46 protein-coding genes and 5 pseudogenes (2 of these 51 running past the window's edge) are annotated in these 57,671 nt (G+C 68.4%); 21 read left to right on the top strand and 30 right to left on the bottom strand.

Annotated features, from left to right (window positions below):
• Positions 1–696, bottom strand: the 5' portion of a protein-coding gene (locus AB0H61_RS16010) for an HAD-IC family P-type ATPase (protein WP_357304404.1). The gene continues 1,728 nt to the left of window position 1, outside the view; only the first 696 of its 2,424 coding nucleotides appear in the window; it begins with the start codon at positions 694–696; its stop codon lies beyond the left edge, outside the window.
• Between the two features lie 76 nt (positions 697–772).
• On the opposite strand from AB0H61_RS16010, the gene rarD reads away from it, so the two are divergent.
• Complete coding sequence (rarD, locus tag AB0H61_RS16005) at positions 773–1,696, top strand: EamA family transporter RarD (RefSeq protein ID WP_357304401.1); 924 nt, start codon at positions 773–775, stop codon at positions 1,694–1,696.
• Positions 1,697–1,842: 146 nt separating this feature from the next.
• Positions 1,843–2,763, top strand: coding sequence for an ADP-ribosylglycohydrolase family protein (locus AB0H61_RS16000; RefSeq protein ID WP_357304398.1), 921 nt, complete (start codon positions 1,843–1,845; stop codon positions 2,761–2,763).
• Positions 2,764–2,827: 64 nt separating this feature from the next.
• Here AB0H61_RS16000 and AB0H61_RS15995 read toward each other — a convergent pair whose 3' ends face one another.
• The 4 genes from AB0H61_RS15995 to AB0H61_RS15980 form a co-directional block, all read right to left on the bottom strand.
• Positions 2,828–6,094 carry an arabinosyltransferase domain-containing protein gene (locus AB0H61_RS15995; RefSeq protein WP_357304395.1) on the bottom strand — a complete coding sequence of 1,089 codons (3,267 nt, stop codon included), beginning with the start codon at positions 6,092–6,094 and terminating at the stop codon, positions 2,828–2,830.
• Positions 6,095–6,266: 172 nt separating this feature from the next.
• On the bottom strand, positions 6,267–6,764 hold the full coding sequence (locus AB0H61_RS15990) for a hypothetical protein (protein ID WP_357304392.1): 498 nt from the start codon (positions 6,762–6,764) through the stop codon (positions 6,267–6,269).
• 106 nt (positions 6,765–6,870) lie between these two features.
• Positions 6,871–8,256 carry a DNA polymerase IV gene (locus AB0H61_RS15985; protein ID WP_357304390.1) on the bottom strand — a complete coding sequence of 462 codons (1,386 nt, stop codon included), beginning with the start codon at positions 8,254–8,256 and terminating at the stop codon, positions 6,871–6,873.
• Positions 8,253–8,594, bottom strand: a complete 342-nt coding sequence (locus tag AB0H61_RS15980) for a TfoX/Sxy family protein (RefSeq protein ID WP_357304387.1) — start codon at positions 8,592–8,594, stop codon at positions 8,253–8,255. The genes AB0H61_RS15985 and AB0H61_RS15980 overlap by 4 nt, the downstream gene beginning before the upstream one ends.
• 278 nt (positions 8,595–8,872) lie before the next feature.
• Between AB0H61_RS15980 and AB0H61_RS15975 the strand changes: the two genes are divergently transcribed.
• Positions 8,873–9,757, top strand: a complete 885-nt coding sequence (locus tag AB0H61_RS15975; protein ID WP_357304384.1) for a UTP--glucose-1-phosphate uridylyltransferase — start codon at positions 8,873–8,875, stop codon at positions 9,755–9,757.
• A 51-nt stretch (positions 9,758–9,808) separates the two neighbouring features.
• On the opposite strand, the gene AB0H61_RS15970 is transcribed toward AB0H61_RS15975, so the two are convergent.
• The 23 genes from AB0H61_RS15970 to AB0H61_RS15860 all read right to left on the bottom strand — a co-directional run bounded on the left by AB0H61_RS15970 (position 9,809) and on the right by AB0H61_RS15860 (position 37,220).
• Positions 9,809–10,336 carry an NlpC/P60 family protein gene (locus AB0H61_RS15970; protein WP_357304381.1) on the bottom strand — a complete coding sequence of 176 codons (528 nt, stop codon included), beginning with the start codon at positions 10,334–10,336 and terminating at the stop codon, positions 9,809–9,811.
• Between the two features lie 419 nt (positions 10,337–10,755).
• The gene (gene ileS / locus AB0H61_RS15965; protein WP_357304379.1) at positions 10,756–13,884 is read right to left on the bottom strand and encodes an isoleucine--tRNA ligase; all 3,129 of its coding nucleotides are present in this window, start codon (positions 13,882–13,884) and stop codon (positions 10,756–10,758) included.
• Between the two features lie 284 nt (positions 13,885–14,168).
• A complete protein-coding gene (locus tag AB0H61_RS15960) occupies positions 14,169–14,369 on the bottom strand; it encodes a hypothetical protein (RefSeq protein ID WP_357304376.1) in 201 nt (66 codons plus the stop codon).
• Between the two features lie 102 nt (positions 14,370–14,471).
• Positions 14,472–15,329: a DivIVA domain-containing protein gene (locus tag AB0H61_RS15955; protein WP_357304373.1), complete on the bottom strand. Its 858-nt coding sequence runs from the start codon at positions 15,327–15,329 to the stop codon at positions 14,472–14,474.
• 66 nt (positions 15,330–15,395) lie between these two features.
• Positions 15,396–15,698, bottom strand: a complete 303-nt coding sequence (locus tag AB0H61_RS15950; protein WP_067785731.1) for a YggT family protein — start codon at positions 15,696–15,698, stop codon at positions 15,396–15,398.
• Positions 15,699–15,787: 89 nt separating this feature from the next.
• Positions 15,788–16,585, bottom strand: coding sequence for a cell division protein SepF (locus AB0H61_RS15945; RefSeq protein ID WP_357304370.1), 798 nt, complete (start codon positions 16,583–16,585; stop codon positions 15,788–15,790).
• Between the two features lie 178 nt (positions 16,586–16,763).
• Positions 16,764–17,531, bottom strand: coding sequence for a YggS family pyridoxal phosphate-dependent enzyme (locus AB0H61_RS15940; protein ID WP_357304367.1), 768 nt, complete (start codon positions 17,529–17,531; stop codon positions 16,764–16,766).
• Positions 17,532–17,574: 43 nt separating this feature from the next.
• Entirely contained in the window at positions 17,575–18,303 is a 729-nt protein-coding gene (gene pgeF / locus AB0H61_RS15935; protein WP_357304364.1) for a peptidoglycan editing factor PgeF, read from the bottom strand.
• A gap of 78 nt (positions 18,304–18,381) precedes the next feature.
• Positions 18,382–19,614: a cell division protein FtsZ gene (ftsZ, locus tag AB0H61_RS15930; protein WP_357304361.1), complete on the bottom strand. Its 1,233-nt coding sequence runs from the start codon at positions 19,612–19,614 to the stop codon at positions 18,382–18,384.
• A gap of 354 nt (positions 19,615–19,968) precedes the next feature.
• On the bottom strand, positions 19,969–20,697 hold the full coding sequence (locus AB0H61_RS15925; RefSeq protein WP_357304358.1) for an FtsQ-type POTRA domain-containing protein: 729 nt from the start codon (positions 20,695–20,697) through the stop codon (positions 19,969–19,971).
• Positions 20,698–20,703: 6 nt separating this feature from the next.
• Positions 20,704–22,143, bottom strand: coding sequence for a UDP-N-acetylmuramate--L-alanine ligase (murC, locus tag AB0H61_RS15920; RefSeq protein ID WP_357304549.1), 1,440 nt, complete (start codon positions 22,141–22,143; stop codon positions 20,704–20,706).
• A 44-nt stretch (positions 22,144–22,187) separates the two neighbouring features.
• The gene (gene murG, locus AB0H61_RS15915) at positions 22,188–23,279 is read right to left on the bottom strand and encodes an undecaprenyldiphospho-muramoylpentapeptide beta-N-acetylglucosaminyltransferase (protein WP_357304546.1); all 1,092 of its coding nucleotides are present in this window, start codon (positions 23,277–23,279) and stop codon (positions 22,188–22,190) included.
• A gap of 113 nt (positions 23,280–23,392) precedes the next feature.
• On the bottom strand, positions 23,393–24,883 hold the full coding sequence (ftsW, locus tag AB0H61_RS15910; protein ID WP_357304355.1) for a putative lipid II flippase FtsW: 1,491 nt from the start codon (positions 24,881–24,883) through the stop codon (positions 23,393–23,395).
• Positions 24,880–26,328, bottom strand: a complete 1,449-nt coding sequence (gene murD / locus AB0H61_RS15905; protein WP_357304544.1) for a UDP-N-acetylmuramoyl-L-alanine--D-glutamate ligase — start codon at positions 26,326–26,328, stop codon at positions 24,880–24,882. Before murD ends, ftsW begins: the two co-directional genes overlap by 4 nt.
• Before the next feature lie 49 nt (positions 26,329–26,377).
• Complete coding sequence (mraY, locus tag AB0H61_RS15900; protein WP_357304352.1) at positions 26,378–27,454, bottom strand: phospho-N-acetylmuramoyl-pentapeptide-transferase; 1,077 nt, start codon at positions 27,452–27,454, stop codon at positions 26,378–26,380.
• Between the two features lie 194 nt (positions 27,455–27,648).
• Complete coding sequence (murF, locus tag AB0H61_RS15895; protein ID WP_357304350.1) at positions 27,649–29,160, bottom strand: UDP-N-acetylmuramoyl-tripeptide--D-alanyl-D-alanine ligase; 1,512 nt, start codon at positions 29,158–29,160, stop codon at positions 27,649–27,651.
• A gap of 181 nt (positions 29,161–29,341) precedes the next feature.
• Positions 29,342–30,970 (bottom strand): UDP-N-acetylmuramoyl-L-alanyl-D-glutamate--2,6-diaminopimelate ligase, encoded by a 1,629-nt coding sequence (locus AB0H61_RS15890; RefSeq protein WP_357304347.1) that lies wholly within the window; start codon positions 30,968–30,970, stop codon positions 29,342–29,344.
• Positions 30,971–31,242: 272 nt separating this feature from the next.
• Complete coding sequence (locus AB0H61_RS15885; RefSeq protein ID WP_357304541.1) at positions 31,243–33,009, bottom strand: penicillin-binding protein 2; 1,767 nt, start codon at positions 33,007–33,009, stop codon at positions 31,243–31,245.
• 128 nt (positions 33,010–33,137) lie between these two features.
• Positions 33,138–34,013: a hypothetical protein gene (locus AB0H61_RS15880; RefSeq protein WP_357304345.1), complete on the bottom strand. Its 876-nt coding sequence runs from the start codon at positions 34,011–34,013 to the stop codon at positions 33,138–33,140.
• A gap of 52 nt (positions 34,014–34,065) precedes the next feature.
• The gene (rsmH, locus tag AB0H61_RS15875) at positions 34,066–35,070 is read right to left on the bottom strand and encodes a 16S rRNA (cytosine(1402)-N(4))-methyltransferase RsmH (RefSeq protein ID WP_357304342.1); all 1,005 of its coding nucleotides are present in this window, start codon (positions 35,068–35,070) and stop codon (positions 34,066–34,068) included.
• 153 nt (positions 35,071–35,223) lie between these two features.
• The gene (gene mraZ / locus AB0H61_RS15870; RefSeq protein ID WP_357304339.1) at positions 35,224–35,655 is read right to left on the bottom strand and encodes a division/cell wall cluster transcriptional repressor MraZ; all 432 of its coding nucleotides are present in this window, start codon (positions 35,653–35,655) and stop codon (positions 35,224–35,226) included.
• A 573-nt stretch (positions 35,656–36,228) separates the two neighbouring features.
• Complete coding sequence (locus AB0H61_RS15865; RefSeq protein WP_357304336.1) at positions 36,229–36,654, bottom strand: DUF3040 domain-containing protein; 426 nt, start codon at positions 36,652–36,654, stop codon at positions 36,229–36,231.
• 125 nt (positions 36,655–36,779) lie between these two features.
• Entirely contained in the window at positions 36,780–37,220 is a 441-nt protein-coding gene (locus AB0H61_RS15860) for an SAV_6107 family HEPN domain-containing protein (protein ID WP_357304334.1), read from the bottom strand.
• A 149-nt stretch (positions 37,221–37,369) separates the two neighbouring features.
• Here AB0H61_RS15860 and AB0H61_RS15855 point away from each other — a divergent pair, with 149 nt between their 5' ends.
• From AB0H61_RS15855 to AB0H61_RS15835, 5 genes are all read left to right on the top strand, one after another.
• Positions 37,370–37,987, top strand: coding sequence for a GNAT family N-acetyltransferase (locus AB0H61_RS15855; RefSeq protein ID WP_357304331.1), 618 nt, complete (start codon positions 37,370–37,372; stop codon positions 37,985–37,987).
• 57 nt (positions 37,988–38,044) lie between these two features.
• Positions 38,045–39,616 carry an NAD(P)/FAD-dependent oxidoreductase gene (locus AB0H61_RS15850; RefSeq protein WP_357304328.1) on the top strand — a complete coding sequence of 524 codons (1,572 nt, stop codon included), beginning with the start codon at positions 38,045–38,047 and terminating at the stop codon, positions 39,614–39,616.
• 80 nt (positions 39,617–39,696) lie between these two features.
• Positions 39,697–40,485 carry a carotenoid biosynthesis protein gene (locus AB0H61_RS15845; RefSeq protein ID WP_357304538.1) on the top strand — a complete coding sequence of 263 codons (789 nt, stop codon included), beginning with the start codon at positions 39,697–39,699 and terminating at the stop codon, positions 40,483–40,485.
• Between the two features lie 207 nt (positions 40,486–40,692).
• The gene (locus AB0H61_RS15840; protein ID WP_357304535.1) at positions 40,693–41,394 is read left to right on the top strand and encodes a DUF3153 domain-containing protein; all 702 of its coding nucleotides are present in this window, start codon (positions 40,693–40,695) and stop codon (positions 41,392–41,394) included.
• A gap of 65 nt (positions 41,395–41,459) precedes the next feature.
• Positions 41,460–42,551, top strand: coding sequence for a glycosyltransferase (locus AB0H61_RS15835; RefSeq protein WP_357304532.1), 1,092 nt, complete (start codon positions 41,460–41,462; stop codon positions 42,549–42,551).
• A gap of 44 nt (positions 42,552–42,595) precedes the next feature.
• Here AB0H61_RS15835 and AB0H61_RS15830 read toward each other — a convergent pair whose 3' ends face one another.
• Positions 42,596–43,294 carry a hypothetical protein gene (locus AB0H61_RS15830; protein WP_357304326.1) on the bottom strand — a complete coding sequence of 233 codons (699 nt, stop codon included), beginning with the start codon at positions 43,292–43,294 and terminating at the stop codon, positions 42,596–42,598.
• 239 nt (positions 43,295–43,533) lie between these two features.
• Here AB0H61_RS15830 and AB0H61_RS15825 point away from each other — a divergent pair.
• The 8 genes and pseudogenes from AB0H61_RS15825 to AB0H61_RS15790 form a co-directional block, all read left to right on the top strand.
• Positions 43,534–44,039 (top strand): annotated as a pseudogene (locus tag AB0H61_RS15825) (ABC transporter permease subunit); the annotation flags it as partial.
• Positions 44,036–44,821: an amino acid ABC transporter ATP-binding protein gene (locus AB0H61_RS15820; protein WP_357304324.1), complete on the top strand. Its 786-nt coding sequence runs from the start codon at positions 44,036–44,038 to the stop codon at positions 44,819–44,821. The pseudogene AB0H61_RS15825 and the gene AB0H61_RS15820, both read left to right, overlap by 4 nt.
• Before the next feature lie 19 nt (positions 44,822–44,840).
• Positions 44,841–45,416 (top strand): annotated as a pseudogene (locus AB0H61_RS15815) (transporter substrate-binding domain-containing protein); the annotation flags it as partial.
• A pseudogene (locus AB0H61_RS15810) lies at positions 45,413–45,718 on the top strand (ABC transporter ATP-binding protein); the annotation flags it as partial. The pseudogenes AB0H61_RS15815 and AB0H61_RS15810, both read left to right, overlap by 4 nt.
• Before the next feature lie 316 nt (positions 45,719–46,034).
• Entirely contained in the window at positions 46,035–47,144 is a 1,110-nt protein-coding gene (locus AB0H61_RS15805) for an LLM class flavin-dependent oxidoreductase (protein WP_357304322.1), read from the top strand.
• Positions 47,141–48,523, top strand: a pseudogene (locus AB0H61_RS15800) (NtaA/DmoA family FMN-dependent monooxygenase). The gene AB0H61_RS15805 and the pseudogene AB0H61_RS15800 overlap by 4 nt, the downstream one beginning before the upstream one ends.
• Positions 48,520–49,333, top strand: a pseudogene (locus AB0H61_RS15795) (DUF1684 domain-containing protein). The pseudogenes AB0H61_RS15800 and AB0H61_RS15795 overlap by 4 nt, the downstream one beginning before the upstream one ends.
• Positions 49,330–50,481 carry an LLM class flavin-dependent oxidoreductase gene (locus AB0H61_RS15790; RefSeq protein ID WP_357304320.1) on the top strand — a complete coding sequence of 384 codons (1,152 nt, stop codon included), beginning with the start codon at positions 49,330–49,332 and terminating at the stop codon, positions 50,479–50,481. The pseudogene AB0H61_RS15795 and the gene AB0H61_RS15790 overlap by 4 nt, the downstream one beginning before the upstream one ends.
• Positions 50,482–50,535: 54 nt before the next feature.
• Here AB0H61_RS15790 and AB0H61_RS15785 read toward each other — a convergent pair whose 3' ends face one another.
• Complete coding sequence (locus AB0H61_RS15785; RefSeq protein ID WP_357304317.1) at positions 50,536–51,537, bottom strand: methylenetetrahydrofolate reductase; 1,002 nt, start codon at positions 51,535–51,537, stop codon at positions 50,536–50,538.
• 322 nt (positions 51,538–51,859) lie between these two features.
• Here AB0H61_RS15785 and AB0H61_RS15780 point away from each other — a divergent pair, with 322 nt between their 5' ends.
• The 5 genes from AB0H61_RS15780 to AB0H61_RS15760 all read left to right on the top strand — a co-directional run.
• Positions 51,860–52,933, top strand: a complete 1,074-nt coding sequence (locus AB0H61_RS15780) for a polyprenyl synthetase family protein (protein ID WP_357304530.1) — start codon at positions 51,860–51,862, stop codon at positions 52,931–52,933.
• Positions 52,930–53,136, top strand: coding sequence for a hypothetical protein (locus tag AB0H61_RS15775; RefSeq protein ID WP_357304314.1), 207 nt, complete (start codon positions 52,930–52,932; stop codon positions 53,134–53,136). The genes AB0H61_RS15780 and AB0H61_RS15775 overlap by 4 nt, the downstream gene beginning before the upstream one ends.
• Positions 53,137–53,293: 157 nt before the next feature.
• Entirely contained in the window at positions 53,294–54,877 is a 1,584-nt protein-coding gene (crtI, locus tag AB0H61_RS15770) for a phytoene desaturase family protein (protein WP_357304312.1), read from the top strand.
• A gap of 64 nt (positions 54,878–54,941) precedes the next feature.
• On the top strand, positions 54,942–56,642 hold the full coding sequence (locus tag AB0H61_RS15765) for an alpha-(1->6)-mannopyranosyltransferase A (protein WP_357304309.1): 1,701 nt from the start codon (positions 54,942–54,944) through the stop codon (positions 56,640–56,642).
• Positions 56,643–56,698: 56 nt separating this feature from the next.
• Positions 56,699–57,671, top strand: partial view of a phytoene/squalene synthase family protein gene (locus AB0H61_RS15760; protein WP_357304527.1) — the 5' portion only. The gene runs 38 nt beyond the window's last position; 973 of the gene's 1,011 nt are visible here — the first part of the coding sequence; its start codon is at positions 56,699–56,701; its stop codon lies off the right edge, out of view.

The following is a 57,671-nucleotide window of genomic DNA, read 5'->3' as shown; positions in this document are numbered from 1 at the left end:
GCTCAGCAGGCCCGCCGGGATCAGCAGGTAGGTGATCACCTTCAGGATGGTGTCGATACCGCTGCGCAGCTCCGACTTCACGAGTGTGAATTTGCTCGCCTCTTCGGCCAGCCGGGCGGCGTAGGCGTCGCGGCCGACCTTGGTGGCGCGGTAGGCGCCGCTGCCGGAGACCACGTAGCTGCCCGACATCACCTCGCTGCCGACCTGTTTATCGACCGGGTCTGCCTCGCCGGTGAGCAGCGATTCGTCCACCTCGAGTAAGGCGGACTCCTCGGTCACGCCGTCGACCACGATCTGGTCGCCGGGGCCGAGTTCGATCAGGTCGTCCAGCACCACCTCGCGCGGGGCCACCTGGAGGGATTTACCGTCTCGGCGCACCGTCGGCTTGGCCTGGCTGACGATGGCGAGCTGGTCTAGGGTGCGCTTGGCGCGGACCTCCTGGATGATGCCGACCGCGCTGTTGGCGACGATGAGCAGGCCGAACATGCCGTCGATGATCGATCCGCTGGCCAGCACCAGGATGAAGAGCACCCCGAGGATGGCATTGATGCGGGTGAAGACATTCGCCCGGATGATGTCACGGACCGAGCGGCTGGCCCGATCCGGCACATCGTTGGTGAGCCCGTCGCGGCGACGTTGCTCGACCTCCGCCGTGGTGAGTCCGGTGGTGCCCGATACCTGCACGCTGATCGACATGCCTGCCAGCCTAAAGCGTGTCGCGAGACACGTCGTTCAGCAGGCGCTGTCGGATAGGCGAAGTAGCCTGAGTCGAGTGCGGCGAATCACAGCAGTCCCCGGTGTTGCGTTTGGTACAAGCGCGTTTCTGATCTGGGGGTTATTTCCCGCGTTCTTCGGCCTGCTCGCCTTCGCGAGCCCGGCGGAAGTCGTGGCCCAGCGGATCGTCTGGACACTGCTGTTGGTGCTCGTCGTACTGGCGCTGGCGGGCCGATTGCGCGAGATGCGCGGTATCGACGGCCGGACCTGGCGGCTGGCGGCGGTCGCCTCGACCGCGCTCTCGCTCAATTGGGGAACCTACGTCTACGGTGTGACCTCCGGGCATGTGGTGGAATGCGCGCTGGGATACTTCATCAATCCGCTGGTCACGGTCGCGTTCGGGGTGATCATCTTCCGGGAGCGACTGGCCCGGGCGCAATGGGCGGCACTCGGTCTCGGCGCCATCGCGGTGGCGGTGCTCACCGTCGACTACGGTAGGCCGCCGATCATCGCGCTGGCGCTGGCGTGTTCGTTCGCGATCTACGGACTGGTGAAAAAGGTCATCCGGCTGGACGCGCTGCGCGGAATCGCCGCCGAGGGCATCGTTGCCGCACCGTTCGCGCTCGGATTCATCCTGGTGCTGGCCGCGCTGGGACACAGCGACTTCGGGTCGAGCCCGGCGCACGCCGGACTGATGATTTCGACCGGACCGGTGACGCTGGTCCCGCTGCTGCTGTTCGCCATTGCCGCACAACGAGTTCCGCTGTCCACCATGGGCCTGCTGCAATATCTGACCCCCGCGCTGCAGATGGCCTGGGGCGTCGCGGTGGTGCACGAGCCGATGCCCGCCTCCCGTTGGGCGGGTTTCGCCCTGATCTGGGCCGCGCTCGCGATCTTCACCGCCGACGCCCTGCTGCGCAGCCGCCGCACCCACCGCTCACCCCGGGCGGAACCGGTCCCCGAGGAACCGCCCACCCGCTGACCCGGTACCGGCGCGGGTCGGGATACCGCGCATTTCGTCGCAACGGCACAGATAACCGGCGCCTCGCTTGTCACATCACAACAGGAAGGAAGGGGCGCGCTCTCCGGTACATTTGCCGATCAACGCGGGACCTGAGGGGTTGGACAATGCTGGACGACGGGCAACTGGATCGAGCGGCCGGAGTGCTGATCGGGACCGCGGCGGGCGATGCGCTGGGTGCCGGATACGAATTCACCCATCCGGCGGCGGATCGCGAAATCGATATGATCGGCGGCGGTCCGTGCCGGTGGGCGCCCGGCGAATGGACCGACGACACCTCGATGGCGGTGGCGATCGCACAGGCCGCCGGATCCGGCCCCGGCATCGACCTCGACGCGGTAGCAGCCGGATTCGTGCGCTGGTACGAATCCGATCCACCGGATGTCGGCGTCCAGACCGGCCAGGTGCTCTCGGCTCGCCCGAAGTCCGCGCTCGAGATGCGAATTCAAGCCATGTCCATCGAAGGACGCACCGGCGGTAACGGATCGCTGATGCGCACCGCGCCGGTCGCCCTCGCCTACCTCGGCGATGCCGAAGAATGCGTGCGGATGGCGGGCCGGATCGGCGCCCTCACCCACCACGATCACCAGGCGATCGAGGCGTGCAAGATCTGGACCTACGCCATCCGGCATGCGGTGCTCGCAGCCGATTTCGGCGGTGTCCGCGAATTCGTCGCCGCATCGGTCAGCGCCGACTACTGGAATCACCTGCTCGATCAGGCCGAAACCGGCACACCTCGAGCCTTCCCGAATAACGGCTGGGTCGTGCACGCCCTGCAAACCGCCTGGTGGGCCATCACCACCGCCGATTCCTCCGGCCCGCACCATCTCCCGCTGGCCCTCGAACTCTGCGTCCGCGCGGGCGGCGACACCGATACCACGGCCGCCATCGCGGGCGGCCTGCTCGGCGCCCGCTGGGGCGCCTCCGCCATCCCGGACCGCTGGCGCACCCTCTTGCACGGATATCCGGGCCTCACCGGCGACGACCTCGTCGCCCTCGCCACCAGCATCGCCACCGCCAACGGCTGACCCGGACAAGGCCGCCGGACACCGCGGAATCGCACCCGGCTACCGCGGCGCCGGGGTGATGGGGCTACCAGGCGGTGCTGAGATGGCCGGGAGACCACAGGCCGGAATAGTCCCGCTGAATGATCAGCGGGTTCGCGGACTCGGCGTCCGGGTCGATGCGGGTGAGCTGCTGTAGTTCGCCCCAGTCCCTGCGCCAGTCGTGGTTCAGATAGGTGGCCAGGGTCCGTGCGCGCAGGAGCATGCCGGACCAGCCGAGCGGTCCGCCCTTGTCATGGCTCTGCCACAGCGTGGTGATCTCCGCGCCCGGCCGATCCGGGAGGATGCGGTAGACGGGTATTTCGGCAATGCCGTCGCGGTGGTTGTACGGGCGCTGACCGGGGAACTGGAGTCCGACCATCCAGTCCGTGAGCACCGGAACCCGTGACCCGACCAGTTCGCTCAAGGTGGTGGTCCGCGGAACGCGCGGCGGGGTCAGCGCCAACCACTGCTGCGGATTGCGATCCCGGTCGACGGCGACGAGACGGATCACATCGGCGTCCCCCGGGATCTCGGCGAAGGGCACCCGGAGATTGCGCCACGAGGGGGCGGGCCCGATATCGATCGGGGCGACCCGGCCCATCGGCCGCGCGGTGGAATCGGAATCGGTTGTGCCGTATTCGATCTCGAGAGACTGTCCGGGGGTGACGATGCCGTCGGCATCCACCGACCGAATCCGGCCGGCCGCGCTCAGCGCGACGATTCCCGTACGCCGGTCCGGCTCGGGCAGCCGGTACCAGCCGGTGGTCAGCTCGGCGGGCCCCGCATCACCGGAACGGTAGCTGCCGAGTACCGGGGTGGTGGCCGGATCCAGCCCGAACGGCAATGCGGCGCTGGCCGTTCCGGCCTCATGGCTGGACGAGGTGTTGCTGCTGTTCAACGCGTCGGCGATACTGCCAACGGATCCGGTCGCCTCGTCGTCAGGTCGCAGGTCGTCGGCGACGCCGCCCGCGGTGAAGCCCGTCGCACTACCCGATAGTGTGCTGAACGCGTCACCGGTGAGCGGGCGCAACATTCCCGCGTTCGGATCCGCCTCGACCAGAACATGTCCCGCCAGCCCGGACGGGTCACCGGTCACCGCGTCGATATTCGAGCGCGCGAGGGAGAAAGCCTGGCCCTGTGCCATGGCCGCCTTGGCGAAGGACCCCAGATCCCACAACACCAGCGCGGCCAGCGCGATCGTCAATGGCGGCAGCAGCGAAACACGCCAGGCGAACCGCGAAACCCGGTGCGGCGTGCCGGGTTCCGGAGCCCGGACCTGCCACCAGGCCGCCACGACGAGTAAGACGATCGCCAGCAACAGGAACAGCTTGTTCAGCGCCAGTCCGGCCAGCACCGGCGGCTTATCCCACCACGGCATGCCGTAGGAGGAGACGTACCACCATTCATTGGGGCCGGAGAAGACCAGGGCCAGCAGGAAGGCGATCACGGCGGCGAAGAGAGCTCGATTGCGCGGTGCGCGCAGCACCCGCGGACCGACCGCCATCGCGGTCAGTACCGCGACGGCACCGGCCACACCGGCGAACACCCCGAAGTGATGCGTCCATTTGGTGGGCGTGACCATGATCAGCACCAAGGCTCCGACGGTGGTTCCGAGAATCCGGCGGGACGGACCCATCGCGGTCTGCGGGATCCGACCGCCCTTGCGCAGCAGCATGATCACGCAGACGAGAATTCCGGTGAGCATCATGAAGATGCCGATCCTGCGGCCCACCGAGCCGTCGGTCTCACCCTGGAATAAGTACTGGTAGCGCAGGTACTCCTGGAACCACGGCTCATCCGGCCCGATCGCGTGATGCACCCGCTGCATCTCCAATGCCGCGGCCAATGGTTGATCCGCGAACGCTATCGCCAGCACCAGCACACCGGCCGCACCCAGCGGGGCCAGCAGCGTGGCGTAGCCGACCAGCCGTTCCCGCAGGTTCCGCGGTCGGCCCACACGATCCATGACGATCCGCGCCACCGGCCGCAACCCCGCGAGCAACGCCGCGATACAGATGACACCGGACGGTCCCGCGGTCACCGTGAATGCCGCGACCAGAATCGCGACCGCGGCGGGCAGCAGCCGCCGGGTCGCGATCGCGCGCTCGACCGAACACCAGGTCAGCAGCAGTCCAAGCGCCACCGGCGGTTCCGGTCGCAAACCGTTGTTGTACGCCATCCATACGGTGAGGAAGCCCAGCGCGCCGGTCCACAACGCAATCGTGTTGTGCCGCACCGCCACCCCTAGTCGCGGCACCAGCTCGCGGCTGAGCAGCAGCCAGATGAACACCCCGCACAGCAGCGCGGGTAGGCGCACCCAGGGACTGGCCGTCGACACCTCGGCCATGATCCGGATCAGGTCGTAATACGGTGTGCCGATCGGATTCTCGGGAACACCGAAGTAGGCGAAATAGTTGGCCATATAGCCGGAGACCCCGGAGGCGCGGGCCATGCCGAATTGATAGCCGTCGTCGGAGGTCGTCGACCCGATGAAGTGCCAGATCACCAGTGTCCCGAGCACCACGCCGTCGAGCAGCGAGAAACGCCACCAGCGCTGTGGCAGCCAGCGCCGGATCAGTCTGCCGTCGCGGCGGTCGAGGCGGTAGAGCGCGCACAGCGCAACGATGGTGGCGAGTACCGCGATCCAGATCGCGGCGCGCTTGATCGGTGTCGGCGACGAGGAGAATCTGGTGTCGAGTTCCGCGGTGACCCGCGTGCCGTCGGCAACCGCAAGATCACTGAAGACGCCGACCAGCTGTGGCCGGAAGTCTCCGGCCAGCGTCGCGGGAGCCGTCCCGGAACCTGTCAGCATCGCGGTGGCTCCCGACTGATCGGCGTGCACCGTCAGCTCACAATCCGGAGCCAGCTGATCGACCGGAACGCTGAACAGCGCCTGGTTTCGCAGCACCACGTCCAGCCGAGCCGGAGCACCGGCCGCGCCCGCCTGCACCTGTGCGATGAATCCGTACTTCGCCAGATCCGGCGCGCCGGTCGGACCCGTGGCGGCGAGGACGCCGCCGTGCACCGACAACTGGTCGATGGCCGCGCAGGGCACGGTGGCGTCGAAGATCGACGGCGCGTAAGCGACCAGCGGCGCCTCGATGCCGCGCGTCGAGCCCGCCTGCGGCCAGGACAGCGTCGCCGCGTCCACTCGCACCGGCAACACCGGGACGGCGATCGCGCAGAGAGCGCCGATCAGCGCCGTGATCAAGGCGACCGGTCCGGCCCATCCCCCGCGCGTATTGCGGTGTGCCGTCCCGGGACTGGATTGCTCGACGGACGGCTGCCCCGCCCATACCATCGTGTCCGCCACGGGGGGTGATAGTAACGGCACTTCCTGAGAACGAAACCCGTTGCCGGTGCGGCACAGTCGCGTGAATCCCCCGGTCAACGGCCTGGCCTGCGGTTTTCATGGATGAATGTGGTGCAGGCGCGGCTGCGGTAGGCCCCGGGCCGACGGTCCGGGGCCTACCGCGCGGTCCGGTCTAGCCGCAGGCGGCCGACTGCTGGCCGAGGGCGGTCAGCATCTGGCAGGCCCAGGCCTTCTGGACCTTCCACTTGCCGTTCTCGGCGACGAACGGCACATCGGCGATGTTCTCCTGGCCGTTCAACACGATCTTGGCCTTGGCGTTGATGGTGTCACCGAAAGCGGTCACCTCGGTCACCTCCACCGAGGCATTGGTCGACTTGTAGGCCTCGGCCAGTCGGCCCGGCAGCTCCGGGTCGGCCTCGGCGCCCTGCACCATATCCAGCTTCTCGCTATTGGGCACCGACGGATCCAGCGCCTTCTGCAACTGCGCGTTCAGCTCCGCCACGGTCGGGACCGCGGGCAGATTCGCCGTGGCGGTGGCCTTGGCACTGGTCGATGCCTTGGTCGGCTTGGCGTCATTGCTCTTGTCGTCGCCACCACAAGCGGTCATGCTCAGGGTTGCGGCAATGGCCAGGCCGGCGATCGCGATGCGTCCAGTCTTACGAAGCTTCAACTGCTCGTCCTTTGCGTTCGGGTAGGTCTGGTATTGGATATCACAGCGTTACCGCGGCAGCATCCACCCGACCGGCGGCACTGCACGAGACTACCCAGGCTACCGGTCATTGGAGGCTGCCGAGCGGATCCGCACGGGACAGACTGATGTCGTCGGCGCTGAAGGTACGCGCTGGGCCCGGCCCTGTCGAGCTGGTCTCGAACCGTATGGTGACCACCCCGAACCCCGCGCCCTGCACCCAGCCGTGCCCGAATTCCGGGTGTATCACGTCCATTCCGGGAAACCAGTGCGTCGGCGTGTCCGCGTGGGTGCGGGACGCCTCGGGCTGTGGGTCCGGTTCCCAGCCGCTCTCCGCGATATCCGCCACCGGGCTCTGATCCAGTTCGGGGAACAACGATTCCTGCCGCACCGTCGAGAGCCCACCGAAACCGACCCCGACCAACCGGATCGGGCCCAATTCGACCGGGTCGATCGCCGAACGCTGCGCCGCGGTGGTCAGCGTGACCAGATCGGTGGTCGCGTAGGGCAGCGTGAACGACCTGGTCACGATGCTCATATCGGACTTCTTCAATTTGAGCACCACGGTGCGGGCCGCGCGACCGTCCTTCTCCAGCCGTCGGTGGGCGGACGCGGCCATCGCCTCGATCGCGGGCCGCAGCTGCGACAGCGTGACGATGTCGTGTTCGTACGTGGTTTCGGCGCTGATCTGTTTGGCCTCGGCGCGTTCGGCGACCGGGCGGTCGTCGATGCCGCGGGCCAGGCGGTGCAGGGCCGCGCCGACGCTGCCGCCGAGGATCGAGACCGCCTCCGATTCCGGCAGCGCCGCGAACGCGCCGACCGTTTCGATGCCGAGCGAGCGCAACTTGCTATCGGCCACCGGACCGATCCCCCACAGCTTGCGCACCGGCAATCCGGCCAAGAGTTCCTGCTGTTCGTCGGGCGAAACCACCCGAATCCCATCGGGTTTGGCCAGGCCGGAGGCGATCTTGGCGAGTTGCTTTCCGGTGCCCGCGCCGACCGAGGCGACCAGCCCGGTCCGTTCTCGCACCAGTGCGCGCAGGTCCACGCAGAATTCGTGTACCCGCGCGGTGGTCGCCCCGGCCAGCTCAGCGGGTTCGCCGAAGGCCTCGTCGAAGGACAGCGTCTCCAGCACCGGGATCCGGCTGCGCAGCGCGTCGAAGACCCGGCAGCTGACGACGCCGTAGACCGCCCCGCGCGGCGGCACCACCACCGCCGTCACTCCCACCAGTCTTTTGGCTTGGTGCATCGGCATCGCCGAGCGCGCCCCGAACACCCGGGCCTCATAGCTGGCGCCCGCCACGACGCCGCGGCCACCGGTTCCGCCGACCAATACCGGCCGCCCGCGCAGCGTCGGGCGGGTCAGCTGTTCGACCGAGGCGAAGAATGCGTCCATATCGATATGGAGGACCCACCGCCGGGCCGCGCGGTCGGCATGTTCCGGCGGATAGGGCGACTTCGCCGGGTGGTTCACTGTGGCTTCGCTGGACGTTTCCTGGGCTTGCGCACCGGCTTCGGCAGCACATCGGCGGTGCGCTTGACGAACTGTCCCAGCCACACGGAGTCCGCCAGCCGCGCGGTCGGTACCAGGTAGTGCGGCTTGGCGCCCGGATACGGCGAGGCCAGCCAGGACTCGTCGGCGAAATCGGCCGCAACCGGACTCGGCTTCAGATACAGCCGATCGTCACAGATCAGCGCGACCATCTTGTCATCGCAGTACAGCCCGTACTCACCGAACATGGCGCGGGCGCGCACGTCGAGCGGCTCGAGCTGTTCGACGATCTCGGCGACGACCGCCTTGTCGGTACTCACGACTCCCCCTCCCATGCCTCACTCATATGCGGGAATCTACGCCGACCCACCGACAGATCGCCGCCGCCGCGACCGCCCGCGCCCCGGTCCCGAGCTGGACGGTGGCTGACACATAGCTGCCGATCCGCTGTGTATTCCGGACCGCCCGGCGGCCCCGCCCCCACCCGCGTCGACCACCCGTGACCTGGTCCGATGCATCGCACGGCAGAGACAGGAGAATCCGTGCCGAAGCCCGGGGATCCCACGTTCAACCCCCCTTCGTATGTGATGATCGGATCATGAAGATCCGCAAGGCCGTGATCCCGGCCGCCGGAATCGGCTCCCGGCTCCTCCCGCTGACGAAGGCCATCCCCAAGGAGATGCTGCCGGTCGGCGACAAGCCGGTCATCGAGCACACCGTCCGCGAACTCGTCGCGTCCGGCATCACCGACATCACCATCGTGGTCAGTGGTGGCAAGTCGTTGATCCAGGACCATTTCCGGCCCAATCCGGCGCTGGTGACACAGCTGCGCGCGGATGGCAAGACCGCCTACGCCGACGCCGTCGAAGAGGTCGGCGAGCTTTCCCGGCTCGGCCACATCACCTACCTCGATCAGCACGGCCCCTACGGCAACGGCACCCCGGTGCTCAACGCCGCCCGTAACTCGAGCGACGAGCCCATGCTGGTGCTCTGGCCGGACGACGTCTTCGTCGCCGAGGTGCCGCGCGCCCAGCAGTTGATCGATGCCTACGAGTCGACCGGTGCGCCGGTCCTGGCCCTGATGCCGATGGACCCGTCCGAATCCAAGCGCTACGGCGTGCCGGTGGTCGCCGACGACCGCGGTGACGGCCTGCTGCGCATCACGGGCCTGATGGAGAAGCCCAAGCCGGAGGACGCGCCCTCCTCCTTCGCCGCGATCGGCGGGTACGTGGTCACCCCGGGCATCGTCGACGAGTTGCGCCGCCAGACCGAGCGCTGGTACGAGCACCGCGAGGGCGAGGTCTACCTGACCGACGCGATCAACGTGCACGCCTCCGACAATCCGGTCTTCGGCCAGGTCATCCGGGGCCGCTGGTACGACACCGGCAATCCGGCCGACTACCTGGTCGCTCAGTTCGCCTCCGCGCTGGCACATCCCCAATACGGGCCGCGGCTGCGCCAGCTGGTGGAGTCCCCGGAGTAGGCCGACGGCAGCGGGTCGCGCGGGCATTCCGGCTGGCGCGACCGGCCCGGCTCAGAAGCGCCGGATGGCGTAGATGTCGAACATGCTGAGCGGGCTCAGGCCGACCGGTACACCCCAGTCGAAGGCATTGAGCACCCGCCCGGACCCCGCGTAGATACCGACGTGCGAACCGTCGGTATTCAGCACGACCACGTCGCCCGGGGACAACGCGCCGAAGGGCACCGGCAGCCCAGCCTTCGCCTGTTGCCAGGTGGTGCGCGGCAGTTTTACCCCGACCTGCCGGAACGCCCACTGCACCAGCGCGGAGCAATCCCACGAGTTCGGGCCGGTGGCGCCCCATTCGTAGGGTTTGCCGATTTGGGTGGTGGCGGCGGCCAGCGCGCCGAGCCCGGTCGGGCTCGGAAACGGCAGCGCAGCCGAGCCGCTGGAGCTGCCCGGTCCGGAGCCCGACGCCGATCCCGAACCCCCGCTTGCGGAGGCACTGCCGGTGTCGGACCGGGCCGGACTCGCCAGGATCAGGGTGGTGAGAACGGAGACGACGAAGCCGAACATCATCCGGCGCAACGGTTTTCTGGTCATATGCTCGACCCTCCTGTCGGCCCACCAGACGACCGCCGGTCGACGGTCTGGCTAATATGTGGCATCGGCCTCATCATCGGGGTGGGACCGCTGGCCACAGTGCGCCGCGGACCGAAACAGCGTCGGTCACAATGCGCTTCAAGCAGGACAATCTCTCCGAGCATTCACTGCAGCATCACCGGTACAACCCGGCATCAGCAGCAACATTGGCGATTCTGCCGGGCCTTTCAAGATCGAGACAAGAGTTCCAGCAAATCTTCAGCATGTGATCTTCGTCACATACTGATTGCATTATGCAATCAGTATCCGGCCGTCGAACCCGATGATGTGGCGAACAACCGCGGCAGAAATCCGACGTCCGAAAGCGATCGACCCACCCGGCGCGAACGCGTCGCACCGGGTGGGTCGATCCGCTGACCTCAGGCCTTGACGACAGCCGCCCGGACGCCGCCGACGATCTCGGCGGCGTCCGGGCCCGCGGCACCGAAAGTCAGTTCGGTGGCGAGGATTTCGCCCGCGATCAGATCCCGATGAGTCCGCGCCCACTCCTGCCGTTCGGCCGGAACCTCCAGCACCACGGTGATGCGATCGGAGACATCCAGCCCCAAGGACTTCCGGGTCTCCTGCAGATCACGGATGAGGTCACGGGCCCAGCCCTCGGCCTCCAACTCCTCGGTGACCACCGAGTTCAGCACCACCAGACCGGCATTGCCGGGCAGTGCGGCGGTGGACTCCGGTTCGGCGGCGACGAGCCGCTGGGTGTACTCCTCCGGCAGCAGGGTGATACCGGCGGCGGTGACGACGCCCGCGGCGTCCTCGGACCACTCGCCCGCCTTCACCGCCTTGATCACCGTCTGCACGTCCTTACCGAGACGCGGACCCGCGGCCCTGGCGTTGACGGCCAATTCGAAGCGACCGTGCACGGCGACGTCGGTGGTCAGATCGACCTTCTTGACATTGACCTCGTCGGCGATGATGTCGGCGTAGGGCCGCATCCGCTCGGCGTCGGCGGCCGCGATGGTGACCTCGGCCAGCGGCAGCCGGACCCGCAGATTCTGCGCCTTGCGCAGGCTCAGCACCGTCGAGCAGACCGTGCGCACCTCGTCCATCGCGGCGACCAGCTCCGGGTCCTCCGGCAGCTCACCCTCCTTCGGCCAATCGGCCAGATGCACCGAGGCATCCCCGGTGAGCCCGCGCCAGATCACCTCGGAGATCAGCGGCAGCAGTGGCGCGGCCAGCCGGGCGACTACCTCGAGCACGGTGTGCAGCGTGTCGACGGCGTCGCGGTCCTCCGACCAGAAGCGCGAACGCGACCGGCGCACATACCAATTGGTGAGCGCGTCGGCGAACGAGCGCAGTTCCTCGCAGGCGCCCGCGATGTCGTAGACCTCGAGCGCCTCGGTCATCGCATCGCGGGTCGCCGCCAGCTTCGCCAGGATGTAGCGGTCGAGCACATTCCGCGAATCGGTGCGCCAGGTACCGGGCGTCGAGGCGTACAGCTGTAAGAAGGTCCACGCGTTCCAGAGCGGGCGCAGCGCATGGCTGACCCCCTCGCGGATGCCGCGCTCGGTGACGATGAGATTGCCGCCACGCAGGATCGGCGAGCTCATCAGGAACCAGCGCATGGCGTCGGAGCCGTCCCGGTTGAACACCTCGTTCACGTCCGGGTAGTTGCCCTTGGACTTCGACATCTTCAGCCCGTCGTCGCCGAGCACGATGCCGTGCGCCGCGACGGTTTTGAAGGCCGGGCTGTCGAACAACGCGGTCGCGAGCACGTGCAGGGTGTAGAACCAGCCTCGGGTCTGCCCGTTGTACTCGACGATGAAGTCGCCCGGGAAGTGCGAGTCGAACCAGTCCTTGTTCTCGAACGGGTAGTGCACCTGGGCGTACGGCATCGAACCGGATTCGAACCAGCAGTCCAGCACCTCTGGGACCCGGCGCATGGTCGACTTGCCGGTCGGGTCATCGGGATTCGGCCGGGTCAGCTCGTCGATCATCGGGCGGTGCAGATCGGTCGGACGCACGCCGAAGTCGCGCTCCAGCTCATCGAGCGAGCCGTAGACGTCGATGCGCGGGTGCGCCGGATCGTCGGAGACCCATACCGGAATCGGACTGCCCCAGTAGCGGTTCCGGCTGATGTTCCAGTCCCGCGCGCCCTCGAGCCACTTACCGAACTGACCGTCGCGGATGTGCTCGGGCACCCAGGTGATCTGCTTGTTCAGCTCGACCATCCGGTCGCGGAACTTGGTAACGGCGACGAACCAGGACGGCACGGCCATATAGATCAGCGGCTGACCGGAGCGCCAGCTATGCGGATACGAGTGCTCGATCGTCTCGTGCCGCAGCAGCTTTCCCGCCGCCTTGAGATCCTTGATGATCACCGGGTTGGCGTCGAAGACCATCAGGCCCTCGTACGGCGGCACCATAGAGGTGAACTTGCCGCCCTGATCCAGCGGCTGCACGATCTCGATACCGTTGGCCGCCGCGACGTCCATATCCTCCTCACCGAAGGCCGGTGCGAGGTGCACGATTCCGGTGCCGGAGTCGGTGGTTACGTAGTCGGCGGTCAGCACCCGGTGCGCGTTCGGGTGCCCGAGAAAGAAATCGAACGGCGGGGCGTAGGACAGCCCGGCCAATGCGGCGCCGTCGAACTCGCCGAGTACCTGTGACTCCTCGCCGAACTCGCGGGCATAGTGCGAGACCCGCTCGGCCGCCAGCAGATACCGCTTGCCATCGGTGGCGCGCACGTGCACGTAGCGCACATCCGGATGCACCGCGATGGCCAGGTTGGAGGGCAGGGTCCACGGCGTGGTGGTCCAGATGAGTGCGTTGGCGCCATCCAGCTCGTGCAGCGGATGGTCGGCCGCGACATTGAGCACCATATCGACGGTGACCGCCGGATCCTGGCGCATCTTGTAGGCGTCGTCGAGCCGGGTCTCCTGGTTCGACAGCGGGGTCTGCTCGTACCAGCTGTAGGGCAGCACCCGGAAGCCCTGGTAGATCAGGCCCTTGTCGTACAGCGACTTGAACGCCCACATCACCGACTCCATGAAGTCGAGATCAAGAGTCTTGTAGTCGTTGTCGAAGTCCACCCAGCGCGCCTGCCGGGTCACGTAGTCGCGCCATTCACCGGTATACCGCAGTACCGAAGATTTGCACGCGGCGTTGAATTCCGCGAGCCCCATCGCGTCGATCTGTGATTTGTCCGTGATACCGAGCTGCTTTTCAGCTTCGATTTCCGCGGGCAATCCATGACAGTCCCAGCCGAAACGCCGGTCGACACGCTTTCCGCGCATCGTCTGGAAACGCGGAACCAGGTCCTTGACGTAACCGGTGAGCAAGTGACCGTAATGCGGCAGACCGTTGGCAAACGGCGGGCCGTCGTAGAACACGAACTCCGCTGCGCCGGAGCGGTTCTCGATGCTCGCGCGGAAGGTGTCATCGGCCGCCCAGGCGTCGAGCACGCGTCGTTCCAGGTCGGGGAACGAGCCATTGCTACCAGCGCCCAGGTCGACGCGGGGGTATGCGCTCTTGCTGTCGTCCGCCATCGCGGATGCGTCTCCTCGTGCCACCGCGCCGCAGGCGCGTCCACTGTGGGCACGGGGACGATGACGGCGCCGGTTGCGCCGAAACCGCGGTACCACCCCGCTTGTCCGGCGATACCAGGCCGGACCTCTCGTTGTGAGCTGTGACGGGCTCACCCGTTCGGTTCTAGTAAGCGCCGGTCACACCGGCACCGTTCTTCCGAAGGCTCCCCGGTGATAGCCGGATCAACGCCATACCTCTCGATTCTAACCAGCGCGGTCAAACCACTTTCCGTGGGCCGACCGACTCACCGTCTGGCATGCCGCCCAGGCGGCGGTGACGCGTCACTTTCCGGTCCGCGCATGGAGAGAGCACTCACCAGCAACAGCACAGCACCGATCACGCAGACGACGATGCACCCCCATGCCCACAGCACCGACCCGGTGGTCAGCGCAGTCACGAGCAGGGCGAATCCGATCGCGGCAAGGACGAGCGTCAAGACAAGCATGATGACCCCCTAGGCATGCCAGGCGGTTCGACTGTTCCTCTAGCTACTCGAACAGCGACTTCAAACGGGCGGCGATGCGGGTGCGCACCGCCAAGGGCCAGGTTACTTGCTGCCCTTGGCAAACGACGCGGGTGCGAGGTTGTTCGCGGTGTTGGCGTCGGCGAAGGCCTCACCACCGTCCACCGGAACCGCCGAGCCGCGGTTCTCCAGCTCCTCGAGCTGCGACTCCAGGTACGACTTCAGCCGCACGCGGTACTCGCGCTCGAAGGTCTTGAGCTGCTCGATCCGGCTCTCCAGCACACTGCGTTGCTGGGTGATGGTGGCCATGATCTCGGTGTGCTTGCGCTCGGCGTCGGCCTGCAGGGCGTCCGCCTTTTCCTTCGCCTGCCGTAGCTGGTTGTCGGACCGGTTCTGGGCATCGGTCAGCATCGCGTCGGACTTCTGCCGCGCATCCGCGATCATCGACTCGGAGCGGGTTCGCGCATCGCCGACCAGTCGCTCGGAGTTTGCTCGAGCATTCGACAGCAGGTTCTCCGCCTCGGTCTTGGCATCGCTGGTCAGCCGGTCCGCCATCTCCTGGGCGAGGCTGAGCACCTTCGCGGCCTGCAGATTCGCATCCGCGCCGGGGGCATCCTTGGGCGCGGGCACCGGGATCGGCATCGGCGCGGGCGGAGCTTGTTGGACCGGGGGTTTGATCGGTTCTGGTGGCGGCGGCGGTGCCTGTTGCACCGGGGCCTTCACCGTCGCGGGGGCCGCGGGCCGATTCTTCTTGGCGTCTGCCAGCTCGGCATCGAGCTCGGCAACCCGCTGGCGAAGGTCGGCGTTCTCCTCGATCAGACGCGAGAGCTCCTGCTCCACGAGATCCAAGAAGGCGTCTACTTCATCCTCGTTGTAGCCGCGCTTCCCGATCGGTGGTTTGCTGAACGCGACGTTGTGCACATCGGCTGGGGTCAGCGGCATGGAAGGATCCCTTCACGCGTCTTTTGGAGATCTAGCAGATCTAGCAAGGTATCTTGGCCCATTCTGTCACACCGGAGCTACCGGTTGGCCGAGCCTGCTCACGATCGACATCAGGATGAAGACGATGAATAGCAGGACCATAATCGACAGATCCAGGCGAATTCCCCCCAGAGACACCGGTGGTATCAACCGTCTCAGCAGTTTCACCGGTGGATCGGTGATCGTGAAGATCACCTCCAGGATGACGACCACGACGCCGGTCGGGCGCCAGTCGCGGGCGAAGCTACGGACGAACTCGACGATCACCCGGCTGATCAACAACAGCCAGAAGATGAACAGCACGAAGTACAGCACCGCGAACAAGGCCACGAGTTCACTCTGCCCCAAAATCCGCGTCGCGCAAAATGACCACACCGCCCCGAACGCGACCGGACTGTCGAACCCCCCGGTTCACACCGCTATTTCTGGTTGTAGAAGCCGGTTTCGGCGATCCGGCGGCGTTCTTCCGCCGATACGTCGACATCGGCGGGTGAGAGCAGGAACACCTTCGTCGCCACCTTGTCGAACGAGCCGCGCAACGCGAACGCGAGTCCGGCGGCGAAGTCGACAAGTCGCTTGGCATCGGCATTGCTCAGATCGACCAGGTCCATGATCACCGGGTTACCTTCGCGGAAGCGCTCGCCGATGATGCGGGCCTCGCTGTAATCGCGCGGGCGCAGCGTCGTGATCTTGGACAAGGGACCTCCGTCCTCGAAGATCCCGGGCCGGCGGGCCACGGCGGGCTCGGGGCGCACGCGCTCCTCCAGCCGCCGCTCCTCGGCATCGGGATCGACGGCGAGCGCACCCCGGGTGGCTCCCCGCAGCATGGGCGCACCGCCACCCGCCCGGAACCGGCCACCCGACGACGGGGCGGCATCGATCCGGGTGGGGCGCCGCGGCGCCTCATAGCGGTCGTCGCCGTAGGGCTCGTCGGCGTAGTCACGGGAGGCCGGGTAACCCGCCTTGTAGGGCGACTTGTACGCGGGCTCCGGGTAATCGGACTCGTCGTCGAACCGGTCGGCACCGAATCGTTCGGCGCCATAACGGTCTTCGGCATAACGATCGGCGCCGTAGCCGGCCCGGTCGGAGTAGCTACGGGGCCGCGCACCGCCGCGATCGCTCGCACCGCGGGGGGCCCGATCGTCGACGTAATCGTCTTCGTAATCCTCGAGCGGAACCATGCCGAAGTACGCCTTGAACTTGTGCAGCGTGCTCATGACCGCACCTCGCTGTCACTCGTGTCCGTCATGACCACGATGGTGGCTGCGCCGATTCCTCGCTCGCTCATTCTGGTCGACCTTCCTTCGGCCCCGGTGGCGGCCGGGTGTTGAAGTCTTGCTCAGCCCTCGTCCGTCCCAAGCATATGTGTCGAATGTGACTGATGAGGTTTCTTTGCTACGCCGAGGTTATCGGTCGAGCGCCCATCAAGGCGGTACCGACACGCACACACGTGGAACCGTGTTCGATCGCTGATTCCAGATCCTCCGACATTCCTGCAGAAAGTTCGGTCGCGGCGGGGTGTCGCGCCAGCAGCGCAGTGTGCAAAGTCGCAAGACGCGCAAATGCGCTATCGGGCTCCACATCGAGTGGCGGAATGGCCATCAGACCCCCGAGCTGCAGTCCCGGCAACTCCGCGATCCGATCCGCGAGGGGCGCCAGATCCGCCGGCGCCACGCCGCCGCGGGACGGGTCCTCGTCCAGACTGATCTGCACCAGCACCCGCACCGGGGTGGACCGCTCCCCCGCGTCCAGCGCCGCGCGCGCGCCGACGTCAAGCGCCATTGCCAACCGTTCACTGTCCACCGAGTGCACGGTATGCGCCCAACGCGCCACCACGCGGGCCTTATTGCGCTGCAGACGGCCGATCATATGCCAGCGGATGTCCGAATCGCCCTGGGCCGCCGGGTAATCCCGCAGCGCGGCAACCTTCGCGGTGGCTTCCTGCTCGCGAGACTCACCGAACTCCCGCCTGCCGAGCCGGTACAGGATCTCGACATCCGAGGCGGGGAAGAACTTCGTCACCGGCAGCAGACGCACCGCGCCGGGATCCCGCCCGGCCGCACGGCACGCCGCGTCGATCCGGCCGAGCAGTCCCGCGAGATTCGCGGCCAGCTCGGCGGTCCGGGCATCGACCTGTGCCGCAACCGTTTCCGAATGGGTCATCCCCGTGCCTCCTGCACTGTGTCCGAGCGTCGCCCCGCTGTCGTCATGCGTGCGCATGCATCCAGATGACCCCCGCGATGCGGCCCGTCGGGGCGCCACGGCGGTGACTGAACAGCGTCTTGTCCTCGATGGTGCAGCGCGGGTCGACCGCGACACCGCCGACCCCGGCCTCGATGAGCTGCCTGCGAATTCCGGCGCGTAGGTCCAGTGCCGGGGTACCGCGCACCGTGGTGGCGGCGCTACCGGGCAGATACTTCTCCACGTCGTCGCGCATCGCGGCCGGAACCTCGTACTGCCGCCCGGAGGCCGCGGGTCCGAGAAATGCGCCGATCCGATCCACCCGGGCGCCGACCGACACCATCGCGTCCAGCACCCGCGGCACGATTCCGATCCTGGCGCCGATGCGCCCCGCGTGCACCGCCGCGATCACACCCGCCTCGTCATCGGAGAGCAGCACCGGCACACAGTCCGCGGACAGCGTGACCAGCGCCAGATCCGGCACGGTGGTCACCAGCGCGTCGGTGGCGGGCACCGGCTCGGCGCGCGGACCGTCCACGATCTCGATATTGCGCCCGTGGATCTGTTCCATCCACACCAGCCGGTCGGGGGTCAGCCCGATCCCCTCGGCCAGCCGAACCCGATTGCGCCGCACCGCCGCCGGATCGTCGCCGACGTGATCGCCGAGATTGAACGAGTCGTACGGCGGCGCCGAGAATCCACCCGCCCTGGTCGTGGTCACCCTTCGGACAGTCAGAGTCGACGCGATAGTCATGCCGCCGAGCGTAGTAGCCGACGGTGAACCGCGACGAATGCCGAGCGCGGCTCGATCCGCGCTCGTTTCGTGCCGGTCCTACCGCCGCATGAACGACGGCACGTCGACGTCGTCGTCATCGTCGTCGGAGTCGGGCGGCTGAATATGCGAGCGAGAGCTCGTGACCGCCGGATCCAGGCGGGCGCGTTCGCTCTCCTGATAGCTCGGCACGGTGCCGCGACTCGGCGTACGCGGCGTGGTGGCGGGAGTGTCGGTGCCGCGCGCCGCGACCTCGCCGACGCGGCTTGCACTGAGATCGCCCGCCCGGCCGGAACCGATGGTGCCGGGCCGGGTCGTGGAGGTATCGAAGGTGCGCCGAGCCGGGCCGCCGCCGTCGAAGCCCGCCGCGATCACGGTGACCCGTACCTCGTCACCGAGTGAATCGTCGATCACGGTGCCGAAGATGATATTGGCCTCGATATGCGCGGCCTCCTGCACCAGCGAGGCGGCCTCGTTGATCTCGAACAGGCCGAGGTCCGAACCGCCCGCGATGGACAACAGCACACCGTGCGCGCCGTCCATGGACGCCTCGAGCAGCGGTGAGTTGATGGCCGCCTCGGCCGCCTTGACCGAACGGCCCTCGCCGCGCGCCGAGCCGATGCCCATCAGCGCGCTACCCGCGCCGGACATCACACTCTTGACGTCGGCGAAGTCGACGTTGATCAGACCCGGGGTGGTGATCAGGTCGGTAATGCCCTGAACACCGTTGAGCAGCACCTCGTCCGCGGAGCGGAAGGCGTCCATCAGGCTGACCGCCGCGTCGCCGAGCTGCAGTAGCCGGTCGTTCGGGATGACGATGAGGGTGTCGCAGGACTCGCGCAACAGGTTGATACCGGTCTCGGCCTGGCCGCCGCGCCGCTTGCCCTCGAACGAGAACGGCCGGGTGACCACACCGATGGTCAACGCGCCGAGCTTGCGGGCGATGCTGGCCACCACCGGCGCACCACCGGTGCCGGTACCGCCGCCCTCACCGGCGGTCACGAAGACCATATCGGCGCCCTTGAGCACCTCTTCGATCTCGTCCTTGTGATCCTCGGCGGCCCTGCGGCCGACCTCCGGATCCGCGCCCGCGCCCAGACCACGGGTGAGTTCCCGGCCGACGTCGAGCTTGACGTCGGCATCGCTCATCAGCAGGGCCTGCGCGTCGGTGTTGACCGCGATGAACTCGACACCTTTGAGTCCCTGTTCGATCATCCGGTTGACGGCATTGACACCGCCGCCGCCGATACCGACGACCTTGATCACAGCAAGGTAGTTGTGCGGGGGCGTCATGGGCTCTCGCCTTCCTTCGATCTAAAGCCTGTCGTTTTCGGATTCAAGACATCTGCCTTGGCCACCCCGGTCGTTGTCACCCGGGACCGCTTCACTGTCATGCACAGCACTCACGATCCGCCGCCCCGGGCAAACCCTAAACCTCAACCATAGGGTTAGCGTTATGTCAAGTATCCGACTGGTGCGGAACGCTATTCGCAGCCGCCGCAATACGCGCGCAGGCGCGCCGAAACGAGTGACAGAATCTTGTGTGATCCCTCTCGTCTCGCCGCACGACACGTCGTATCGTGGACGGTTGCCCCCCGAACCCGTTCTCGGTGTTACCGAAAATTCCCTGGGCACAATGGGTGTCGATCACTTTACCGTGACCAGATTCGGACTCGAAACGTCGAACACCGTTCCCTCGCGTGTCAGCAGCGGCAACACCACTTGCGCTTTACGTTCGGCGTCGCTCGCTCCACCCCACAGTACCGTGCGACCGTCCTGGAGATTCAGCGAGATATCCGAAATCGACCGTGCCACAACCTCGCCCACCTGGATATTCAATGTGGGTGGCAATGTCATCAGCACCGCGACCGCGGCCCGCGTCGCCGGATCGGCGCCGCCGGGATGATCGGTGACCAGCTTCGGCACCCCGATCGGGGCGGCCTCGATGGCGAATTCCATACCCTCCGCGTCGAGCAGGTGCGCGCCGAGCGGGCTTTCGAAGTACAACACCGGGGTGCGCTCGACGACGGTCACCCGCACGGTGGACGGAAAGACCCGCTGCACCCGCGCCGTACGCACCTTCGGGATGCTCGCCACCTGCTGCGCCATCCGATCGGTATCGATGCGCAGCATCGAGACGGACGGAATTTCGAGTTGCTCACGCACCTGCTGCTCGGGAACCGAGGCCAGTCCGTCGATCTCGACATTGCGCACCGACAGCGCGGGCGTGAACCAGGCCAGCACCGCGACAATGGTGAATACGCATGCGCCGAGCAATCCCCACAGCCGCAACCGCCGCAGGCCGCCAGGACCACTCGGCAACCGCAGATCTTCGATCCGATCCCACAACCCGCGCCGCGCGCCCGCGGATCGCATGGGGTGTCACCGCCCGTACTGGGGCCGGGCCCGGAGCCCGTCGAGAATCTGGCTACCCAGCATCGTCACATCGCCCGCGCCCATGGTGATCACCACATCGCCGGGCAAGGTCAACCCCGCTACCTGGCGGCCGACCCGCGACATATCCGGCTGGTAGTGCACGGGTTTGGTGACCGCTTGGGCCACCAGCGCGCCGTTCACGCCGGGCAGCGGCTTCTCCCGCGCGCCGTAGACATCCAGCACGACCACCTCGTCGGCCAGGCTCAGCGCCGCGCCGAAATCCTCCGCGAAGGTCGCGGTGCGACTGTAGAGATGCGGCTGGAAGACCACGATGACCCGGCCCTGCCGGGAACGGGCGCCGTCGCGGGCCTCCTGCTGAACCAACTCGACGGCCGCGCCGAGCACCGCGCGCACCTCGGTCGGGTGATGGGCATAATCGTCGAAGACCCGCACACCGTTCTCCCGCCCGACGAACTGGAACCGGCGATGCACCCCGCCGAAACCCTCCAGCCCCTGGACGATTTCGTCCAGATCCGCACCCGCGTTGCGCGCGGCGAGCAGGGCCGCCAGCGCGTTGAGCGCCATATGCCGACCCGGCACCGACAGGCGCAGCGTCCGCGGCGTCGGCTCGTCGTCCAACTGGAACTGGGCGACGCCGCCCACATCCCTCGGCTCCCAGCTGTGCAGCCGGACGCCGACCGGCACCGGTGCGTCATCGAGTTCGCCGGAGCCGTAGCCGAGTACCCGCACGCCCCGCTCGGCCAGGCGCGGGCCGACACGCTCGGCCAGCGCCCGCGAACCGGGATCGTCCAGGCACACCACCAGCAAGCCGCCCTCGGTCAGCCGATCCGCGAAATCGTCGAAGACCTGCACGTAGGCCTCGTCGGAGCCGAAGAAGTCCAGGTGATCGGATTCGATATTGGTCACCACGGCGACATCGGGGTCGTACTGGAGCAGGGAGCCGTCGCTCTCATCGGCTTCGGCAACGAAGATCTCGCCGGTGCCGTGGTGCGCGTTGGTGCCCGCCTCGTTGAGCTCGCCGCCGACGGCGAAGGACGGATCGAATCCGCAGTGCTGCAACGACACGATCAGCATCGAGGTGGTCGAGGTCTTGCCGTGGGTGCCGGAGACCAGCAGCGTCCGATGCCCGCGCATCAGTGAGGCCAGCACCGCGGGACGCAGCAGCACCGGGATATCGCGCCGGTTCGCCTCCACCAGTTCGGGATTGGTCTTCGGGATGGCCGCGTAGGTGGTGACCACCACGGTGGGCCCGCCGGGAAGCAGGTCGAGTGCGCTGGCATCGTGGCCGATCCGCACCTGCGCGCCGCGGGCCCGCAGCGCCAGCACACCCCGGCTCTCCTTGGCATCCGAGCCGGAGACCGCACCACCGCGCGATAGCAGGATCCGGGCGATACCGGACATGCCCGCCCCGCCGATGCCCACCATATGCACCCGCTCCAGGTCGGGTGGCAGCGCCGAACGATCCTCGGTCACGACCGACCTACCTGCACCGCGATACGCGCCACCTCGTCGGCGGCGTCGCGGTGACCGGCGCCGGCGGCGGCGCGGCCCATCTCGATCAGCCGTACGGGATCCATCAGCAGCGGTATCACCTCGTCGATCACGTATTTCGGGGTCAGTTCGGAGTCCGGGACAATTCTGCCACCACCCTTGCCGACAACCGGTCGGGCATTGAGTTCCTGCTCGCCGTTGCCGTGCGGCAGCGGCACGTAGAAGGCCGGCAGTCCGACCGCCGACACCTCGGCGACCGTCATCGCGCCGGACCGGCACACCACCGCGTCGGCCGCGGCGTAGGCGAGATCCATCCGGGAAAGATACGGCACCGCCACGTATCGGGTGGCACCGTCGCGCTCGGTGACCTCGAGCGTGTTCTTGGGTCCGTGCGCGTGCAGCACCGAGATTCCGGCCGCGGCCAGCTGCGGCGCGGCCGCGGAGACCGCCTCGTTCAGCGAGCGCGCACCCTGCGAACCGCCGAACACCAGCAGTACCGGCCCCTCGGCGGGCAGCCCGAAATGCGCCCGCGCCTCGGCGCGCAACGCGGCCCGGTCCAGCGTGGTGATCGCAGCGCGCACCGGAATACCGACGACCTCGGCGTGCGGCAGTCCCGAATCCGGCACCGCGGCCAGTACCCGGACGGCGCGCCGGGCACCGACCTTATTCGCGATGCCCGCCTTGGCGTTCGCCTCGTGCACCACCACCGGCACCACGCGCCTGCGCCCCAGCAGGCCCCTTCCCGCGGCGAGATAGGCGGGCAGCGCGACATAGCCGCCAAAGCCGATGATCACATCGGCCTGTACCGCGTCGATCACCGCTCGGGTCCGCGCCACCGACGCACGCACCCGGCCGGGCAGCCGCAGCAGATCCGCGGTCGGCTTGCGCGGCAGCGGAACCGGCGGTATCAACTCCAGCGGGTAGCCGCGTTCGGGAACCAGCTTGGTCTCCAGACCACGCTCGGTGCCCAGCGCCGTCACCCGGATCGAATCGTCGAGCCTGCGCAGCGCATCGGCGACGGCGAGGGCCGGTTCGATATGCCCCGCGGTGCCACCACCCGCGACGATCACCGAGAGTCCGGATCCGCGCGCGGGCCGCTGTGCCGGATCGGCGGCGCTCCCGGGGCCCTCCGTGGTCACGCTGCGCTGCCGCCTCCGTGCCCGGCGCTCGCGCCACAGGTCACTCACCTGGATCTACCCCGCTCTCTCGCATGTGGCATCGGATAGTTCGGCTCCCACGCGCGGGTGGCGCGCAGGGAACTGGTGCCGCGGCTCTCGGGCGAGCGGCGGCGTTGTGGTTCCGGTGGCTGACGCCGACCGGGCAGTACCTGCCTGCGCGGATCGGGTCTGCGCGGGCGCTGGGCGGATTTGGCGGCCGAGCGTGCCCGCGCCGATTCCGCCTTGGCCGGCGAATATACCTCCGGCTTCGGCAGCCGAAGCAGCCTGCTGAAGCGACCATCCTGTCCGGCGTGCAGCGCCGAGACCGCCTCGGGTTCGTGCCGCGCCGCATTGGCGATCACGCCGAACATGAACAGGGTGATCGCCAGCGAGGATCCGCCCGCGGACACCAGGGGCAACTGCAGACCGGTCACCGGCAGCAGACCGACCACATAACCGATATTGATCAGCGCCTGCGCGGTGATCCAGGTCGTCGCGGTGGCGACGAGCAGGCGCAGGAACGGGTCGACCGAGCGACCGGCGATACGCAGCCCGGTATAGACGAACAGCGCGAACAGCCCCAACACCAGCGCGCAGCCGAGGAAACCCAGCTCCTCGCCGATAATGGCGAAGATGAAGTCGTTGTGGGAGTTGGGCAGATAGCTCCACTTGGCCCGGCTCTGCCCGAGGCCACGACCCCAGATGCCGCCGTCGGCCAGCGAGTAGAGCGCCTGGCGCGCTTGATAGCCGATGCCCTGCGGGTCGTCGCCCGGGTTGAAGAAGGCGCGCATCCGGTCCGAGCGATATCCGGCCGACAGCGCGAGCACCGCGGCCGCGATCACGCCGGAGACGGCGATCGTGATGAACAACCGCACCGGCAATCCGCCGAACCACAGCAGCGCGGCCAGCACGATGCCGAGCGCGATGGTGGTGGACAGGTTGGGCTGCAAGATGACGAGCAGACACACCAGCAGCCCGGCCGGCACCAACGGAACCAGAATGTCCTTCAGGCTCGCATGCTCGGAGCGCCGGGAGGCCAGCAGATGCGCACCCCACACCACCAGCGTCACCTTGATGATCTCGGAGGGCTGCACCGAGATCGGCCCGAGGACGAACCACCGGCGCGCACCCTGTACCTCGGAGCCGATCCCGGGAATCAGCACAAGGACCAGTGCGAGCATCGAGATCGCGAACACCGGAAACGACCACTGCCGCAGCCGCTTCAGCGGAATACGCAGCGCGAGATAGAACAGGACGCAGCCGATGCCCGCGAACATGGCCTGCTGGATGAACAGCGAATAGGCCGAGCCGCCGACGGTGTAGGACTCGACGCTGGAGGCGGAGAGCACCATCACCAGGCCGAGCACGGTGAGCAGGGTGGCGATGGTGACGATGAGGTGAAACGACGCGAGCGGCCGCGCTAGCCAGGCGCCGAACCGAGTGCCCGCGGGCGCCTGCTTGGCGCCCTTGGGCCCGGCCTTACGGCCGTTCCAGCTCCGCCGCGTCGTTTCCGTCATAGCTGCCGCCCGATGTCACCGTCTTCCAGCGCGTGCACCGCGGCGGCGAAGCTGCGGCCGCGGTGGGTGTAGTCGGCGAACATATCGAGCGAGGCCGCGGCCGGGGCGAGGAGCACGGTATCGCCGCGGCTTGCGAATCCGGCCGCCGTACGCACGGCCTGCGCCATGACGGCGTCGGCCTTCTCGGATCTCGACGGATCGTCCTCCATCAGTGCATCGTCTCCCGCGCGCACCTCGACGACCGGGACTTCGGGCGCGTGTCGCGCCAATGCGGCCGCGATTACCGGCGCGTCGGATCCGATCAGCACCGCGGCGACGAGCCGGTCGGCGACCTCCTCGACGAGATCCTCGACCCCGGCGCCCTTCAATTGCCCACCGGCGACCCAGATCACCTGCGGGTGCGCCAGGATCGACGAACGGGCCGCGTGCGGGTTGGTGGCCTTGGAGTCATCGATGAAATCGACGCCCGCCAACTCCCGCACGAATGCGGCCCGATGCGGGCCGACCTTGTGCTCGATCAGGCCCTCGCGCACGAATTGCGGCGCCACGTCGATGGCCCTGGTCAGTGCGGCGGCGGCCAGCGCATCGGCGACCCCCGCCGGTCCCGGCGGGCTGATATCGCCGACCTCGGCCAGGATCGCGGCCTTGGTGAAGGCGCGGTCGAGCAGCTTGCCGTCGACCACCCCGAGCTCACCGTCGGCGGGCACCCCGATTCGGAAACCGATGACGCGCCGCGCCTTCGCGCGCCGCGCCAGCGAGGCCGCGACCGGATCGTCCAGGCCGACCACACCGACCCGGCCGAAGAGCGCGCGCGCCTTCGCGGCGGCGTAGGCGTCCAGGCCGCCGTGCCAATCCAGATGATCCTCGGCCACATTCAGCACCACACCGGCCTCCGGACGCACCGACGGCGCCCAGTGCAGCTGGAACGAGGAGAGTTCGACGGCGAGCACCTGCGGACCGGGGTTGCGCCGCAACGCATCCAGGATGGGCAGGCCGATATTGCCGCATGCGACGCTGGCGATGCCCGCTGCGCGCAGGATGGAGTGTGTCATCTGGGTGGTGGTGGTCTTGCCGTTCGTGCCGGTGATCACCAGCCATTTGCGCACCGGGCCGTAGATCCTGGCCTGATCCACCCACCAGGCGAATTCGACATCGCCCCAGACCGGAATGCCCTCGGTCACCGCCGACACCAGTACCGGCGAATCCGGCCGCCAGCCCGGGCTGGTGATGACCAGCGCGAAACGGCTCAGATCCACCGCCGCGGATTCCAACTGCACGCAGGTGGCGACCTCGAGGCCCAATTCGGACGCCTCGGCCAGCGCCTTCGCGCCCGCATCGGTGACCACCGGATTCGCGCCGATATCGCGCAACGGCTCGATCAGCGAACGTCCGGAAACGCCCCAGCCCGCGACCAGAACGTCGCGGCCGCGCAGGAATTCGAGCATGGGTCCGGGCGATCGCAGTGCCCTCGGAGTATGTTCGACCATCGCTGATTCACCCGACCGCGGAGAGATATTCGCTGTAGAACAGGCCGAGCCCGACTGCGGAGGCCATCGCGGCCAAGAGCCAGAACCTGATGATCACAGTCGTTTCGGCCCATTTGCTGAGCTCGAAATGATGATGGAAAGGCGCCATCTTGAACAACCGATTGCGGGTGGTCCGGTACACCGCCACCTGCAGGATCACCGACAGCGCCTCGGCCACGAACAGCGCGGCCAGCACCACCATCAGCAATTCGGTGCGGGTGGTGATGGCCATGCCCGCGAGCAGGCCGCCCAGCGCCAGCGAACCGGTATCGCCCATGAAGATCTTGGCAGGCGCGGCATTCCACCACAGGAACCCGATGCACGCGGCGGCGCCGGCGGCCGCGACCAGGGCCAGATCCAGCGGATCGCGCACGTTGTAGCAGCCGGCCTCGGGCTTGGTGGCGCAGGCGTGGTAATACTGCCAGAACGTGATGATCACGTAGCCGCCCATGACCAGGCTCATCGAGCCGGCGGCCAGGCCGTCCAGGCCGTCGGTGAGGTTCACCGCATTGGATGTGGCGACCACGATCAGGCTCACGAACAGCAGGAAGAAGATCACGCCCATCGACACCGTGGTGATGTCACGGACGTAGGAGATGTGCTTACTCGCCGGGGTGAGCCCGTAGTTGTTGCGGAATTGCAGCGCCAGCACACCGAAGACGACAGCGGCCGTCAACTGACCGATGTACTTGCCCGCCGCGGTCAGGCCGAGGTTGCGGCCCTTGCGGATCTTGATGAAGTCGTCGACGAAGCCGACGGCGCCCAGCGCCGTGGTCAGTCCGAGTACGAGCAGGCCCGACGCGGTCGGACCCTCGGCGTTGTAGCCGATACCGATCAGATGCGACCCGAGATAACCGGCCCACATACCGATCAGGATGGCGACACCACCCATGGTCGGGGTGCCGCGCTTGGCCTGATGGCTGGCCGGGCCGTCGACCCGGATCTCCTGGCCGAAGCCCTGCTTGGCGAAAAACTTGATCAGCAACGGGGTCAATAGAATCGACACCGCCAACGCGATAGCCGCCGCGAAAAGAATCTGCCTCACGACTGCGCCTCGCTGACGCTCAGCTCCGTCGTTCGGCCGATAGCCGCTGTATCGATGGTTCGTTCGCTCCGCTCTCTCACGACTGCGCCTCGCTGACGCTCAGCTCCGTCGTTCGGCCGATAGCCGCTGTGTCGATGGTTCGTTCGCTCCGCTCTCTCACGACTGCGCCTCGCCCATGCCTACGTTGTGCTCACTCACTGCGCTGCCTCCGTGCTACCCCTGCGATCGTCCGCACGTTCCGCGCTCGTCAAGTATTCGGCGACCTCCCACAGGCCTACCGATTTGGACGCCTTGACCAGCACCACATCCCCCGCCTCGACCTCGTCGTCGAGCAGCGCGATGGCCGCGCCGATATCGGGAACGAGAATCGACTCCTCACCCCATGAGCCTTCCATTACCGCACCCTGGTGCATCGCCCGGGACGGCCTTCCGGTGCCGACCACGATCAGCCGGTCGACATCCAGGCGCACCGCGAGCCTGCCGATCCGGTCGTGCTCGATCACCGATTCCGCACCGAGTTCACCCATTTCACCGAGTACCGCCCAGCTACGGCGCGGTTGTTCGCCTGCCCTGGACATGGTGACCAGTGCTTTGAGCGCGGCCCGCACCGAATCCGGGTTGGCGTTATAGGAGTCGTTGACGACGGTGACCCCGGCGGCGGTGGTGCGCACATCCATCCGGCGGGCCGACGCGGCCTTCGCGCCGGAGAGCGCCAGCGCGACGGTGGCCAGATCCGCGCCGCAGACCAGCGCGACGGCAGCCGCGGATAACGCATTGCCGACCTGATGTTCGCCGTGTACGGCCAACTGGATCTCGACGCTGCCCGCGGGGGTGTGCATGGTGAAGACGGCCCGCGCTTGGTCGTCGAGCCGAATATCGGTAGCGCGGATATCGGCGCCCGCGGCCTGACCGACGGTCACCACGCGGGCAGCGGTGCGCTCGGCCATCGCGGCAACCTGCGTGTCGTCGGCATTGAGGACGGCGAGCCCGGCGGCGGGCAGCGCCTCCACCAGTTCGCCCTTGGTCGCGGCGATGGCCTCACGGCTGCCGAACTCACCGAGGTGCGCGGTGCCGACATTGAGCACGACACCGATATTCGGCGGTGCCACCGCCGCCAGCGCGGCGATATGGCCGGGACCGCGGGCGGACATCTCCAGCACCAGGAATCGGGTGTCGGCGTCGGCGCGCAGCGCGGTCCACGGGTGCCCGAGCTCGTTGTTGAACGATCCGGGCGGGGCCACCACGGGGCCGAGCGGAGCCAGCACCGCGGCCAACAGATCCTTGGTCGAGGTCTTACCGGACGAGCCGGTGACGCCGACGACCGTGAGACCACCCGCGGTGAGCCGTTCGACGCTGACGCGAGCCAATGCGGCGAGCGCGGCCAGCACGGCCGCGCCCGAGCCGTCCGAATCACCGGCCAGCGCAACCGATCTGGACGGCACCGTGACCGCCTGCGGCGCGACGACGATGGCGGGCACACCCACCGGCCGGGCCGCGAGCACGGCCACCGCACCGGCGGCGACCGCGGTGGCGGCGAAATCGTGCCCGTCCGAGCGCTCGCCGGGCAGCGCGAGGAACAGATCCCCGGAACCGATTCGGCGCGAATCGAATTCGACCGAACCGGTGACCCGCACCTCCGGGTCCGGTACGTCGTGCAGCGTGCCGCCGACGACGTCCGCGATCTCCCGCAGTGTCATCTCGATCATGAAATCGTCAAGTCCTCCGCGTCCGTACCCTGCGGACTTCGCTGTGCCGAATGGGAATTCTGTGCCGCACGGACGACCGCGCGGCGTTCACGCCCGTATCCGATCGGGCCGAAGATGTTGCGGCAGTAGGTTATACCGCTGCTCGCAGCGCGCCGAACCGCTGTCGGCGAGGTCGTCGCGATCATCCGGCCGCCTCCGAACCGGAGTCCGGACCGTTATCCGTGCGCACCCCGGATCCCACCGGCTGAGCACGCAGGCGCCGCCGCAATGCCTCGGCGAGCACCTCGCGATCGTCGAAGGGGTGTTTGACACCGCGGATCTCCTGGCCCGCCTCGTGCCCCTTCCCCGCGATCAGCACCGCGTCGCCGGTTCTGGCCCAGTCGACCGCGGCGGCGATGGCTTCGGCGCGATCACCGATCTCGCGGACCTCGGCCCGCTCGTCCGCCGGAATCTCGAGCGCACCCGCCCGCAGCGCGGCCCGAATCGCGGCCGGATCCTCGCCGCGCGGGTTGTCATCGGTGATGATCAGCAAGTCGGCGCCGCGCGCCCCGGCCGCACCCATCAGCGGCCGCTTGCCCGCGTCGCGGTCGCCCCCGGCGCCGACGACCACGGCCAGCCGCCCGGGCGAATCCGGTGCGTCGGCCTTCAGGTGGCCGCGCAGAGTGGCGATGACGGATTCGACGGCGGCCGGCTTATGCGCGTAGTCGACCACGGCGAGGAAGTCCTGTCCGCGCTCGATGCGCTGCATCCGGCCCGGCACGTCGACCGTGGCCAGCGCGGGCGCGGCGATCGTGGCATCGACCCCGGCGGCCGCGCATACGGCGACCGCGAGCAGTCCGTTGGCGACGTTGTAGCGGCCGGGAAGACGCAGCCGCACATCGACGTTCCCGCCCGGGCCCAGGGCGGTGAACTGCTGCTCGCCGCCGTGCGCGGCGATCGGACCCGGCACACTCCAGATCGTGGCGGTCGCGGTCGTGGCGACGGTCGTCGGGTTGTCCAGATCCGCGGCCAGCCGGACACCCCACTGATCGTCGACGCAGATGACCGCGGTCCGCGCGGCGGTCGGCGATCCCTGATCGAAGAGGCGCCGCTTGGCGGCGAAGTAGTCCTCGAAGTCGCGATGGAAATCCAGGTGATCCTGCGACAGGTTGGTGAACGCTCCGACCGCGAAGCGCACGCCGTCGACCCGGCCCAGCGCGAGCGCGTGGCTGGAAACCTCCATCACCACCGCGTCGACGCCCTGCTCGACCATGAGCGCGAACATCGCATGCAGCTGTGGCGCCTCCGGAGTGGTCAGTGCGCTCGGCACCCGGCGTCCGCCGATGCGGGTCTCGATGGTGCCGATCAGCGCGGTGGACAGCCCGCCGGCGGCCAGCCCGGCCTCCACCAGATACGAGGTGGTGGTCTTACCCGAGGTGCCGGTGATACCGACGATGCGCAACCGCTGCGAGGGATTGCCGTAGAGCGCGGCCGACAGCTCACCGAGGACCGCTCGCGGCTCTTCGCGCACCAGCACAGGAACATCGAGTTCACCGGCCAGTTCCGCACCCGCCGCGTCGGTGAGCACCGCGACCGCGCCGCGCTCGACCGCATCGCGGGCGAATCGGGCACCGTGCGCCTGCGCGCCCGGCAGCCCCGCGAACAGGTCCCCCGGCAGCACCGCGTTCGATCGCTGCTCGATGCCGGTGACGACCAGATTGTCGGGGACCGGTCCGGACGAGCGGGCACCGGTCAGCTCCAGCACGGTGGACAGCGGCGTCGACGGCGGGCTGACCGGCCGGAGCGCGTGCGAGCTGAACTGCGCGGGCACCTTGCTCCTCTCTGCTGCGGGAATCGATATAAGGAAAGGATCTGTAACGACGAGTCAGGTTACCGACGCGCGCTCACCGAGAGACAACGCGCCTCGGTGTTGCCGCGTGGCGCATCCGGCCGGGGCCGCGGCGACCACCGCGCCGAGATCCTGCCGACCCCGTGAAAACCACGTCGACCAGTGGAAATGCGAGCGGCCCCCGGCCCGGTCGGGACCGGTCGGGCGCGGACACGCTTGCGCCGCGCCTCGGCATGGCCGTCGAACACCGCAAATTACACACCGGCCTGCAAAACGAACCGACGCACGGGGCCGGGCGAGGGCGGGATGCGGTCACGCTGCAAAGCCCACGAGGCGATGCTGTGGAACAGCGGTGCGGCGGACTGACCGCCGCTGCCGTCGGAGCTGCGGACCGGATTGTCGAGCATGAGGCCGACCACGTAGCGCGGATTATCCGCCGGGGCTATGCCCGCGAAGGTGATCCAATAACTGGAACTGGAGTAGCACTTGCAGCGCGAATCGATCTTCTGCGCGGTACCGGTCTTGCCCGCGATCTGATAGCCCTCGATCGCGGCGGGCCAGCCGGTGCCGTTCTGGTCGGAATTCATCCGATCCCGCTGCACCACGGCCTGGAACATGGTCTTCAATGTGGCCGCGGTCTGCGCACTGACCACCCGGACGCCTTCGGGCTGCGTTTCCTCGGTGCGGGTGCCGTCGGGGGCGACGATCGCCTTGACGACGCGCGGCGGGATGCGCACACCATCGTTCGCGATGGCCTGGTACATACCCGTCATCTGCAGGGTCGACATCGAAAGGCCCTGTCCGATGGGCAGGTTCGCGAAGGTACCACCGGACCACTGGTCACGCGAGGGCACCAGGCCCGCGGTCTCGCCGGGCAGGCCGACGCCGGTCCGCTGTCCGAGCCCGAATCGGTTGAGCATATCCGCGTAGCGATCCTCACCGACGCGCTGGGCCAGCATCAGGGTTCCGACATTCGAGGACTTTCCGAAAATGCCGGTGGTGGTGTACGGCGCGGTGGCATGCTCCCACGCGTCGCCGACGGTGACCCCCGCCATCCGGATCGAGCCCGGAACCTGCAACACCTCATCGGGATTGGTCAGACCGTACTCGATGGCGGCAGCCGCGGTGACGATCTTGTTCACCGAACCGGGCTCGAACGGATCACTGACCGACGGATTGCTGGTCTCGAGGTTGCCCCAGTTCTGCGGTCCCAGTGCGGGATTGAAGGTGCTGTCATTGGCCATGGCCAGCACCTGGCCGGTCTTGGCGTCCAGCACCACCGCCGAAGCGCCTTGCGCGCCGGACATCTCGCGCGCCTGCTGCACCTGCTGCTGGACGTAGTACTGCAGGTCCGAATCCAGGGTCAGCTCGACGCCGTTGCCGTCCACGGCAGGCTGCTTATCGCGCCAACTACCGGGGATGACGGCACCGTCGGAGCCGCGATCATAGGTGTGTGAGCCGTTCGTGCCCGCAAGCACCGAGTCCAGCGAGGACTCCAGCCCGATCAGGCCGTGGCCGTCCCAGCCGGTCGCGCCGATCAGGTTGGCCGCCAGCGAGCCACCCGGGTATTCGCGCAGCGACTGTAGCTCCGAACCCACCTCGGGGTACTGCACGATGATCTCGGTCGCGACCCGTGGGTCGACATTGCGCGCCAAGTACTCGAAGGACGTGTCACCGCGCAACTGGTTCAGCAGCGTCGATTCCGCGGGCGCTTGCTTGCCGAGCTTCTCGTGGATGAATTTGGCGATCTCCCCCAGCCGTTCATCCGGATCGGGGGCCTTGTCGCTCTTCGACTTCGCCTCCTCCAGATCCTTGCGCACCTGAATCGGCTGGAAGGTCAACGCCTTCGCGGTGATGCTGAAGGCCAAGGACTTGCCGTTGCGGTCGGTGATCGGGCCCCGGGTGGCCTGATCGATCAGCCGCGTCGTGCGCTGGCTGGCCGCCTGCGCGGACAGACCGGGCGCGGATATGCTCTGGATCCACAGCAATTGGAGTGCGACGACCGCCAACGCGACCAGCATCACGATCCGTCCGACACCGAGGCGCAGTCGCAGCGGCCGCTCGTGGGCGGACGCCGCGGCGATCCGCGGTCGCGAGGGGCCGGATGGTTTCGGCCCGCGTCGCTGGCGCGGCGCGGGCCTGGTCTGCGTCATCGAACGCCTCGATCGGGCGCGAGCCGGCCCGGCGGCACGGCCACCTGCGGTTGGGTCTGGGCGGGCTGCGGTGCCTCCGCCCGCGGCGCGTCCGCGGGTGCGCCGGGGGCGGGTGGCGCGGCGATCTGCTCCGGATTCGATTCCGCCTGTGGCGCCGGATTCACGGCCGGTTGCGGCACCGGGCTCGGCGGGACGGGGCTCGGTGGGACGGGGCTGGGCGGCACCGGGCTCGTCGTATGTGCTTGGGCGCCATTGGCATACTCGGTATTCGGCTGCCCGGGGGTGGACGAGGGGCGCACGGTGACCGGCACGACCCGTTCACCCTGTGCCTGCACATGTCCCGGCTGCGTGGCGAGTGGCGCCGATGGCGCGGTATTGAGCGGCGGCACCGGGGCGCCCTGCGCCGGTGTGGGATTGCCGATCACCGTCACGGTGCCATCCGGCGCGATAACGAGACGGGCGGGGTCTTTGGCTGGAATCATGCCGAGTTCGCGGGCGCGCGCGGCCAATTCGGGCGCCGAATCGGCGGCCTCGACCTCGCGCTGCAATGCGGCCCGCTCCTCGGATAGCTTCCGGTTGAGCTGGCGCGCGTCGCTGAGCTGGTAGCTGTCCTCCGCGGAGCGCGTGGTCAACAGCAGGGTGAGCGCGAGTCCACAGCCGAGCAGCGCGATGATCGCCGCCACGAACGGGATTCGCGTGGCCATGATCGAGCCACGCCGGATCGGCAGGTCGGGGACATCGGAGAGTTGCTCGGCCCGCGTCCGACGCTTGGCGTAAGCCCGTTGGGCCGCACCGGATTTCACACGTTCAGCGGCCTGCACCCGCCGGGCGACCCGCCCCGGCGCCGCAACGGTGCGCGTCCGAATACTCATGCTGTCCCCTCCTCTGCTCCGCGGGACCTCCCGCGCGCCGACCACGTACCGGTCATACCACCGCCTGGATGCGTTCGGCGGCACGCATACGCACCGGGGCGGCACGCGGGTTCTCTTCGATTTCCTGCTCCGTGGCCTTCTCGGCGCCCCGGGTCAGCATCCGGAATTCCGGTCCCATGCCGGGCAATTCGACCGGCAGATCCACCGGTGTACGTGAGGCGATGCGCGGCGCAAGCTCCTGCTTGACCACACGGTCCTCCAGCGACTGGTACGACATGATCACGATGCGTCCGCCGACGCGCAGCGAGTCCAGCGCCGCGGGCAACGCCGCGCGCAGTGAGTCGAGCTCCCCGTTGACCTCGACCCGCAGCGCCTGGAAGGTCCGCTTGGCCGGGTGGCCGCCGGTGCGGCGGGCCGCTGCGGGAATGGTGGCGTACAGCAACTCGACCAGTTCGGCACTGTGGGTGAACGGCCGCTGCTGGCGACGCCGGAGCACCTCGCTGGCGATCTTGCCCGCGAAGCGTTCCTCCCCATAGGTTTTCAATACCCGTGCCAGATCGCCGTGGCTGTAGGTGTTCAGCACATCGGCGGCGGTGATGCCGGTGGTCGGATCCATCCGCATATCCAGCGGCGCGTCGACGGAGTATGCGAAGCCCCGATCGGCCTCGTCCAACTGCATCGAGGAGACACCGAGATCCATCAGGATGGCGCTCACCGAACCCGCCGGATCGAGGCCCGCCTGCTTCAGCGCGTCCGCGATCCCGTCATATCGGGTGTGCACCAAGGTGATTCGGTCTTCGAAGGTCCGCAACCGGTCGGCGGCGAGGCCGAGCGCGGTGGTGTCGCGATCGAGGCCGATCAGATGCAGATTCGGGTAGGTGCGCAGAAAATGTTCGGCATGCCCACCCAATCCGAGGGTGGCATCGACATAGACGGCGCCGGGTTCGCCCAATGCGGGCCCGAGTAGCTCGTCGGCTCGCCGCAACAGCACCGGAACATGGCGGGGGCCGGGCTGCTCACGGTTCACCTCGACCTCCCGGATCCTGCCTCGCGTCATCGCTTGCACGGGTCGCCTTGCTCCACAGTGTTTTCGGGGCTGCTTGAGAAGACGAATGCCGCGGGGTCTCTGACCGAATTCGACACCTGGCGTCGGGGAAGTACGTCAGGGTTCGCGTCCGGGCAGAGGCCGCGTGGCACTCGTCCGTTCGGGCTAGAAGATTCCGCCCAGCGACTCGTCTCTCGCTTGCGCGTAATCCTCCTCGTGCTCGGCGAGGTAGGACTCCCACGCCTGCTTGTCCCATATCTCGAGGAAGTCGACCGAGCCGATCACCACGCAATCCCGATCCAGGTTCGCGTAGCGGCGGTGTTCGGCAGACAACACGATCCGGCCCTGCCCATCCAGACGTTGTTCATCCGTACCGGCGGCAAGTGCCCGGACGAACGCGCGTGCCTGCGGGTTGCTTCGAGACGCCGCCGCGGCCCGACGAGCGAGCGCGGTGAACTCTTCCTTGGGGTAAACGGCAAGGCTGTGGTCCTGACCCTTCGTGACCATCAACCCTCCCGCCAGATCGTCTCGAAACTTTGCAGGCAACGTGAGTCGCCCTTTGTCATCCAGGCGCGGTGTGTAGGTACCGAGAAACATCGATACCTCCCTACCGGATCACCTCGCCTGCATGGCCTCTCCTGTAGTGCGCGCTCCACATTACCCCACTTTCCCCCACTTTCAATCGAAACAACGGGTGATCTCGCTCCCCGCGCCCGCGATTTCGCAGGTCATCCCAGCTATCACTCGGTGGAGAACTTTTTCCGTGTTCCACCGACGCGCCTAGTCCAGATGGACAATCCCCCGAAAACACCCAGCAAACCCCTCGAGATGGCCCGAATCAGCCCATGATCAACGTGTCCGGTCGGACATGGCCTTGCTACGCACGGCTTTTGTCGCGAACGCCCGATTACGAAGCCCGCGCCCGGGCGTGGCGGGGCCCCGCTCACTGAGATCGCGATACGACGGTGGGGCGATGTGGGGGAATCCGGTGGGGCGATGTGGGGACCGCCGTGGGGAGATGTGGGGGCCGGGCATCAACCCGGCTCCCCCGGGCTCTGCCGCGTATCGATCATGCGACCCCGGACATGCGACGACGACGCCGCACCTGGATCGATGCGGCGTCGCCGACTGTCATGGAAATGCCGGGCAGAGCGTCGGGGCCGAGTCCGACTACTCCTGCTCGAATCGTCTGCGGAAGCGATCTTCCATACGCTCGGAGAAACCGCCGGACTTGCGCTGTCGCCCATGCCCGCTCGGTCCGCCGCTGCTCGGTCCGCCGGATGGCGCATCGGTGGAGCGGGTGCCCTTGCCAACGCCCTTCGAGGTGCCGAGCAACAACAGCACGCCGGCCCCGAACATGACGATGAACCCGACCAAGCTGATGATCGGGAAGCCGCCGGGCTTCACCGGAGCGGCGATCCCTGCGACGAGTAGAAACAGACCGAGGACGAACAAGGCCGCGGCCTGGAGTCTGCGACGACTCGAGGTCGAGCGAAGGCGTCCGCCGCGGACGGACGAGGCGAACTTCGGATCCTCAGCATAGAGCGCGCTCTCGATCTGTTCGAGCATGCGCTGCTCGTGCTCGGAGAGTGGCACGGTACCTCCCCCGGCACTAGGACGTGGCTGTCGCCTCCGGGTAGGCGACAGATAGCCGACCTTGGCGGCTATCTGTCACTAATGATACGAGTTCGATCAGGGCCGTACCACCTACTCGTCGATAACTAAGCGGTCATGCCGTCCGAGAGCCCCCGGGGTGGCCGCAAACGGGCGGCCGTGTTGAGCAGATCTTCGACATCGTGCAGGAATGCGCCCACCCGCGAATAGAACTCGTCGGCCGTGTGATCATCGACGTCGCGGTCCAGACCCGCCTCCAGGGCGGCCCGCAACTCCGAACGCGCACTGAAGTAGTCGGCCCACATCACGAACTCCGGCATCGCCCGCTGCAACAGCACCCAGGCGTTGCGCGAACGTGCCCGCGGCGCGGCGTCTGCCCCCGTGAACGCCAGCACCGCACCCGCGCCGCGCAGCGCGGCGAGATACGCGGTACGGAAGCGCTCGCGCGGATCCGCTTCACCGGCGGCCTCCATGAGCAGACCATCCGCCCTTTTCAGCAGCTTGCCCGCCCTGCCGGGTTGCCCGGGATGTTCGATCCGACCAGACATCAGCCGTCCCTCCGCTGTCGCACACCCTGGTCTCCCCGGGCGCTCATTGCCCACCGCGCGGACCGAACAGGTATTCGAACGTTTGAATTGAGATTGAATATAGGGACACCCACCGACAACTTTCCGCCTCCGCGCGGCCGACGAGAGCCATGACAGCCGTCAAGCCCAATCACACCCCCGCACCCGCACCCGTCGTCGTCGACCTCTCGGTCACCGACCTGCGCTACCGGCTACACGACGCACTATCGGTGTACGTCGCGGCGATGGACTATCCGCGCGGCACCGAGAATCACCGCGCGCCGATGTGGACCGAACACACCACCCGCGCGGGCTGGCAGGCGGTCGCCGCCCTGGTCCCCGACGATGCCGGTCGGGTCGACCTGCGGTCCGCGCCGATCGTCGCGATCGCGTACGGGTACCGCGGCGCACCACACCAGTGGTGGCAACAGCAGGTGCACAGCGGGATGCGGCGCTCCGGCTGGCCGGAGCATTCGACGCGGGAACTGCTCGCGGACTACTTCGAGCTGACCGAGCTGCATGTGCACCCGTCCGCGCAGGGACGCGGTATCGGCGCGGTCCTGCTGACCCGGCTGCTGCAGAACCGGGCCGAACGCGCGGTCCTGCTGTCCACCCCGGAGGTGGACGGCGAGGACAACCGGGCCTGGCGGCTGTACCGCCGCGAGGGGTTCGGCGACGTGATCCGCAATTTCGTCTTCGCCGGAGACAGTCGCCCGTTCGCGATCCTGGGACGGCGGCTACCGCTGTGAACCGGCGACAGGCGACGACGCGCCCACCCGAGCCGACGGTATTCGCGTGAGGGTCACGTGACGGTTCTGGTACTCGGTTCGGGCCACAACGCCCTGGTCGCGGCCTGCTATCTCGCGCGCGCCGGGGAGCGGGTCGAGGTGCTCGAACGCGATGAAGTGCTGGGTGGCGCGGTGTCGACCGTCGAACGATTCCCCGGACATCTGGTGGATCGGGGCTCCTCCGCCCACATCATGATCCGGCATACCGGAATCATCGAGGAGCTCGAACTCGAGCGCTTCGGCCTGCGGTATATCGATTGCGACCCTTGGGGCTTCACCCCCACCGACCCGGCGACCGGAGCGCCGCCGATCATCTTCCACCGGGACCTGGACCGCACCTGCGCCTCCATCGCGGAGGCCTGCGGGGCACGGGATGCGGTGGCCTACGAGCATTTCGCGCAGGTCTGGGGCGCTCGCAGCGCCCGGGTGATGCGCGCGTTCGGCGGGACGCCGACACCGGGACGGCTGCTGCGCTCGTTCTGGGGGTTGGACGCGAAGGACGGCGGCAGTGCGCTCTCCCGCGAATTCCTGCAATCCGGTGATGCGCTGCTGGACAGCCACTTCCACGATGAACGGCTCAAGGCGTCACTGGCCTGGTTCGGTGCGCAGTCCGGTCCGCCGATGTCGGAGCCCGGTACCGCGCCGATGGTGGGTTTCGCGGCGCTGATGCATACCCTTCCGCCCGGGCGCGCGGTGGGCGGAAGTGGGGCGCTGTCGGCGGCGCTGGTCGCCCGGTTGCGCTCCGACGGCGGCGTGGTGTCGGCCGGTGACGCGGTCACCGCGCTCATCCGCGACGGCGACGGCTGGCGGGTGCGCACCGCATCCGGCCGGAACCTGTACGCCCGCAAAGTGATCGCGGGCACCCATGTGCTGACCACACTGGACCTGCTCCGTGTCGGCGGATTCGACGAATCCATACTGGACGACTGGCAGCGGCGCATCCGGGTCGGGCCCGGCATCGGCATGGTGGTGCGCTTGGCCACCTCGGACCTGCCGCGGTACCCCGGCGCCTCGGCCGCCGAATCGGCCACCGGCCTGCAATTGCTGGTGTCCGATCGCGGACAGCTGCGCCGCGCCCACGGCGCCGCGCTCGCCGGCGACCTCCCACCCCGCCCGGTGGTGCTGGCCATGAGCTTCAGCGCACTCGACCCGACCATCGCCGCCGCCGGGCAGCACCAGCTCTCGCTGTGGGCCCAGTGGCATCCGTACCGGCTCGCCGACGGCACCGACTGGTCGGCGCACGCCGACCGGGAAGCCGACCGGATCATCGGAGAACTCGATTCCTACGCACCGGGTTTCGCCGACACCGTACTCCAGCGGTACGTGCAGACACCGGTGGACCTGGAACGCGAGATGGGGTTGCGCGGCGGCAATGTGATGCACGTCGAGATGTCGCTGGACCAGATGATGCTGTGGCGGCCGATCCCGGAGCTCTCAGGTCAGCGGGTTCCCGGCGCGCCCGGGCTCTACTTGACCGGCGCCTCGACACATCCGGGCGGCGGAGTATCCGGAGCCAGCGGACGCAGCGCGGCTCGGTTGGTACTGCGCGACACCCGTCGCGGTCGTTTTCCCCTGCTGCGCAAGCGATGACGGATCGCACCCCACCCGCGGCCGAACGATCCCCTTCCGCGTCACCATGGGGCGGCGTGAGTGCCGGGCGCGGCCGCGCCATGCGATCGCTGCTGCGGCATCCCGTGCCCGCGGCCTTCGCCGCCCTGCTGGTCGCGGTGCAGATCAGCTATCCGCTCACGACGGGGGTGACGCGCGACCGAGTGACGGTGATCGTCGTACTGCTGTCCGCGGGCACGGCGCTGGCGCACGCGGTGGCGACCCGCGGATTCCGTTATGCGGCGGGGTTCCTGCTGATCGTCTCGGGGATCGGCCTGCTCACCGAGATCATCGGCACGGCGACGGGCTACCCGTTCGGCTGCTACGACTACGCGGTGGACCGGCTGGGTCCGGCGCTGGCGGGAGTTCCGCTGGTGGTTCCCCTGGCGTGGACCGGCGGGCTCTATCCGATCTGGATCGTGGCGGGAATACTGACCGGACGCACGGCCGGGCGAATCGCGCTGACGGCCGTCGGCGCGGTGGGTTGGGATCTGTTCCTGGACCCGCAGATGGTCGCCGACGATCAATGGACCTGGTGCGATACCGAATCCGGATTGCCGGGATTGGCGCATATCCCGCTGACCAACTATCCGGGGTGGTTCGCGGTGGGCCTGGCGATGGCCGTCCTGCTCACCGCCTGGGATCGCAGCACGACCCGCCGGGCCGGGGCAAACGACGCCGTCCCGATCGCGGTGTTCCTGTGGACGTGGCTCGGCTCGGCCCTCGCCCACGCCGTCTTCCTGGGCCTACCGGTCTCGGCCGCCTACGGCGTGGTCGGTATGGGTGTGCTCGGCATTCCGCTACTCCGGGTGTTGTGGCGGTCCCGGATACCTTCGGGCACCCTCGCGTAGTCCGCGGCACCACCACGCGGTATGAACCGGCCCACGGCCGGCCCGCGAAGGTGGGCGGGGGCGGCCGGTGTGGGCCGTCCCGATTCCTTCCGCCCGTCGCGTGGCCATTGCGTGGCTCGGCCTGGCACGATGTGAGCCGTGCAACCGAGTCCCATGCCCACGATGCCCGATGTCCCGGTTCCAGCGCCGCGCCCGCGCCGCACCGGAATGCGGATAGCGGCGGCCGCCCTGCTCACGGCATTCCTGGTGCCGATGCTCGCGGGCTGCCTGCGGGTGCAGGTCTCGATGGGCGTGTCTTCCAACGACCGGGTGTCCGGGCGCATCGTGGCCGCGGTGGTACCCGCGAATGCCGAGGACAAGGGTCCGCAGCTGAAGGCGCCGGAATCGCTGGCCGCGAAGGTGCGGGTGGAGCCTTATAACCAGGACGGGTATGTGGGCAGCAAGGTGTTCTTCGAGGACCTATCCTTCGGTGAAGTATCACAGCTCGGGCAACTCTCCGAGCAGACCCAGGGCATGTTCCAATTGCAGTTCCAGCGCACCGGCGACCTGGTCAGCCTGACCGGCCGGGTCGACCTGAAATCGGTGCCGCCACACGGTTCGGACGTGCAGTTCACGGTCGCGTTCCCGGCCCGCGTCGCCAAGACCAACGGCAATCGCGAGGACGACTCCACCGTCTCCTGGAAGCTCCCGCCCGGCGATGTCTCCACGCTGCGCGCCGAAGTCAGCTACGCCGACCCGAACACCCGCTCGTTCGCGGGCTGGGCGGGCATCGTCGGCGGTATCACCCTCGCCGTCGCCGCGATCGTCGCCGCCATGGCCTATATGGACCGCAACCCGGCCTCCCCGCACGGCGCCGAGGGCGGATTCTCCCTCAGCCGGTGGTGGCGTCTGGTGAAGGAAGGCCGCTGACCATATCGGGCCGATCGCATTCCGCTGTCCGCATCGGTGCGGCGGTTTCGGGGATCGGGTGTGCCATCGCGTTGTTCAACCGGATCACCGTGCGGCGACTGCCGGTCGACGCCGCGGCGATCGAGCCGATCACGGTATGCATCCCGGCGCGCGACGAGGTGCGGCGACTGCCGCGGTTGATCGGTGACCTGCGCGCGCAGACGGGTGTGCCCCGCATGCAAGTGCTGATCCTCGATGACGCGTCGAGCGATGGCACCGGCACGGCCGCGGCCGCGGCGATCGGCGACGACCCGCGGTTCATCATGGTTCGTTCGGATACCGAGCCCGAACCGGGATGGACCGGGAAGGCAGCCGCGTGTGCCCGGCTGGCGGAGCTGGTGGATACGGCGGTGCTGGTATTTCTCGACGCGGATGTGCGGCTGGCACCCGGGGCGATCGCCGCGGCGGTGGCCGAATTGCGCCGGAGCGGGGCGGCATTGGTGTCGCCGTGGCCCGCGCAGGAGGCCGGGTCGCCGACCGAGGCACTGGTACAGCCACTGCTGTGCTGGTCGTGGGCTTCGACACTGCCCGTCGCCCTGGCGAATCGGAGCCTTCGGCCGTCGATGGCGGTGGCATGCGGCCAGTTCCTGGCCTTCGACACCGCTGCCTATCGCGTCATCGGCGGGCATGCGGCGGTCGCCGCCAGCCCGACCGAGGATCTCGATATCGCCCGCGCGCTGCGCCGCTCCGGCAGGCACACCACGCTGGTCGCGGCGGGACCGCTGGCGCGCACCCGAATGTATGGGAGCGCCGCCGAACTCGACGACGGCTATACCCGCTGGCTCTGGTCCGCCTACGGCGGTTCGCCGCTCGCCGGAGCGGCCGTGGGAACGGTTGCCGCACTGGCCTACTGGCTACCTCCCTTGGCCGCGGTCGCCGGACGCGGCCGGACCCGGCGCGCGGGCCTGCTCGGATCGGTCGCCGCGGTCGCGGCGCGGCTGCTTGCCCGGTCCACCGAAACCGGTGGACCGCTCACCCGGGCCGACTTCCGCGCCGCCCTCGGCCACCCGCTGTCGATCGCGGCCTATGCCCGCCTGTCGATCCGGTCGCACCGCGCCCGCAGGAACGGCGATCTCCGGTGGAAAGGCCGCGATCTCACCATCGTTCGCGACGCCTAGTGGTCTGCGTCCGGCCGCAGCGGGCGCGGCCGGACGTGCGACGGTCAGGGGACGGTCGTGACGCCGACGGTGGGCAGGAAGAAACAGGACTTGGCGCCGTTCTGGACGGTGCCGAAGACGGCGGCCAGGACGGTGCCCTTACCGGTGTCGACCGGGACGGCGCGAATACCGCCGACGGGGACCGCGGCGAGGAAGAAGTCCTGGATGGCCTTTTCGGCGAGCGGGCGGATTTCGGCGGGGACCGCGGGCGGGACCATGGCGCGGAACACGTCGGAGAGCGGACCCATCGAGGCGAAACCGCTGCGACCGTTACTCACATTCAGCCACGCCACCCGCATCCCGGAGGAGGCGTTCGCCTGATCGGGCGCGATGCCGTAGGGGACGAAGGTGAACATGGTCTGACCGGATTTGACGGCGGTCAGGTCCAGACCGGGAATGGTGACGGCCGTCTTGGGCCATGGGCCGGGGACAGCTCCCGCGACCGCGGGGACCAAGCCGAGGGTGCTTCCGTCATTGCAGAAGGCGGCCGCGGTCGGATACAGGAACGGGTTCATTCCGAACTGCTGGAGCGCTTCCAGATTCGACTGGTAGGCACCGAGTAGGTCACCCGGACCCGCGACCGCGGAGGGGCGGTCGGCGGCGACGGGCGGGGCGGCGGCCGCGCTGCCCGGTAGCGCCAGAACCAGCGCGGCAGAGCCGGTTGTGATGGCGGCAAATGTGGTGAGACGGCGCACTACGGTCACACGAACCTCCTCATCGTCGGCACGATCGAGGTCACAGGCTACTCCAGCAAACGCCGATAACAGGGATTATCTCGTTTGGCAAATCCCCGGCGTGTCGTCGAGACCTGCCGCGCCGCGGCATCGGGCGCGACTCGAAGCCACGGGGGGTAGGTGGGACGTAGGTTGTCGACCGGCGTAGGGATGTCCGGTCGACGCGGGCAATTCTCGCGGGCAAGGGCGGTCACGGGAAGGGCTGCGCTCACGGTCTGGCGACCAACCCCGGATGGGATTGGGGCACCTTCGCGCAGTATGTGACCGCGAAGTCGGTGCTCTCGGCACTGAAGGTGACGCTGGAATTGACGCTGTGCCGGGTCAGCTGGAGGCGGCCGCGGCACTGGGGATTCCGCGCTGGCGGCAGTTCCGCACCGTGGTGGCGCCGCAGGCGATGCGCTCGATCCTGCCCAATGCCACCAACGAGGTGATCAGCCTGTTCAAGGGCACCTCGATCGTCTCGGTCATGGCGATCGCGGAGCTCTTCTACCAGGTGCAGGTGATCTACGGCCGCAATGGGCGGGTGGTGCCGCTGTTGATGGTCGCGACGGTCTGGTACATCGTGCTCACCACGATTGCGTCCATCGCGCAGTTCTATATCGAGCGTCGCTACGCCAAGGGAGCGCAGCGCACGACACCGCCGACACCGCTGCAACAGCTGCGACAGGGATTCCGTGAGATCGCCGCCATCGCACCGCGGGGAGCGACCCGATGAGCGCCGCGGAGATCACCGGCGAGGCCATCGCCGTCGACGTGCGCGGTGTCCGCAAATCCTACGGCGCCAACGAGGTTCTGCGCGGCATCGATCTCACGGTGCGCACCGGCGAGGTGGTCGCGGCGATCGGACCTTCCGGCTCCGGTAAATCCACGCTGCTACGGGTGCTCAACCACCTGGAGACCCTCGATGCGGGCACCGTGCGCATCGACGGTGAGCTGATCGGATATCGCCTGCGCCGCAACGTCTTGCACCCGCTGTCCGACCGCGAGGTGCGCAGGCAGCGTTCCCACATCGGCTTCGTCTTCCAGCAGTTCAATCTGTTCCCGCATCTGACGGCGTTGGAGAATGTCACGCTCGCACCGCTTTCCGCGCAGGGCCGCCCGCGCGCGGGGGTGGAGCGCGAGGCGCGCGAACTGTTGGAGCGCGTCGGCATCGGCGAACTGGCCGACGTCTACCCGCGCAGGCTCTCCGGCGGACAGCAGCAACGGGTCGCCATCGCACGGGCACTCGCCTTGCGGCCCGGGGTCATTCTCTTCGACGAGCCGACCTCCGCGCTGGACCCGGAACTGGTCGGTGAGGTCCTCGACGTCATCCGGGATCTCGCGCACCGGGGAACGGCACTGGTGATCGTCACCCACGAGATCGGTTTCGCCCGTGAAGTCGCGGACACGGTGGTGTTCCTCGACGCGGGCGCGATCGTCGAACAGGGTCCGCCCGCCGACGTACTCGAGCATCCGCGACATCCACGCACCCGCGCCTTCCTGTCCCGGGTCCGCTGAACCCATGAATCCCCCGACGATGAACAGGTATTCGATGAAGCTCTCCGCCCTGGTCTCCGCCGCCGCCGCGGTGGCCGTCCTGGTCACCGGTTGCGGCGCCGACCCCGATGCGGACGACACCGTCCGAACGGCCGGTTCGATCTCCTTCGAGCTCTCCCCCGCCCAGTCCGGCCGGGTCCGGGCTACGAAGGTCGACACCATCGCCGCCCAGCTGCCCCAGGCCATTCGCGACCGCGGCACCCTGGTGGTGACCGGCTCCTCCGGCGCCGCGCCGCCGCTGCGCTTCTACGCCACCGACGACAAGACCACCGTCGGTTCCGAAGTCGACTTCGCCTCGCTGATCGCCGACATCCTCGGCCTGAGACTCGATGTGCAGGTGGCGGATTGGTCGCAGAACTTCGTTCGGGTGGACTCCGGCGAGGTCGACGTGTTCATTTCCAACGTCACGGTGACCGAGGAGCGCAAGGAGAAGTACGACTTCGCGACCTACCGTTCCGACACCGTCGCGCTCGAGGTGCCCAAGGACAGCACGCTGGACTACAAGGATCGTCAGTCGCTGGCGGGCAAGCGCATCGGTGTCGGCAGCGGCACATCGCCCGTGCGCTCGCCCTGCGTCCGGACCTGCTGGTGCTCGACGAACCGGTCTCCGCACTCGACGCCTCCGTCCAAGCCCAGATCCTGGACCTGCTCGACCGGCTGCAATCCGAATTGAGTCTGAGTTACCTGTTCATCTCGCACGATCTCGCCGTGGTCCGCCGCATCAGCGACCGTGTCGCCGTCATGCGCCACGGCCGCATCATCGAATCCGGCTCCACCGCCAGCATTTTCGACAACCCGCGGCACGACTACACCCGCGAGTTGCTTTCGGCGATCCCCACCCCGAAAGGCGTCCACTGATGTCGACTTCGGATACCGACCCGGCCACCCACCGTCGCGACGCGACGACCGGGATGTCGCACCTGCGCGCCTGCCTCTCCCGCCTCCGCGGATACACCGGAATCCGAGCCCGGTCGCAAGCGCGAGGTCCCGTCGTCTCCTGGCAATGCGCGCACCCCCTTCGCCCCCGACCTCGCGGGCAGTACCTCTCCCTCCGCACTGAACCTCCTCATCCCCTGGAAAGGACTCCCCTGATGCCGGACAAGAACCTCGCCGGTCGAGTGAGAAACACCGTCGTCTGCCGACCGGCGCCCGCCGACCGGACGGGAGGGTTGCGATGAGCGAATTCCTGGTGGGGGTGGAGGCGGACGGGACGGGCGTGCATCCGGCTTCCTGGCGGCGCGCGGACTCGCGGGCCGAGGAGTTGTCGACCGGATCGTACTGGGTGGACGCGGTGACGGCGGCCGAGCGAGCCGGGGTCGACGTGGTGTTCGTGCCGGACTCGTTCCAACTGCAACAGGGTGGGGCCGGGGTGACCCGCGCCAGGCTGGACGCGCTCGCGATCGCGGCGCGGGTGGCCGCGGCGACCCGCGGCATCGGGCTGCTGCCGCAGGCGCCGGTGACCCATACCGAGCCGTTCCACCTGTCCAAGGCGATCGCCAGTCTCGACTTCGCCTCGCTCGGCCGGGCGGGCTGGGAGGTCACCGTATCCGATGGCGCGGAACAGGCGAAGGCGTTCGGGCGCAAGGACACCCAGGATGCCGCCGCGCTGTGGCACGAGGGCGATGAGGCGATCGAGGTGGTGACCCGGCTGTGGGACAGCTCGGAGGACGGCGCCGAAATCCGCGACGTGCCCACTGGACGCTTCATCGACCGGGAACGGTTGCACTACATCGACTTCGCCAGCGACAACTTCTCGGTGCGGGGCCCCTCGATTACGCCGCGCTCGCCGCAGGGGCAGCCGATCGTCGCCGTCCGCGCCGACGATGAGCCCAGTACCGAGGTCGCGGTGCGCCGGGCCGATCTGATCCGCATCACCGCGGGTGATCTCGCAACCGCCCGAGCCCGGCGTACCGCGTTGCGCGCCGCGCTCGTGGCCGCCGACCGCGATCCCGACACGGTCGCCGTCCTGCTGGATCTCGATATCCACCTGGCGATATCCCAGCAGGTGGCCGACGCGGAGGTGGCCGACCCGGAAGGCTGGTGGCCCGGCGATTCGATGGCGCCCCTGCGTCATATCGGCACCGTCGCCGGGCTGCGCACCCTCCTCGCGGAGATCGCCGATGCGCGCGGCGCCGACGGTGTCGTACTGCGGCCGCTGGTACTGCATCCCACGCTCGCCCACCTGCCCGGGCTGGGACGCGGGCCGCTGTCCGCGGGCACTCTCCGCGACCGCCTCGGGCTGGCGCGCCCGATCAGCCGATATGCCACAGGGAGCACTCGATGACCGCGAAACCACGCAAAACAGTCCACTTGGCCGCGCACTTCCCCGGCGTCAACAACACCACGGTGTGGGCCGACCCGGAATCCAAGAGCCAGATCGACTTCGAATCCTTCGTACACCTGGCGCGCACCGCCGAACGCGGGTTGTTCGACTTCTTCTTCCTCGCCGAGGGCTGCGGCTGCGCGAACATCGCGGGCAGATCCACTATCTCGATGTGGTCGGGCGCCCAGATACCTTCACGGTATTGAACGCACTGGCCGGGGTCACCGACAAACTCGGGCTGGCGGGCACCATCAACAGCACCTACAACGAGCCGTTCGAACTGGCCAAACGATTCGCCTCACTGGATCATCTCTCCGGTGGGCGGGCGGCCTGGAACGTCGTCACCTCCTCGGACGCCTTCACCGGCGAGAATTTCCGGCGCGGCGGCTATCTCGAGCACGACGACCGCTACCGGCGCGCCGCCCAAGTGGTCGAGGCGACCCGCGTGCTGTGGGACAGCTGGCCGGAGGATGCGCTGGTGGTGGATCGCGCCGCCGGTGTGTTCGCCCATGACATCCCCGCAACCCGGTACCGCAGTTCGCAATTCGATATCGAGGGCCGGTTCACCCTGCCGCCGAGCCCGCAGGGTCATCCGGTATTGCTCCAAGCGGGCGACTCCGATGAGGGTCGCGAATTCGGTGCCGCCGCGGCCGATGCCATCTTCACCGGCCACGGCACACTGGCGGCCGGGCAGCAGTTCTACGCCGATATCAAGGGCCGCCTGGCCAAGTACGGTCGCTCGCCGAATGAGGTGAAGATCCTGCCCGCCGCCACCTTCGTACTCGGCGATACCGATGCGCAGGCACAGGAGCGGGCCCGCCATATCCGGCATCAACAGGTCGGACCGCAGACCGCGATCGCCTTCCTCGAACAGGTCTGGGGCCGTGACCTTTCCGGCTACGACCCGGATGGACCGCTGCCCGACGTGGAGCCCGCCGACAATGTGAACATCACCCGCGGCCGGGTCCGGCACACCAAGAATCCGCGCGGTCGCCGAGGCATGGCGAGCCAAGGCGGGGGCCGAGCAGCTCAGCATCCGTGAGCTGATTATCGAGGTGACCGCGCGCCAGCAGTTCGTCGGTACCCCCGCCGCGGTCGCCGAACAGATCGACGCGCACGTCCAGGCCGACGCCGCCGACGGTTTCATCCTGGTCCCGCACCTCACCCCCGGCGGGCTCGACGAGTTCGTCGACCGCGTCGTCCCGGAACTACAGGAACGCGGCAGTTTCCGCACCCGGTACACCGGCGACACCCTGCGCGACCACCTCGGCCTGCGCCATCCCCGACACCACGAATCCCAGTCCCACCCGTCCGTCCACGAAGGAGCCCGAGCGTCATGACCACCAGCACCGCAACGCATTTCGAGACCGAATGGGCGAACTGGCACCACACCAGGGAGGATCAGCTGCGCGATTCGCTCGGCTTCCTGAGCCTGACCGGCCTGCACTGGCTCACCGACCGCCCCGAGCGGCTGCCCGATGTGCCGGGCACCTGGTGGGTGACCGATCACAAGGTGTTCATCACCGCCCAGCCCGCCGATCGGCTGGATTTCGAGGGGACCGGCATCGCGGGCGTGCAGATCATCGCCCCGGCCGAGGGTGCGCCGGGGGGTCAGTGTGCGCCACGAGCGACGGATGCTCGAGGTGATCCGGCGCACCGGGCAGTACGCGGTGCGGGTGCACGATCCCGTCGCCCCCACCCTGCTGAATTTCACCGGAATCCCGGCCTACCAGCCGGACCCGCGGTGGGTGCTGACCGGTCGCTTCGAACCGTTCGACGAGCCGCGCACCGTCACAACGGGCGCCGTGGTCGAAGGCTTGGAACACCACCATGCGGCCGCGGGAACCATCGAATTCACGGTCGGCACCGCGACCGAACGGGTCGTCGCGTTCGGCGGCCAGGGTGATCTGCGGGTGCTGTTCACCGATGCGACCAGCGGCGTCACCACCTATCCGGCGGCCCGCTCGCTGACCGTCGAGGCCCCCGATGCGAACGGGACCGTCCAGCTCGATTTCAACCGGGCGGCGAATCTGCCCTGCGCCTTCACCGATTTCGCGACCTGCCCGATAGCGCCCGAGCAGAACCGGCTGCGCGTCGCGATCGAAGCGGGCGAACAGGATCCGCGGCTGGGCGTCGGTGGTAGGTCATGAGTGTTCCGCTGTCCATTCTCGATCTGGCGCCGGTCAGCGCGGGCTCGACCCCGCAGCAGGCGCTGCGCAACACCATCGATCTCGCACAGCGCGCCGAACAGTGGGGCTACCACCGGTATTGGCTGGCCGAACATCATTTCGTCGCGGTCGCCAGTTCCTCGTCGATCACCCTCATCGGATTGGTCGCGGCGGCCACCTCCCGCATCCGGGTCGGCTCGGCGGCGGTCCAGGTGGGGCATCACACCTCGGCCTCGATCGTGGAGGCATTCGGCACCATCGACGCGCTGTACCCCGGACGCCTCGACCTCGGCCTCGGCCGCTCCGGGCACCGGCGCGCCCAATTCGGCAGTGAACCCGCCCATCCCAAGGGCGGGCACCCGGTGGTCGATACGGTGACCGGCCGCACCGAAATCCGCGACGGTGTGGTGGTGCCGCCACCGTTCGATCCCGGCCGTATCGCCGATCGGACGAAATTCGTCGCATCCCTGCGCGCCCTACAGCAGCACGGTGCGCAGGCCCTGGACTTCGCCGACCAGATCGACGAGGTGCAGGCACTGTTGAACGGCAGCTACACGACGCCGGAAGGTACTGCGTTACACGCGGTTCCGGGCGAAGGGGCACAGGTCGAGCTGTGGCTTTTCGGCAGCTCGGGCGGCGAAAGCGCCGAGCTGGCCGGACGATTGGGTCTGCCGTTCGCCGCGGCCTACCACGTCGCCCCCGGCACCGCGCTCGACGCGATCGACGCCTACCGCGCGGCATTCCGCCCGTCCGAACGACTGGCCGAACCGTACGTGGTGATCTCGGCCGACGTGGTCGTCGCCGCGGACGACGCCACCGCGCGGCATCACGCGGCCAGCTACGGGCACTGGGTGTACAACATCCGCACCGGCGCGGGCGCGTCGGAATATCTCGACCCGGACACCGCCGCACCGCTCACCGCGGAGCAGCGCCGCCTGGTCGACGACCGCCTCGCCACCCAGTTCGTCGGCTCGCCGAAGACAGTGGTGGAGCGGCTCGCGGCGCTGCAACACGTCACCGGCGCGAACGAACTCCTCGTCACCAGCATCGCCTATCGGCACGAGGACCGTCTGGAATCGCATCGGCTGCTCGCCGACGCCTGGGGTTCGCGCGCCGCACGCGCGGCCTGAGGCCCGCCCGGGTCGGCAGCCGACATCGGTCGGCCGCCGACTCGCCCCGCCTGGCTACGCGCTCATCGGGGCAGCGGTTACGCCATAACCCAGGTTGGTCAGCACCTCGCTGGTCGCCTTCGCGAAGTTGAGCGTGATGAAATGCAGGCACGGGGCGCCCTCGTCGATCAGGCGTTGCGCCATCTCGGTGGCGATCTCGATGCCGACCTCGCGAACCGCGGCGCGGTTCTCCTCCGGACCGTCGCCCGCTGCCTTGGTCAACCGTTCCAGCACCGGCGCGGGCAGCGGACGCCCGCACAGCTCCTCGGCCCGCTGCACGGTGCGCAGCGAGGTGATCGGCATCAGCTCCGGGATGATCGGCTTGGCGCCCTCGACCGGGTCGAAGGCGACGATCCGATCCCGCAACCGCAGATAATGTTCGACGTCGAAGAACATCTGGGTGATCGAATACTCCGCGCCTGCCCGCAGTTTCGACGCCAGGTACTCGGTGTCGTAGTCGAGATCCGGTGAACGGTGGTGGCCCTGCGGGAACGAGGCCACGCCGACGTGGAAGTCCCCGAGATCGCGCACGATCCGCACCAACTCTTCGGCGTACTCCACGCCGTCGGGGTGTTTGCGCCACTCGCCGAGCGGGTCGCCCGGCGGGTCGCCACGCAGCACCAGAATATTGCGGATACCGGAGTCGGCGTAGGCGCCGACCAGCGATCGCAGCTCGGCCACGCTGTGCCCGACCGCGGTCAGGTGCGCCACCGGCAGCAGGGTGGTCTCCTGCGCCAGCTGGCCGGTGACCCGGACGGTGCGATCCTTGGTGGAGCCGCCCGCTCCATAGGTCATGGAGACGAAGGCCGGGTGCATGCGCTCGAACTCGCGGGCCGCCCGCCACAGCCGGTTCTCACCCGCGGCGTCACGCGGCGGGTTGAACTCGACCGAGAACGGCACGGCGCGCCCCGAATGCACCTGCAAGCTCTGCACAACCGAAGGCGTTCCAGAGACGTTCGGTGGCGTCGGGGACGGGCGCCCAGGGGTCGAGCGTCCCCGTACGGAATCGAAAGTCACCGATTCAGTGTAGAGGTGCCGGTAGACCGACATGCCGAGCGCGTCGCGCGCGGCCCCCGGCATAGGCGTCCCGACCGCAGACGTCCGGGACGGCACGCGTATTCTTGGCACTTGGGCAGTACCCTCGCGACGGCCTGATCGGCGCGTGTGCATCGCACCGAAACCGGCACGCCCGAGCAATACGAGACCATTCGCCACGCTCGACCGGCGCGGCCCACCCGAATGACCTTGGAGGTTCCAACTGTCCGCCGGACCCGGTAGCCCGACGCGCAACCCGTCGGCGGCGCTCCACGGAACCGCCGACGGGGCGGCACCGGCGACCCTGGGCTCGCCCGCCTTCGTCGCCGCCACCGAGGCCGCCCTCGCCGATTTCTTCACCTCCCGCCGGGCCACCGTCGATCAACTCGGACCGAGCTTCGTCGAGGCGGCCGCGGCACTCGAACTTTTCGTGCTGCGCGGCGGCAAACGGACCCGGCCCGCGTTCGCGTGGATCGGCTGGCAGGGTGCGGGCGGTGACGCCGACGGACCCGACGCCGAGGCGGTATTGAGCGCGTGTGCCGCACTCGAACTCGTGCAGGCGTGCGCGCTCATCCACGACGACATCATCGATTCCTCGCGCACCCGCCGCCGGTTCCCCACCGTCCACGTCGACTTCGAACAGCGGCACCGCGAGCGGGGCTGGGCGGGCGATTCCGCGCACTTCGGCACCAGCGTGGCCATTCTGATCGGCGATCTCGCGCTGGCCTGGGCCGACGATATGGTGCACGCCTCCGGCCTCGACAATGCCGCCATCGCCCGCTTCGCGCCGGTCTGGGCGCTGATGCGCACCGAGGTACTCGGCGGGCAGCTGCTCGACATCAACGGCCACGCGGGCAGCGACGAATCCGTCGAGGCCGCGCTGCGCATCAACCGCTACAAGACCGCCGCCTATACCGTCGAGCGCCCGCTGCACCTCGGTGCCGCGATCGCCGACGCCGACCCGGCCCTGGTCGAGGCCTACCGGGAGTTCGGCACCGATATCGGCATCGCCTTCCAGCTCCGCGACGACCTGCTGGGCGTTTTCGGCGATCCCGAGGTCACCGGCAAACCGTCCGGTGACGATCTGCGCGAGGGCAAGCGAACCGTCCTGCTGGCCGAGGCGCTGCAGCGCGCCGACGCCACCGATCCGCTCGCCGCGAAACTGCTGCGCACCAGCATCGGCACCGATCTTGGTGCCGATGACGTAGAACGCTTGCGCGCCCTGCTCACCGAGCTCGGCGCCGTCGACGATGTGGAACGCCGCATCGCCGATCTCACCGACCGCGGCCTTGCCGCCATCGAAACCAGCTCGGCCACCCCATCCGCCAAGGAGAAACTGCGCGCGATGGCGCTGGCCGCAACCAGGAGGACCGCATGAAAGCCGTCATGGGACCAGCCGATCGCGTCATCGCCGTCGGTGCGGGCCCGGCACCCCGCTCCACCGGCAAACGCCGGGGACGCACCGCCGTGCAGACCGAGCGCCGCATGATCATGGGCGCCGGCCTGCCTGCGCGCCGCGCCATCCGACTACCCAGGTCCTGTGCCGCGGCGCCCGCCGAAGAGCACACCGACAACGAGTGAGACCCGCTGCGGGAGAACCGGTCACGGCCGCTGTCCCGCGCGGAATGCGACAAAGCCCGGGCAGCGTTATCCGCGGTCCGGATCTTTGTTGTCCGCTGATCGCGGGCGGAAGGTGTCGATGCGCGGCGTGCCGCGACACCGCGGCAAGGAGATTCTGATGAAAACCGTTGCGGGACCGACCGATCACGTGGTCGTGGTGGGTGCGGGACTGTCCGGGCTGGCGGCCGCGCTGTACCTGACCGGCGCCGGACGCACCGTCACCCTGCTCGAGCGTGCCGATCACCCCGGCGGCCGAGTCGGCCGATACATCGGCCCGGACTACGAGATCGATTCCGGTGCAACGGTATTGACCCTGCCAGAGCTCATCACCGACGCGTTGGCCGCGGTCGGGAGCACGCCGGAGACCTGCACACCCCCGCTGCGCATCCACCAACTCGCCCCGAGCTACCACGCGCGCTTCGCCGATCATTCGGCCATCCGGGTCTTCGCCGACCCGGACCGGATGGCCGACGAGGTCGAGCGCACCTGCGGCCCCGGCGAGGCCCGCGGCTATCGGCGCCTGCGGGACTGGCTCGCGCGCATCTACCGGGCCGAATTCACCGAATTCATGGACACCAATTTCGATTCGCCGCTGGATATGATCCGGCTCCCCGAGAAACGAGCCGCGCTCGTGGATCTGGTGCGCCTCGGCGGATTCGGCAGGCTCGGACCGCGCGTCGCCCGGTTCCTGCGCGATCCGCGGCTGGCCCGGCTGTTCACCTTTCAGGCGCTCTACGCCGGGATGCCACCGGCCGAGGCGCTGGCCGTATACGGCGCGATCCCGCATATGGACACCTCGCTCGGCGTCTACTTCCCCGAGGGCGGGATGCGCGCCATCGCGGTCGCCATGGCCGACGCCTTCACCCGGGCAGGCGGCACACTCGAGCTGAACACCGAGGTGGTCGGACTCGAATACGAGGAGAACCGGGCCCGCCGGATCCGACTGGCGGACGGCCGCGCGGTGGACTGCGATGCGGTGGTGCTGACCGCCGACCTCGGCTCCATCGAACGGTTCGGTGTGCGCCGCAGGCGCTGGTTGCGAGCCGCACCGTCGGCGGTCGTCGCGCACGGCACCATTCCGGCCGCTATCGCGGCCCGCTGGCCGGTGCAGGCGCATCACACGATCGACTTCGGCGCGGCCTGGGACCGCACCTTCGCCGAAATCGCGGCGCGGCGCGGTCGCGGCACACTGATGACCGATCCGTCGCTGCTACTGACCCGCCCCGCGCTCACCGATCCGAACCTGTTCATCGAACGCCCGGACGGCAGATACGAACCCTTCTCCCTGCTGGCGCCCTGCCCGAATCTCGACTCGGCGCCGCTGGATTGGCCTCGCCTTGGCCCGTCCTACCTGCGTGAACTCCTCGGCGTCCTGGAAGGGCGCGGCTACCACGGCATCGCCGAACACTTCATCGTCGATCATCTCGACACGCCGCGGACGTGGCGCGATCAAGGCATGCTTGCGGGCACTCCGTTCTCCGCGGCACACCTGTTCCGACAGACCGGACCATTTCGCCCGCGCAATTTTCCGCGTTCCAGCGACAATGTGGTTATCGCTGGTTGCGGCACCACGCCGGGTGTCGGAGTGCCGACCGCACTGCTGTCCGGGAAACTGGCGGCAAACAGGATTACCGGCGGCGACCGGAATGGCCGGGATGAAACCCCACGTACCAGCGGGATAGTGTTCCCGGCGAACCATTAAACTGATCGCCGACCTATTCGCTCGCGGTTGCGACCGCCGACCTTGCCGGGGGGACCGACACCACATGCCACCCCCCGAGACGCATGCCGAGACCTTGACCACCGGACCCCGCGATACCGCGACCCGTAACTCGAGCGTCGCCACCGCATCCCGATCGACCGGCACAGCGGGCCTGCGCTCGCGCCTGCAGACCTACGCCGATTTCGTCCGCAGCCCGGAGGGCCACGCCGCGCTGCTCGGCCTGTTCGGCGCGGTGCTGATCACCTTCGGCGGCTTCGGCGCGGGCAGTGTGCGTAAGCGCGATCCCCTGCTCGAAGGCCTACACCTGTCCTGGCTGCGCTTCGGCCACGGCTACGCGCTGTCCACCATGGTGATCTGGGTCGGCGTACTGCTGATGATCACCGCATGGGTGCGGCTGGGCCGGACCACCATCGGTCTCGGCGATCGCCCGGACGCGGGCGTCACGCTGAACGAACTGCGCGCCATCGTCGGGATCTGGATCTTCCCGCTGCTGTTCGCGGTGCCGATGTTCAGTCGCGACGCCTACTCCTATCTGGCACAGGGCGCGTTGCTACGCGACGGATTCGACCCCTACCAGGTCGGCCCGGTCGCCAATCCCGGTGTGCTGCTGGACAATGTGAGCCCGGTCTGGACCACCACCACCGCCCCGTACGGTCCGGTCTTCCTGCTGCTCGGCCGCGCCATCACCGCCATCACCAGTGACAACGTGATCGCGGGCACCATCGCGCTGCGGCTGGTCATGCTGCCAGGGCTGGCGCTGATGATGTGGGCGGTGCCGTATCTGACCAAACACCTCGGCGGTAAACCGACGGTCGCGTTGTGGCTGGCGGTCCTCAATCCGCTGGTGCTGATCCATCTGATCGGCGGCGTGCACAACGAGATGCTGATGGTCGGCCTGATGTGCGCGGGTATCGCGCTGGTGCTGGAGCGCCATCACGTGGCGGGCATCGTGGTCGTCGCGATCGGTGTGGCGATCAAGGCGACTGCGGGCATTGCGCTGCCCTTCCTGGTGTGGATCTGGATGCTGCACGAGAAGGAACGCCGTGCCGCCCAACGCGCGGGCATCGATCCGGCGAATGTGCAGGACTCCGAACACGACGATGCCGCCCGCGCCTCCCAGGACATGCCGCATCCGGCGTTGATGTTCGCCAAGATCGCCGGACTCGGACTCAGCGTCTTCGCGGTGGTCTTCGTCGCGGCCTCGGCCATCGCGGGCGTCGGCATCGGCTGGCTCACCGCGCTGTCGGGCTCGAAGAAGATCATCAACTGGCTGTCGCTGCCGACGATCATGGCGCACGCGCTCACCTGGATCACCCCGTTCGGCATGGATCCGGTCCTGGTGGTGACCCGCGCGCTGTGCGCGCTGGCCCTGGTCGCGGTGCTGGTCTGGACCTGGTGGCGGTTCCGGTACAGCGAGCGCGAGGCGGTGCTCGGCATTCTCATCGCATTCGTCGCCATTGTCATCCTGTCCCCCGCCGCGCTGCCCTGGTACTACTCCTGGCCGCTGGCGCTGGCCGCGGGCTTCGCGCTCTCGACCACCACACTGATGGTGCTGGTCGGCGTGTGTACCTGGCTGATGCTGGTGTTCCAGCCGGACGGATCGATCGGGCTCTACAACTTCTGGCACGTCGCGGCCGCGACCTTCGCCGCCGTGGTGGCGGCGCTGTCGCTGCGCAAGGTGGACCCGCTGCGGCTGCGGGCCACCCCGCCCGCCGAGAGCCCCGCCCCCGCCGTCCGGTCATGACCGGCGCCGAACTCGCACCCGGCGGCCTGTTCGGCGGTGCGGGGTTCCCGAATGACATGCCGGGCGAATTCTCCGGTGCCGCAGGGCAACCGCGCGAACCCCACCTGCGCGACGCCTACCGCACCTGCCGACACGTCGCCGCCGAACACGGACGCACCTACTTCCTCGCGACCCGGCTACTGAGCGCGCCACGAAGACCGGCCGTTCACGCGCTGTACGCGTTCGCCCGGATGGTGGACGACATCGTCGACTGTTCGGAGCCGACAACGGCGCAGATCGGGTCACGACCGCAACTCCGGGCGCGCGGGGACGGCCGCGCACCCGAACCCGCCGCCGAACTCGATCTGATCGAACGGCAGCTCCGGACCACGCTGGAACGCGGCGTCGACGCGGTGCCCGCCTCGGCGCGCGATCAGATCCTGCTGGCCCTGGCCGACACCATCCGGCGGTACGGCATTGCCCCCCGGCACTTCTGGACGTTCCTGGACTCCATGCGCATGGACATTCCCGGCACCCCGAACTTCCGTGACCGCTACGCCACCATGGCCGAGCTGCGCGAATATATGCGCGGGTCGGCGGCAGCGATCGGCCTGCAATTGCTGCCGATACTCGGAACCGTGGTGCCGGTGCCCGAAGCCGAACCCGCGGCCGCCGCGCTCGGCGAGGCCTTCCAGCTCACGAACTTCCTGCGCGATATCGGCGAGGACCTCGACCGCGGCCGCGTCTACCTGCCCGCCGACGAACTCGCCGTCTTCGGGGTCGATCACGACCTGCTCGCGCACTGCCATCGCCGCGGCGCCATCGACCCGCGGGTGCGCCGGGCCCTGGCCCACCTGATCGCACTCAACCGCGACATCTATCGCCGAGCGAACCCCGGCATCGAACTGCTCGAGCCCCGGGTCCGCCCCGCCATCCGCACCGCGAGCACCCTCTACGCCGCCATACTCGACCGCATCGAATCCAACGACTACGAGGTCTTCCGCGCCCGCGCCATCGTCGCGCGCCACCGGCGTCTCGCGGTCGCGGCCA

Source organism: Nocardia sp. NPDC050710 (assembly GCF_040654375.1).
Classification (GTDB): Bacteria; Actinomycetota; Actinomycetes; order Mycobacteriales; family Mycobacteriaceae; genus Nocardia.
The sequence above is the reverse complement of the archived record's forward strand: the minus strand, read 5'-3'. Positions and strand labels throughout refer to the sequence as shown.

Coding starts and splice junctions, on each gene's coding strand:
- AB0H61_RS16000 (WP_357304398.1), top strand. CDS start 1,843: ATGCTGGACGACGGGCAACTGGATCGAGCGGCCGGAGTGCTGATCGGG.
- AB0H61_RS15975 (WP_357304384.1), top strand. CDS start 8,873: ATGAAGATCCGCAAGGCCGTGATCCCGGCCGCCGGAATCGGCTCCCGG.
- AB0H61_RS15970 (WP_357304381.1), bottom strand. CDS start 10,336: ATGACCAGAAAACCGTTGCGCCGGATGATGTTCGGCTTCGTCGTCTCC.
- ileS (WP_357304379.1), bottom strand. CDS start 13,884: ATGGCGGACGACAGCAAGAGCGCATACCCCCGCGTCGACCTGGGCGCT.
- AB0H61_RS15960 (WP_357304376.1), bottom strand. CDS start 14,369: ATGCTTGTCTTGACGCTCGTCCTTGCCGCGATCGGATTCGCCCTGCTC.
- AB0H61_RS15955 (WP_357304373.1), bottom strand. CDS start 15,329: ATGCCGCTGACCCCAGCCGATGTGCACAACGTCGCGTTCAGCAAACCA.
- AB0H61_RS15945 (WP_357304370.1), bottom strand. CDS start 16,585: ATGAGCACGCTGCACAAGTTCAAGGCGTACTTCGGCATGGTTCCGCTC.
- AB0H61_RS15940 (WP_357304367.1), bottom strand. CDS start 17,531: ATGACCCATTCGGAAACGGTTGCGGCACAGGTCGATGCCCGGACCGCC.
- pgeF (WP_357304364.1), bottom strand. CDS start 18,303: ATGACTATCGCGTCGACTCTGACTGTCCGAAGGGTGACCACGACCAGG.
- ftsZ (WP_357304361.1), bottom strand. CDS start 19,614: ATGACGCCCCCGCACAACTACCTTGCTGTGATCAAGGTCGTCGGTATC.
- AB0H61_RS15925 (WP_357304358.1), bottom strand. CDS start 20,697: ATGCGATCCGCGGGCGCGCGGCGCGGGTTGTGGGATCGGATCGAAGAT.
- murC (WP_357304549.1), bottom strand. CDS start 22,143: ATGGTGGGCATCGGCGGGGCGGGCATGTCCGGTATCGCCCGGATCCTG.
- ftsW (WP_357304355.1), bottom strand. CDS start 24,883: ATGACGGAAACGACGCGGCGGAGCTGGAACGGCCGTAAGGCCGGGCCC.
- murD (WP_357304544.1), bottom strand. CDS start 26,328: ATGCTCGAATTCCTGCGCGGCCGCGACGTTCTGGTCGCGGGCTGGGGC.
- murF (WP_357304350.1), bottom strand. CDS start 29,160: ATGATCGAGATGACACTGCGGGAGATCGCGGACGTCGTCGGCGGCACG.
- AB0H61_RS15885 (WP_357304541.1), bottom strand. CDS start 33,009: ATGCTGGTCGCGTTGGCGGTCGTCGCACTCCAATTGCTGTGGATCCAG.
- AB0H61_RS15880 (WP_357304345.1), bottom strand. CDS start 34,013: ATGAGTATTCGGACGCGCACCGTTGCGGCGCCGGGGCGGGTCGCCCGG.
- rsmH (WP_357304342.1), bottom strand. CDS start 35,070: ATGACGCGAGGCAGGATCCGGGAGGTCGAGGTGAACCGTGAGCAGCCC.
- mraZ (WP_357304339.1), bottom strand. CDS start 35,655: ATGTTTCTCGGTACCTACACACCGCGCCTGGATGACAAAGGGCGACTC.
- AB0H61_RS15860 (WP_357304334.1), bottom strand. CDS start 37,220: ATGTCTGGTCGGATCGAACATCCCGGGCAACCCGGCAGGGCGGGCAAG.
- AB0H61_RS15855 (WP_357304331.1), top strand. CDS start 37,370: ATGACAGCCGTCAAGCCCAATCACACCCCCGCACCCGCACCCGTCGTC.
- AB0H61_RS15845 (WP_357304538.1), top strand. CDS start 39,697: ATGCGATCGCTGCTGCGGCATCCCGTGCCCGCGGCCTTCGCCGCCCTG.
- AB0H61_RS15840 (WP_357304535.1), top strand. CDS start 40,693: ATGCGGATAGCGGCGGCCGCCCTGCTCACGGCATTCCTGGTGCCGATG.
- AB0H61_RS15820 (WP_357304324.1), top strand. CDS start 44,036: ATGAGCGCCGCGGAGATCACCGGCGAGGCCATCGCCGTCGACGTGCGC.
- AB0H61_RS15805 (WP_357304322.1), top strand. CDS start 46,035: ATGAGCGAATTCCTGGTGGGGGTGGAGGCGGACGGGACGGGCGTGCAT.
- AB0H61_RS15790 (WP_357304320.1), top strand. CDS start 49,330: ATGAGTGTTCCGCTGTCCATTCTCGATCTGGCGCCGGTCAGCGCGGGC.
- AB0H61_RS15775 (WP_357304314.1), top strand. CDS start 52,930: ATGAAAGCCGTCATGGGACCAGCCGATCGCGTCATCGCCGTCGGTGCG.
- crtI (WP_357304312.1), top strand. CDS start 53,294: ATGAAAACCGTTGCGGGACCGACCGATCACGTGGTCGTGGTGGGTGCG.
- AB0H61_RS15765 (WP_357304309.1), top strand. CDS start 54,942: ATGCCACCCCCCGAGACGCATGCCGAGACCTTGACCACCGGACCCCGC.